Below are 57,048 nucleotides of genomic sequence, written 5' to 3'. Positions count from 1 at the left end.
CAGCCGCAGGTCGACGCGGCGGGCGACGTCCTCCTTGGTCGCGTTGGGGAAGCCGACGTGCATCAGCGCGGCCGCGTAGTCGTGCGTCTGCAACAGGCCCGGGACGTAGTGGGGTTCGTAGAGACGGATGACACTGGCTTCGCTCTCCAGGCTCACGTAGGCGCTGAACCAGTCCGGCAGCACGTCGCGGTAGGAGTACCACCAGCCGGGCCGGTTGGCCTCCCGGGCCATCGTGAGGAAGTCGTCCACCTCCGAGGAGGGAACTCCGTAGGTGCGCAGCAACTCCCTGACGTACGGGATGCGCAGGCCGACCTCGGCCTTCTCTATCCGACGGACCGTCAAAGGGGTGACCTCGATGGCCCGGGCGGCGTCCTCGAAGGAGATCCCCGCCTGTTCCCGCAGGTGCCGGAGCCGCTTCCCGAGGACCATCCGCAGGACGGTCGGCGCGCTGCCGCCGGAGCGGTTGTCGCTCACGTCCTACCTCCCGGTACGGCCGTCACAGCCAGCAGTGTGCCACGCAGTGACTGACACAGACAGGGCCGTGCGGAACGTTCTGAAATTATCAGAACGCTTGTTACGGGTTGAGTGTGTACGCAATCATAGGGACCGAGTGACGTGCCGCACAGTCCGGCGCCCACGGCGCACAACAGCGCGGGCGCGCAGCGCACTTGGCGCCCCGGTGGGTCGGGTGAGCCCGCAGCAGCATGACGCGAGACCTGGATGGCCACCGTGAGTGACGGACGACCGAGGAACCCGGGCGGAGTGTTCGCCGCGGCCTCGGCGCCCGCGGGCCACCCGCCTCGCGGTGAACGGGCGAACCGCGTGCCCTACGGGACGGAAGAGACCCACGACGGGGTGGGGAAGATGCGCAGGGGATACGCGACCGACACGACCGACGCGACCGATGAGGGCCGCACAGGGCTCGCCCACGACGAGGTACGGGACGGCCACCCGGTCGTTCTCCCGGCGCTTGCGACCGCCCTCGCCCGCGAACTCGTCCGCCGCGTGGACGAGGACCACCGGGTGACGGGAGCGGCGCAGCGCAGTCCGACTCCGGCGGCGTGGCAGCGTCTCGCGAAGTGCCGCAAGGGCAACGCCGAGGCCCTCAGGGCCATCGTCCGGCGCCACGCCTGGCCGACCGCGGACCTGGTCGGCGCACCCGCCTCGACCGCGGCCCTGATGATCCTGCTGCACGCCCCGGATCTCGCCTTCCAGGTCGTGTGCCGTGACCTGATCGCCCAGGCCGTGGCGGACGGCCGCTGCCCGGCGCCGCATCACGCGTACATCGCCGACCACTGCGCCGTGGAACTGGGCCAGCCGCAGTTCTACGGAACCCGGGTCGACCCCGTGACCTGCTGCCCGTATCCGGTCCGCAGGCCCGAGACGCTCGACGAGCGGCGCCGCGATGTCGGTCTCGCTCCCCTCGACGAACAGATGCGGACGCTACGGCTCAGCGGGTGAGGCCGTTGAGCCCGACGGGTGAGCGGGCGCCGGCGGCCTACGGTTCGAGGCGCAGTTCCCGCTCCTGCTCCTGGTCGCCCGAAGCCGCACCCTCCTCATGGACGGTGAAGGCCGCCGACAGGGCCTCGTCGGCCTGGCGCACCGCCTCCGGGCTGCCCTGCAGGGTGACGGTGACGGACGTGGAGAGCTTGGCCTCGCCGGACGGCTTCTCACCACCACCACCGCCACCGCCGTTGCCGAAGGTGGCCGTGTAGACCGTGGCGCCGTCGTCGCCGGGCAGGGTGTCCGGCGAGCCGAAGCCGGGTTCGAGCGTGTGGACGACAGCCCGCGCGTCGGCGGCCGAACCGCCGGTGAGAGTGAGCGTCAGAGCGAGATGCGTGCCGGACGTCATGAACAGCCACCTTTGCTTGTGCTTGTGCTGGTACGAATGCGGGCCATCCGCTCGTGTAACCGGTTGCCCTGGACACAAACGGCGGCTCGACCCCGCGTGAGCCTGTCTCCATGACACAGCCATCCGCCGGACCCCGCAGCCGCTGAGCCCCACCGGACCCGCACACCGACACACGGATCCGCCCGCCGGCCACCCGTCGATCCGCTCGTCGAGCCGCCCGCCAATCCGTCCGCCGATCGCCCGTGGGGCCGGCCGCGATCAGCTCGCCCACGGCCGGTCGAACCCGTCTGTCGATCCGCCCGCGATCCGCTGGCGCCGACCGCCCGTCGAGCCGTTCCCAGGTCCGTGAGGTGGTCAGCCCGAGGTGGTCAGCCCGAGGTGGTCGGTTCCGGCTGGACCAGTCCCTCGCGGTACGCGATCGCCACCGCCTCCGTGCGGCTCGCGGCGCCCAGCTTCGCGAGGATGTTGGAGACGTGCACGCTCGCCGTCTTGCCGCTGATGAACAGTTCCTCGCCTATCTGCCGGTTGGTGCGGCCACGCGCGAGCAGCAGCAGGACGTCGTTCTCCCGGGCGGTCAGCGCGGGGACGCCCGCCACCGAGGCGGTCTCCGCGAGGCGGGCCCGGCGGGTCAGCCGCTCCACGTCCTCACGCAACGGCACGGCGCCCAGCCGGACGGCCGTGTCCCGGGCCACCCGCGCCTGCCCGGTGGCCTCCTCGCGCCGGCCCGCCGCCACCAAAGCCTCCGCGAGCCGGACCCGGCAGCGGGCCTGCTCGTAGACGTCCCCGTAACCGAACGCCTCGACCGCCTTCTCCCAGGCTTCCGCCCTCTCCCCGGCGGCCCCGCTCTCCTCCAGGCCCCGCGCCCACTCGGCCTCCGCTCGCGCCAGCCACGCCCGGCCCTCGGGCCCCTGCGGCGAACCGTCCTCGCCCTCGGCCGCCGTGACCCGGGCCGTCCCCACCAGCTCGGCCCCGGTCGCCGACCAGCGCCGCACACCCTCCTCGTCGCCCGCCGCTCGGGCGGCCACGGTGGCGTCCGCCACCGTGGCCAGGGCGAGCGCCGCGAGCCGCACCACGACATCGGGCGTCGTGCCGGAGTCGTCGACCAGGGCCGCGACGCTCGTACGGACCTGTGCGACGGCCGCCTCGGGATCGTGGCGCAGGACCGCCGCGTCGGTCAGGAGGATGCCCGCGACCAGGGTGGCCATCCAGTCGAACGGTCCGTCGAGGAGCGCCCCGGCCCGCTCGGCCGCCCCCTGCTCACCGCGTGCCAGCGCCACCGACAGCGCCGGGCCGATCGCGTAGCCGCCCGCCGCGGGCAGCCGCTCGGCGTCGCTCTCCGCGGCGCGGACACATGCGTCCCACTGGCCCAGGGAGTAGAGCACCAGGGAACGCAGGTAGCGCATCTCCAGCGGATAGGGCGAGGCGAGCAGCCCCGCACGGCCCGCGCGCTCCAGCCCGTCGGAGAGCCAGGTCAGGCATTCGTCCAGGTCACCGGACTCGTACGAGCCGATGGAGAGGTTGAACAGCGCGCGCATCTCGATCGAGGTGTTCCCCGCGCGCCGGGCCAGCTCCCGTGCCTCCCGCAGCCGGGCCCGTCCCTCCGGGGTGGTCCGGCCCGCTCCCTCCAGTCCGACGAGGGAGATCATCAGGTCGGCCCGTGCGTCGGGTATGCCCAGCTCCTCCGCGATGCCCAGGGCCCGGCGGGCCACGCCGAGGGCGGTCGCGTCGTCGCCCACGTAGCGCGCCGCCATGACGTGGGTGGACGCGGCCCACACCCAGGTACGCGAGGGAGGGTCCGCGGGGATCATCGCGAGGGCCTCACTGCTGTACGTGAACGCGGCGGTCAGGCTGTCGATGCGCATGAGGTTGCCCGCGAGCGTGTAGCGGACCCTGGCGGCCAGTTCGGAGTCCTCGTCGGAGCCCATGCGCGCGAGCGCGGCCCGGGTGAGCGAGACGGCCCGGTGGGTCTCGCCCGCGTGGGCGGCGGCCGCCGAGGCGCGCAGGGTGAGGGTGACCGTGTCGAAGCCTTCGGGCCGGGCGTCGGCGGGGACCGCCGACCACAGGTCGAGGGCCGCCTCCAGGTGGCGCAGTTCCTCGGCGGGCGCGCGGACCCGCGCCGCGTGGTCGGCGGCCTCCAGCGAGGCCGCCAGCGCGTCGGGCAGGTCATGGCTCTCGCGTGAGTGGTGGGCGCGCTCGGCGGCGCACTCGGCCGGCAGGCCCCGCCCGGCCAGTACGTGGGCGAACGCCCGGTGCAGCCGCACCCGTTCACCCGGCAGCAGATCGGCGTAGACCGCCTCACGGATCAGGGCATGCCGGAAGGAGTAGGCGCTGTCCCCACCGGAGCTACCGCCCGACTCGGACCCCCCGCCGGCGACGAGAAGCTGCCGCCCGACGGCTTCGCGCAGCGCCGACTCCAGCTCCTCCTCCGGCAGTTGCACGGCGTCGCGCAGCAGATCGTGCTCGACGCGGCGCCCGGCGACCGCCGCCGTGCGCAGTACCTGCTGTGCCGTCGGGGACAGTTGCTCGAAGCGGCTGAGCAGCACGTCCGCCAGCCCGCTGGGCACGGCGGGCGCGGCTCCGGGCGCGGCCTCCGAGGTGGCGGCCAGCAACTCCTCGGCGTAGAAGGCGTTTCCCTCGGCGCGCTCGACGATGCGGCGGATCGTGGCATCGGGGACGGGCGCCGTCCGCTGCGAGCGGACGAGCCGGTCCACCTCCACGTCGGGCATCGGTCGCAGCTCCAGCCGCTCGACGGCGGGCAGCCGCACCAACTCGGCGAGCAGGGGACGCAAGGGATGTCTGCGGTGCAGATCGTCGGCGCGGTACGAGGCGAAGACGGCGAGCCGCTGACCGAGCGCGCCGCCCGCGCTTCCCGCCCCGCCCAGGACGCCCCGGCTGAGCAGGAAACGCAGCAGGTCGCGGGAGGACTGGTCCGCCCAGTGCAGGTCTTCCAGGACCAGCAGCAGCGGGGCGGTGCGGGTCAGTTCGGCCAGGAGCGCGGCCATGCCCTCGAACAGCTGCGGACGGCCGCCCGCGTCCCGCGCCCCGTCCCCGCCGTGCCCGATCAGCCGGTCGACCACGGGATGCGCGGCCAGCGTGCCGGAGAACCGCTCGTCCCCGGCGAGCACACCCAGGATCTCGGTGAACGGCAGATACGGCAGACCCACGTCACCGAGGTCCACGCAGTGCCCCGTGACCACCGTCGTGCCCGCCGCCGCGGCCTGCCCGGCGGCCTCGGCCAGCATCCGGGTCTTGCCGACCCCCGCGTCCCCGGCGACCAGCACGGCCCGTGCCTCACCCACCCGGGCCCGGTCCAGGACCTGGGTCAGCCGGGCGAGTTCGTCCGCGCGCCCGATGAAGGGCCCGATGAAGGGTCCGTTGAGCGGCGTGGTGAATGCGGTGGTCGACACGGATCCATCCTGGCACGCGCCACCGACAGTCCCCTGGTCCTGGGCTTCGCCGTTGCCCCGGCCCCGGCTCAGGTCAGCGGAGTGTCTGTGCCCAGTTGGCCGGCACGCGTCCCGCGGGACCGGGTGCGGGCTGGTCGGCGGGGTGGCTGAGCGGCGGGGCGAGGTCGGGCCCGGACTCGTACAGTTCGGACGTCTCGAAGTTCCAGAACCAGGCCTCGCCCGGCTCGAAGCTCCGGATGAAGGGGTGGCCCGTGCTCTGGTGGTGGGCCGTGGCGTGCTTCGAGGGCGAGTCGTCGCAACAGCCGACGTGACCGCACTGGGTGCAGCGCCGCAGATGGAACCACCAGCCCTGCGCTGCCTCGCACTCGACGCATCCCGTGCCGCTCGGCGGCACGCCCGGCTCGATTCCGGCGGTGTCCGAGGTGGTCATGACGTCTCCTGAGGTGTGTCGGATTCCTCCGCGGTGAGCGGCAGGAAGACCTGGAAGCGGGTGTCACCGGGCTCGGAGTGCACCTGCAGATGCCCGTGGTGTTTGTTCACGACGATGCGCCAGGAGATGTCGAGACCGAGCCCGGTGCCCTCGCCCACGGGCTTCGTGGTGAAGAACGGGTCGAAGATCCGGCCGCGGATCTCCTCAGGCACCCCGGGCCCCGTGTCACGGAACTCGACGAGCAGCTGCTCCCGTTCGAGCGCGGTGCGCACGGTGAGCGTGCCCTCGCCGCCCATCGCCGAGGCGGCGTTGTCGATGAGGTTCGTCCACACCTGGTTCAACTCGCCCGGGTAGGCGGGGATCCGGGGCAGCGACCGGTCGTAGTCCTTGACGATCCGGACGCCGGGGCCGGTCTTCCCGGCGAGCATCATCAGGGTGCTGTCGAGCAGTTCGTGCACATCGGCGACCTGGTAGGGAGCCCGGTCGAGCTGAGAGTACTGCTTGGCCGCGTTCACGAGGTTCGAGACGCGGGTCGTGGAGTCCTCGATCTCGTTCATCAGCAACTCGGTCTCGACCGTGTAGTTGAGCCACCGGACCGCGCCTTCGAGCGTCCCCTCGTCCACGGTCGCCGCCACCTGGTCCAGCCAGTCGATGTCCAGCCCGGCCTGTACGAACGTCGGCGCCAGCTCCCAGCCGCCCGCGATGCCGTGGTCGTCGAACCAGTCGCCCAGCGCGTCCTCCCGGTCGGAGGCCTCCATCGGGCTCAGGGGCGTGGCCTTGGCGACCTGCTCCGCCGTACGCTCCTGGATCTCGACCAGTGTCTCCAGGGCGTCGCGCGCGTAGGGGCCCGCCGCGATCATGCCGAGCTTGTGCCGCATCCCGGCCACCCGGCCCCGCAGCGCGGACGTGGCCCGGACCGCCGCCGCGGCCGGGTTGTTCAGCTCGTGCGTGAGCCCCGCGGACAGCGAGCCGAGCGCCAGCAGCCGCTCACGCTGCCCGATGGTCCGCTGGGTGTTCTGACTGCCGAAGAACAGCCCTTCCAGCAGATGCACGGCCATCGGGAACCACTCCCGCAGCACCGCGGAGAACGTCTCCGCGGGCAGGATGAAGAACCGCGAGGGCTCGGTGACCCGCAGCGAACCCTTGTAGCGGGCCTCCTCGGGGGCCGCGAGATAGGCCTGCATGGCGCCCGCGTACACCCCGCGCTGGGAAGTGCGGTTGATCTCCACGTCGTCGCCGCCGACCCGCCGCGACATGACGAGCGTGCCCTCCAGGAGGACGAAGAAGCAGGTGGCCGGCTCGCCCTCCTCGTAGACGTAACCGGGCTCGAACAGCTCCACCCGGCCCTCGGCGCACAGCCGCCCCAACTGCTCGGCGTCCAGCTTCTCGAACAGGAACAGTGTGCCGAGTTCCTTGATGTCGCACGGCATCGGCCGCCCGCTCATGACTGCTCCAGATACCGGTGGACGAGCATCACGGCCATGGCTCCCTCTCCTACGGCGGAGGCGACACGCTTGGCCGACTCGGCGCGCGCGTCACCCGCCACGAACACCCCGGGCACATTGGTCTCCAGGTGGTACGGCGCCCGGTCCAGCTCCCAGTCGGGCGGCGACTCCCCGCCGACCGCCAGGTCGGGCCCGGCGACGATGAACCCGCGCTCGTCCCGCAGGACCGTGCCGTCCAGCCAGTCGGTCAGCGGGGCGGCGCCGATGAACACGAACATCCACTGCGCGTCGACGAGTTCGGTGTGGCCGCTCGCCAGATCGCGCAGGGTGAGCTGTTCCAGATGGTCGGAACCGTGCACCGCGTCGACGACCGTCCCGGTGCGCACCGAGATGTTCGGCGCGTTGCTGATCTGCTCGATCAGGTAATGGGACATCGACGCCGCGAGGGACGGGCCGCGCACCAGCAGGGTGACCGACTTCGCGCCCCTGGCCAGGTACATCGCGGCCTGCCCGGCGGAGTTCGCCCCGCCGACGATGTACACGTCCTGCCCCTGGCACGCGGGGGCCTCGGTCAGCGCCGACCCGTAGAAGACCCCGCAGCCGGTCAGGTCCCCGGCGCCCGGCGACTCCAGCTGCCGGTACGAGACGCCCGTCGCCAGGATCACGCAGTGCGCGGAGATCGCCGAACCGTCCGAGAACCGCACGGTGCGGGAGGCCCCGGTGACCTCCAGAGCGGTCACCTCGCGTGCCGTCAGGATCTCGGCGCCGAACTTCGACGCCTGCCGCCGCGCCCGGTCGGTGAGCTGCGCCCCGGACACCCCGTCCGGGAAGCCCAGGTAGTTCTCGATGCGCGAGCTCTGCCCCGCCTGTCCGCCGGTCGCGGAGCGCTCGACGAGGACCGTCCGCAGCCCCTCCGAGGCGCCGTACACCGCCGCGCCGAGCCCGGCGGGACCGCCGCCGATGACGACCAGGTCGTAGAACTCGGCGGTCGGCGTCGTGGCGAGACCCACCTGGGCGGCCAGCTGCTGATCGTCGGGCTCCACCAGCACCGCCCCGTCCGCGGTGACCACGAGCGGCAGCCGCTCGCCGTCCTGCTCCGCGCAGGCCAGCAGCCGCTTGCCCTCCGGCTCGTCCGACGAGTACCAGCGGTACGGCACCTGGTTGCGGGCCAGGAACTCCCGCACGTCCGACGACCGCGCTGACCAGCGGTGGCCGACGACCTTGGTGATCGGCACGGCCCGGTGGTCGGAGGCCCGCCAGGCGGCCAGCAGGTCGTCCAGGACGGGGTAGAGCTTCTCCTCGGGCGGGTCCCAGGGCTTGAGGAGGTAGTGGTCCAGATCCACCACGTTGATCGCGTCGATCGCCGCGTTCGTGTCCGCGTACGCCGTCAGCAGCACCCGGCGCGCGCTCGGGTACACGTCCAGGGCCTGTTCCAGAAACTCGATCCCGTTCATCTGCGGCATGCGGTAGTCCGCCAGGATCACCGCGACGAGATCACCGCGCAGCTTCAGTTCGCGCAGCGCCTCAAGAGCGCTCTCCCCGGACTCCGCGCGCACGATACGGTACGTCTCGCCGTAACGACGCCGCAGGTCACGGGCCACGGCACGCGAAACTCCCGGGTCGTCGTCCACGGTCAGGATGACGGTCCGTGCTGCGTCTGTGCCCTGTGCCATTCGTCTCCCACCCCGAGAGGTCGGCGTCCTCGCGTGGATGCGCACGACGCCCTTCCAGTTGCACGCCCATCGTATGTTCGATCCCCCCGATCTGCTTCGGAAAAGGGACGTACCGCCCGGCCGGGCCCGCCGGGTGTCGTACGGCCGACCCGGGGCAACCGGAGACGGGAGGCAATGATGAACGCAAGCACGTTGACACGAGGCAGTCAGGCCGGGAAGCGCAAGGCGGCCCCGGCCATCGAGGGGGCGGCGCGGGCGGGTTTCACCGCGCGCGGTGTCATCTACTTGTTGGTGGGTCTGCTGGCACTGCAGATCGCCTTCGGCGGCAGCGGAAAGCAGGCGGACCAGGGTGGTGCGCTCCAGGAGGTCGCGAGCAAGCCCTTCGGAGAGGTCGTGCTCTGGGCGCTGGCCGTCGGACTGGTCGGCATGGCGCTGTGGCGGCTCTCCGAAGCGGTCTTCGGCGCCGCGGGCCCCGACGGCAACAAGGCGAAGAAGAGGGTCGCGTCGGGGGCACGAGCCGTGTTCTACGGCTTCGTCGCCTACTCCGTGATCTCCTTCGCCGCGGGCGCCGGCGGCAGCGGTTCCAGTGACGGCAAGTCCCGGGACGCCACGGCCAAGGCCATGGAGCTGCCCGCCGGGCAGTGGCTCGTGGGTGTGGCGGGCGTGGTGATCGGCTGCGCGGGCGTCTGGATGGCCGTGCAGGCCATCCGCCGCAAGTACCACAAGCACATGAGGCTCGGTGAGATGTCACGCAAGGTGCGCCAGGCGGTCGACGTGACCGGTGTCGGCGGCGGTGTGGCCCGCGGTCTGGTGTTCGCCGTGGCCGGAGGCTTCGCGGTCCGCGCGGCCTATGACTACGAGCCGGACAAGGCCAAGGGCATGGACGACACCCTGCGCTCGTTCACCGAGACCCCGGCCGGGCCGTGGCTGCTGGTGCTGATAGCCGTCGGCCTGATGCTCTTCGGCGTGTTCTCGTTCGCCATGGCCAGGTACCGCAAGGTCTGACCGACCACGGGAAACGACCACGGGAAGCGACCACGGGAAGCGAACACGGGTGTGGCCCCGAATCCGTCATCCGGATCCGGGGCCACACCCATGTTCAGCGGCTGATCAGCGGGGCAGTCCGGCGGGCGCGGTCGCCCACGTGGTGTTCGGCTCCGTGGCCAGAGTGACCTTGAGCGTGCCCCCCGTCCGCAACAGGCCGCCGTCGGTCCAGGACCGGTCGTGCGTACGGCCGTTGAGCCGCACGCCGCCCACATACGCGTGCGTGGCGTCGGCCGCGGGCGCGTCGATGACGATGTCGGTCCGCCCGGGCCGGTCGATCACGGCATGCGGGAACAGCGGCGCGCCGAGCAGCAGATCGGCGCTGCCGGGCGTCTGCGGGTAGATGCCGAGGACCGAGAAGACGTACCAGGCGGACATGGTGCCGAGGTCGTCGTTGCCGGGCAGTCCCGTGGGACCCGTGCCGTAGACGGTGTCGACGATCTGCCGGACGGTCGCCTGGGTCTTCCACGGCTGGCCGAGCGCGTTGTAGAGCCAGGGGGCGTGGATGCCGGGCTCGTTGGTCGGGTCGTAGCGCAGCGCGTCGCCGCCCTTCACCGACCAGGACCCGTCGGCCTTGTGGAAGAAACCGTCGAGCCGATGCGCCGCGACCTCACGCCCGCCCATGGCCTCGGCGAGCCCCTGCACGTCCTGCGGCACCATCCAGGTGTACGTGGCACTCGTGCCCTGGGCGAACCCGCGGTCGCTGCCGGGACTGAACGGCGTGACCCACGACCCGTCCAGGTTGCGCGCCTGGATGTAGCCGTCGGTGCCCGCCCCGTCCGTCGCGGCGGGGTTGTAGACGTTGCGCCACCAGCCGCCCCGGTCGGCGAAGTGGGCGGCCTGCTCGTCACGGCCCAGCAGCTTCGCCCAGCGGCCGAGCGCGTCGTCGGCGACCGAGTCCTCCAGCGTCTCGGCGGCACCGCCCCAGCAGTGGCAGACGTCCTGAGCGGCGTACCCGGAGGTCATGTACTGGGCCAGGTTGGGCCGTTGGCCGGTGCACTGACCGGGGCAGCCCGCGTCGGAGAGCCCGTCCGGGTGCGGCACGGTGGCCTGCTTCGCCAGCGAGTCGAAGGCGCCGCGGTAGTCGAAGTTGCGGACACCCATGGCGTAGAAGGTGGCGAGCGTGGCCGCCGTCGGGTCACCGGTCATGACATGGGTGGGGCCGTTGATGTGCACCCACCGGTCCCAGACCCCGCCGTTCTGCTCGGCGAAGTTGTAGAGCGACTGGGCGAAGTCCCCGGCGACACGCGGCTTGAGCAGCGCGAGCAGCTGGATCTGCGCCCGGTACTGGTCCCAGCCCGAGAAGTTGCTGTACTGAGCCCCCTGACCGCGCTCGATCCGATGAGCTTTCCCGTCCATGCCGGGATAGCGGCCGTCGCGGTCACTCACCAGATTGGGCTGCTGGAGGGAGTGGTAGAGCGCGGTGTAGAAGGCGGTCCGCTGGGCATCACTGCCTCCGCCGACCCGCACGGAACGCAGTTCACGGTCCCAGGCCCGGCTCCCGGCCTCCGCCACCTTCTCGACGCTCGCCCGCGGCGCTATCTCTTCACGCAGGTTCTCCTCGGCTCCCGCGAGACTCACGTACGAGATGCCGAGCCGCATGTGGACATCGTTGTCGGACCCGGTGTCGAAGCCGACGTAACCGCCCGAGCCGCGGCCCGCGCGGTCGGCGCCCGTGGCGTAGCCCTCGCCGCCACCGCCCGTGGTGGAACCGGGGGAGAGGGTGCCGTCCTTCCACGTACCCGTGGAGGAGAAAGCGCGGTCGAAGGAGGCGCTGAAGTAGAGCCGGTAGTAGCTCTTGCGGTTGTTGACACCGCCGTTGGCACGCCGTCCGCAGAACGCGCCCGTGAGCACCGACCCGGTCACCTTGCGACGGGCCTGGTCGATCCTCACCTCCGCGTCCTCGCTCCCGTTGAGCGAGTTGGAGACCCGGAAGAGCAGGTTGGCGGGCTTGTCGGCGGGGAACGTGAAGTCGGCGACACCGGCCCGCTGCGACACCGCGAGGTCGGCGCGGGCGCCGGAGTCGAGCCCGACGGAGTAACGGCCGGGCACGGCCCGCTCGTCGGCGTGCGAGAAGTTCGCCGCGTACACGGCGTCCGTGGTGTCCGCCGAGGGCGACGAGGTGACGTCTCCGACGAACGGCATGATCGGTACGTCGCCGGCGGCGCCCGGGTTGCAGCCCGCGCCGTTCACATGCGTGAGGCTCAGCCCGCGCAGCCGGGTCGCCCCGTACTCGTAGCCGTTGGCCGCGCCCGTACTGGTCTGGTCACCCCTGGTACTGGTGGGCGACCAACCGATCATGCCGTACGGGAGGTTGGCGCCCGGGTAGGTGTTGCCTCCGTTGGCCGTACCGATCAGCGGATCGACGTACGCGGTGGGACGCGCCGGTGCGGCGGCCGTGGCGGCGTCGGCCGCGGAGGAGACCGGACCCGGGAGTGCGGCGGCGAGCGCGGTGGTCAGCGCGAGAGCGGCGGCTCTCCTGCCGAACCTCCGCGACCCGGCGATGGATCTGAGGACCATGTGCGAGGAAACCTTCCGTGTGGACGGGCGGCGCGGCCGGCGGCCTGACAGCGAACCGACCCCGCGGAGTGCCGCCGACGAGCGTAGGCCCCCACCCCACGCACCGAACCGACGTGAGCGACAACCGCGATGAACACCCGATGAACCCACAACACCCACCCCCGCCCCCGCAAGGGGCGCGGGGAACGGCGCGAGCAACCCCCACAGACCGTCACCCGACGTCCGACGGCCACCCCTCTAGGGGCGCGGGGAACGGCGCGAGCAACCCCCACGGACCGTCACCCGACATCCGGCGGCCACCCCTCTAGGGGCGCGGGGAACGGCGCGAGCAACCCCCACGGACCGTCACCCGACGTGCAACGGCCACCCCTCTAGGGGCGCGGGGAACTGCGCAACCAGCCCCCACCGACCCGCACTCGCACACGGCACCCCCAAGCGGAGCGCAAACGCAAGGCCGGACCCCGCCACCTCCCGGCGACGGAGCCCGACCGACAAACCCGCGCAAACATCACGCCGTGTGCAACGTCAACCCATACCGATTCAGAATCTCGTTGATCGGCTGGTACCAGGTCTCACCACCGGTGGAGCAGTTCCCCCACCCACCAGAAGTGACCCCCTGCGCCTGGTCACCGCTGATGAACGACCCACCCGAGTCACCGGGCTCGGCGCAGACACTCGTCTTGGTCATCTGACGCACAGCACCCTGGCTGTAGTTGACCGTCTCGTTCTTCGCCAGCACATTCCCGCAGTGCCAGTGCGTGGTGGACCCCGACCGGCAGATGGACGCCCCGACCGGCGCTTCGTTGGACCCCCGCACGAGCTGGTCGGACACGGTGCCCCAGCCGAGTACGACGGGCACCGTCCACCACCCGCTGCCGACGTTCACCCACGCGTAGTCGTTCTCGGGGAACGACGACCCCTGGATGTTGCCTATGTAGGAGCGGTCCCAGCCACTGACACCCTGCCCGGCCCCACCGCAGTGCCCGGCGGTGACGAAACCGCCGTGCACCGAGAAGCCGATGGAGCAGCGGACGTTGCCGGTGTAGAAGGGGTCACCGCCGACGGTCCCGGCCGCGAACGTCTCGGGCGCCGCCGCGGTCTCCTCGACGGTGACGGCGACCGAACCGCCGGCCCGCGCCTTCGCGAGGAACGCCCGGACATCGTTGTCAGCTCGCTGCGCGCCGACCACGCCCACGACGACCGAGCTGGACTCCGCGTCGACGTACCAGTTGCTGACGCCGTCGGGTGCGGTCAGCTTGTCGATGCGCGCCTTGGCCGCGTCGAGCTGCCGCGCGCTGTACTTGACGGTGCGGACACTCGCCCCGGTCTCCCGCACGGCGGCGAGCGTGGCGGCGGACGCGCCGTCCTTGACGGCGACGGTCAACTTCCCGCTGTCGGCGTCGAACCAGGAGCCGCCGTACGCGGCACCGGCCGCGCGCTCGGCCTTCGGTTCGGTGGCGGTCGCCTTCTTCTCGGCGGCGAGACGAGCCTCCGCGCCGGCCTTCGTCAGTCCGAAGTCCCGGCGCATGGCGTCGATGAGGGCGTTGGAAGCGGGAGCTTTCGAAGCGGAGGTGGGGGCGGCTTCGGGGGCGGCGGCGGCCGAGGCGGAGCCGGTGCCGACGGCTGCCCAGGAGCCGATCAGGAGGAGGGAGGCCAGACAGGTGCTCAGGGTCGTGGTGCGTCTCAAGGCGATGGCCCTTCGTTGTTCCAGCAAGGTGGGGGCGGAACAGCTGAACTATGAGAGCGCTCTCATCTCCGTGCGAGGCAGAGCCTAGCGGCAGACCATCGTCAGGTACAGACCAAAAACAGGGGTTGTCGGCGGGCGGAGGAACCGGTCAGCGGGCGAGCGGAATGCCGTACGCGCGCTCCACGCGCAGCCGCAGGACGAGCCGGCCGTCGCGGACCATGGCGGCCCGGTAGTCGTCCCAGTCGGGATGTTCGCCCTGTACGTCCCGGTAGAGCCGGATCAGCTCCTCCACGGTCTCGTCGCCGGGCTCGCGGGCCACGGGCGAGAGGTCGGCGATGCCCTCGGCGACGGTGTAGGCCCAGCGGTCCGCGCTGGTCACGTGGTACGAGACCCGGGGATCGCGGCGCAGATTGCGCGTCTTGGCGCGGCCGTCGGTGAGCGAGACACGCACGATCCGCTCGGCGGGGTAGTACGCGTGGTTGACGTTGGACAGTTGCGGGCGTCCGTCGCGCTTGAGTGTCGTCAGCACCCCGCCGTCGTACTCGGAGAGGAGCCGAAGCAGTGCGTCCTGGCCGGAACCGGCGTCATCAGTCATGCGCTGAGCAACACTCGCGCCCCCGCCGAACATTCCGGCGACGGGCGACGGGCGACGGGCGACGGGCGACGGGCGACAGGCGGTCGGCGGTAGTCAGTGGTCAGTGGTCGATAGCCGGTACGGCGAGCGCGGCGCGGCGCCCAAAACCGCCGCGCCACACCCGCCGTACCGGCACCGCACGCATCAGGACGCGCTGCACGAACCGATCGCAGGCGCCGAGGAGTTGCCGTTCTTCATGACGGTGAACCCGAAGCTCGTCGACGCGCCCGCCGCGAGACTCCCGTTGCCGTTGGGCTTCATGGTCATGACGTTGCCGCTGGAGTCCCAGCTGGGCGTGCCGTTCCAGTTCGTGGAGATCTTCTGCGGAGAGGTCACCGTGACGGTCGTCGTCCAGCCGGTGATGGCCGCACTGCCCGCGGTCACCGTCACCTGTCCGTTGAAGCGGTCGCTCCAGTCGTTCGTCCTGCTGTACGTGACCGTGCAGGCGGCGTCGCCCCCTCCGCCCCCGCCCCCGCCGCTGCCGCCGAGCGCGGTGAGTACGGCGGTGTAGGCGGCCTTCTTGGCGTAGTTGCCGTCGAACAGCAGCGGTGTGCCGCTCGCGCGCCAGGAGTACTTGTCCGTGACACCCCAGACGGTGATTCCGGTGCAGCGGGAGACGCCGAGGCAGGCGTTCACCACGTTGGTGTAGCTGTTGGCCTGTGCCGTGCCCGAGCCCTCGATGTCCAGCTCGGTGATCTGCACGTCGACGCCCAGGTCGGCGAAGCGCTGCAGGTTCGCCCGGTAGTCGCCCGGCACGGGGGACGCGCTGTTGAAGTGGGACTGGAAGCCGACGCAGTCGATCGGCACACCGCGCGCCTTGAAGTCCTTCACCAGGTTGTAGACGGCATTGCTCTTCGCGTTGACCCCGTCGGTGTTGTAGTCGTTGTAACAGAGCTTGGCCGCCGGATCCGCCGTCCGTGCGGTGCGGAACGCCTCCTCGATGAAGCCGTTGCCGAGCTTGTCCTGGAAGGGCGAGCTGCGCCGGGCGCCGCTGCTGCCGTCCTGGAAGGCCTCGTTGACGACGTCCCAGGAGTGGATCTTGCCCTTGTAGTGGGTCATGACCTGGGTGATGTGGTTGTTCATCGCCGTCCTGAGGTCGGAGGCGCCGAGCCCGCCGACCCAGCCGGGCAGCTGGGAGTGCCACACGAGGGTGTGCCCGCGGACCTTCATACCCCGGCTCTGGGCGTGGCTGACGATCTGGTCGGCCGATCCGTACGAGAAGGAGTTGCGGCTGGGCTCGACGGCGTCCCACTTCATCTCGTTCTCGGGGGTCACGGAGTTGAACTCCGTGTTGAGCGTCGAGGCGTACGCCGCTTCTCCCAGGTGGTTCGCCGCGACCGCCGTACCGAAGTAGCGGCCCTTCTCGGCCGCCGCGGCACCGAGCGTGCTCGCCGCGGCGGCCGTTCCCGCGAGAGCCGTGACGCCGGCCGAGGCGAGCAGCCCGGCCGTGCCGAACACGAGGGCTCTTCGAGCCCGTGACCTGCGGGGCGGAGGCGTGATCGTGCGATCCGTGAACGTACGGGTGAGCATGTCGTCCCCTTCTGTGATGTCGAAAGTTTCGAGCATGTTTCCGAATGGCTGCGCAGACCTTACGGCCGGTCATACGGGCCGTCAACGGGCTGTGCCGCACGGTATTTCGGTTGACTCAAGTTGGCGGGATCGCCCCACGTGTCGTCCCGATCCTCTTGCTCAACCGGCATGCCCCGCCTATGTTCCCCTGAATAATCGTCAGACAGTCCGAATGTTTCGAAGGAGGGAAGGTGCGAGCGTGATGGGTGAGTGATCCCGCGCGCCTGACCAGTTCCGCGTACGTGTCGGCCAGGGTCGACCCATGATCACGAGCACACGCGGCGCCGGACGCCGTCCCGCCGCCGGCCTGGCGGTCGCCCTCCTCCCTGCCTTCCTTCTCGCCTTCCTTCTCGCTCTTCTCGCCGGTTGCGGCGCCGGAGAGGCGAGGACGACGGAGCGCGCACCGGGCGCGCACCCGACCAGGGCAGGCGGGGCCGAGCCCGCCCCCGCACCCCGCATCTTCCTGGACGTGGCACCGCGCCAACTGCCGGGCCTGGGCCCCAGGACCTCGGCCGAGATCCCGCCGAGGACGAGTCAGGTGCTCATGGTCACGGGCCGGGGGCGGAACTCCGCCGTGTCCACAGCGGTGCTGTACAGACGCACGGCGTCCGGCTGGCACGCCGGGACGGTCTGGCCCGCGCACAACGCCTTCAAGGGCTGGACCGACCATCATGTGGCCGGCGATCTCCGCTCACCCATCGGCGTGTACACGCTCACGGACGCGGGCGGCCTGCGCGGCAACCCCGGCACCCGTCTCCCCTACGACCACTCCGGCGGCTTCTCCGTGGACGGAACCGGCTTCGAGGGCGAGCCGCTGGCCGGCTCCTTCGACCATGTGATCGCCATCGACTACAACCGCGAGCCCGGCACCTCACCACTGGACTGGACGCGGCCCCTCGGCGCGGGCCGGGGCGGCGGCATCTGGGTGCATGTCGACCATGGCGGCCCCACCCAGGGCTGCGTCAGCCTGCGCGAGGACGACATGAAGGCCCTGCTGCGCGCCGTCGACCCCGCGCGCCGGCCGGCGATCGTCATGGGCGACGCGGACGCACTCAGACGATGAGCCCGCTGCTCCCGGACACGCGCCGACCGGACGCCCCCTGTCCGGAAGCCCGCTGACCGGCCGTCGGCAGGTCGTTGCCTGGTGGTCCGGGTACCAGGATCCGCGGTCCTGCCCACAGGAGAGACCTGGTTGCTCCGGCACCACCGGCGCACTGTGGACGCATGGACACCACCCAGCAGCCGGAGGTCAGGATCAGAGTGACGCCCCTGCGTCGCCTCAGCGGAGGCACCTACGTGTCGCGCGGCGGTCAGGAAGCGCCCGCGCGGGCGAACGACGGCCCCTGCGCGGGAAGTCGGGAGCGCCCCGCGCGAACGGGCGGCCGACGGACGGCATGACGGCCGACGCGGGGCATGACGGTCGACGCACGGCATGACGACGGACGCGCGATCGGGACGACGAACGGCGGCCGGCCGACACCCTCGGGTGTCGGCCGGCCGCCGTTCGTCGTCCCGCCGGGTCAGCCGGCCGCCGCCCGGTCCGGTTCGGCCGGCTGCCCGGCCAACTGCCTTACGTCCGGCCGCGGACGGGGCCTCGACGAGGCCAGCAGCGAGACCAGTGCCGTCAGGGCCGCCAGTGCGGCGAGCACGGCCGCGAGGCCGGCGAGCCACGGCGGCGCGAGCGTCAGATCAAGGGCCCGGGACAGGCCCTGCGACTGGATACGGCCTTCCAGGAGCTGGGCGACGGCGAGCGCCGCGGGAACGATGATTCCCAGGGCGAGCACGGGCACCACGCTGCGGCGCAGCAGTGCCAGGCCCAGCAGGACGCACAGACCGCAGCCGCCCATGACGAACCCGTAGGCGCTGAGGGAGGCGCCGTCGCGGTGCGGCGGGAAGTGGGCCAGCCCGCACACCACGAGCATCAGGGCCGCGGCCAGGCGCGGCCAGGCGGGGGAGTCGACGGACTTCGCGGGCCTGTTCCGGCGCGTCCGGGCCGTACGGCCGATGGCGACCGTGCCGCCCTCGGCGAGCAGCCGGTCCCCGGAGGGGGGCCCGTCCTTCGCGGCCGCGCGCGCCGCCTCGGCCGCCTTCTTCTCCTCGCGCGTCGGCGGCTTCGACTGCTGCCTGCCCTCGCGCACACCCTGCTCATGGGCCATGCGGCCGATCAGCTCCACCAGTTCGTCGACCGGCCGGCTGGTCGCGGCGGCCCGCACCGCGGCCTCGCCGCAGTGGGGTTCCAGCGGGGGCCGGTGCAGCAGCGCCATCAGCCTGGTGACGTCCTCCACGGGCCGGCCCTCGGCCGCCGCGCGGATCGCCTCGTCGGCGCTGTCGGCGTTCCTCGGCGGCCGGGTCAGCAGGGCCACCAGCCGGCTCACGTCCTCCACGGACCGGTCCGTGCCGACCGCCCGCAGCGCGTCGACCGTGGCCCTCGCGTACTCCGGTGACTGCTCCAGCAGCTCGATGAGCTCGATCACCTCTTCCAGCGGCCGGTCGGCCACCGCGGCGTGCACCAGTCCGTCGACCGGGTTGATGTACGCGGGGTCGGCCTCGATCTCGCCCTGGTCGGGGTACTTCCTGTCGAACTCGGCGGCCGAGTCGGCGGCCGAGTCGGCGGACCGCGGCTGGACCTGCGCCACCTGGGCGGGGTCGGCGGCCGGTCCGGAGGCGGCGGCGGGGGCGGAGGCGGGGTACGCGCGGCGGGCCTCGTCGGCCGGTTCCGCGTACGGGCGGTCGGCCTCGTCGGCGGGCCCCGAGTAGCGACGCTCGTCGCGCTCGTCCCGGTGGTCCCGACCTTCCCGTTGGTCTCGACCGTCCCGGTGGTCCCGACCGTCCCTGTCGTTCCCACCGTCCCTGTCGTCCCTGGCGTTACGGTCGACCGGAGCGACGGTGTAGCGGCGGGGCGCCCTGTCGGCCGTGTCGGGATACCGAGGGGCGACCTGGTCGACCGGCTCGGGGTACCGGCGGTCGCTCTCGTCGGCGGGGTCCGCGTACCGGTGCTCGACGGGTTCGGCCGGTCCGGCGTACCGGTGCTCGACGGCGTCGGCCGGGTCCGCGTACCGCTGCTCGACCTCGTCGAGCGGGTCGGGATAGCGGTGGTCGCTCTCGTCGGCGGGGTCGGCGTACCGGTGTTCGTCGGCGTCGGCCGGGTCGGCGTACCGCTGTCTGACGGCCTCGGCCGGTCCGGCGTACCGGGGGTCGGCCGCGTCGGTGTACCGGCGCTCGGCTCCGCGCGCCGGCCGGTCCGGCGCCTCGTCCGGCACGGCGTGCCAGGGGGCGGAGGCCGGTAGCGGCGGGATGGTGGTGGCGTCGACCACGCTCTCGGGAGATATGCCAGGTCGATCGGCGTCGAAAGGCGAACGTGTTGTCATACTCGGCTCCCTACGAAGGGTGCAGTCGCTGTCGTGGCCCGGACGCGCGGCCCGAGAGTTGCTGTGCGACCTTTCTAAGCGCCCCCGCCAAACGCCGCCAACGGGATGAGGCGTACGTGTGACGGGGGCCGGAACCGGACTGCTCACGGGGTCAGTCGTCGGGTGTGCCGTACAGCCACAACCGCAGCACTCGGCTGAGCCCCGGCATGATCAGGTAGGTGAGCACCGGCAGCAGCACGATGGGGAAGACGGCGGCGCGCAGCGGCAGGGGCCACGCGGCCGTACCGGGTGCCACCAGCCACTGGATGAGGAACGTCATCGGATAGGCGCCGAGGAACGTCGTCAGGACCATCTTCCAGCGCGGCGGGGCCTTCACGGTGGTGCCGGGGAGCCGGAACCAGCTCTCCATCCCGGTGGTCGACTGGCGCTCGTCGCGGACCTCGGTCGCGATGCCCTCGATGCGCGCGTGCCACTCCGCGCGCTCGGGCGAGGTCAGCCAGTCGGTGAGCCGCTGCGGATCGGCGAAGCGCAGCACGGCGTGGAACCGGTGCCCGGGTTCGGGCCGCAGCCAGGACACCCCCTGGCTGCCGGGGAACCGCGAGACGCAGTCGGCGACGCCCCGGGTCCACTCCTCGAATTCGGCTTCACGGCCGGGGCGTACCTGCCAGGTGAGGACCGTGGTGACGGGTTCGGCGCATGGGACCTGCGGGGTGCTCATGACCACATCGGGTTCCATGCGCCGGGCGGGTCATGCACGCGCCGGCGGAACGGACCGGCGAAGGCGAGGCGGACCGGCAAACGGACCGGTACCGGTGACGAGGGCCGCCGGGGTCAGCCGTCCGCGTCGTGCACACCCGGGGTGACTATCTCGTCCAGCGCCTTGCGTACGGCCTCGTAGGTGTGTCCGCGCAGCTCGGCGTCGCGTGAGCTGTCCGGATCGGCGGTCTTGAGCTCCTCGCTTCGCGCCTTCCACGTCTGCTCCTCACGGCCGGCCCAGGAGCGGGCCCGCTGGATACGGCGCAGGAGTTCGTCGGAGTCCACCACGTCAGTCATGAGATACGGGTACCCACGCGAGCCCTTTCGACCCAGGCGCCCGGGGACCGCCCGGGGACTTCGGACGGTCAGGCCTCCAGGAGGTCGAGCAGGTCCGCGAGCGGCAGGGGTTTCGCCAGGTGGGCGTCGAATCCGGCCTCGCGGGACAGCGTACGGTCGCTGCCGCGGCTGAAGCCGGAGACCGCGATGAGACGCAGTGCGGCACCCTGCGGTCGCGAGCGCACGGTACGGGCCACCTCGTAGCCGTCCATGTCGGGCAGCCCGAGATCGCACACGACGACGTCGAAGAGGTGACTCCCGGTCGCGGTGACGGCGTCCGCGCCCGTGTGGACGACCGTGACGTGATGACCCTGGCGGTCCAGCAGAGTGCGGTAGGTCGCGGCGAGATCCGTGTTGTCCTCGACGATCAGGACGGCCAGCTGCTTCCGCCCACGACGGGCCGTGACGGGCCGGGCCGGCGGCGGGTCGCCGTCGGACGCGGACAGCGGCAGCAGGACGGTGAACGAGGCTCCGGTGCCGGGGCCGTCACTGTGCGCGGAGATCCGGCCGCCGTGCAGATCGAGGATGGTGCGCACCACCGACAGGCCGAGGCCGAGCCCCTCGGGGGTCTGCGGACCGGCCGGCGCGGCCCGCATGAACACCCCGAACAGCTCCTCGGCCTGCCCGGGTTCGAAACCTATCCCGTCGTCCTGGACGGTGAGCCGGGCCCGCCCCTCCCCGGCCGACAGCTCCATGGCCGTACGGCCGCCCGGCAGTGTGTACTTGAGCGCGTTGGACAGCAGGTTGGTCAGCACCTGGGCCAGCCGCAGCCGGTCGCCGTCGACGAGCACCGGGTGGTCGGGCAGCCGGACGTCCAGCACGCGCCCCTCGTGTCCGAACAGGCCGCGGATGTCGGCGCAGGCGCTCTCGACGGCCGAGCGCAGGTCCATCCGCTCCGGCACCAGTTCCAGCCGTCCGGTCACCGCGCGGGTGCCGTCCAGCAGGTCGTTGCTCATCCGTGCCAGGATGCCGAGCTGCCGTTCCAGGACGGACAGCGCGGGATGGCCGCCGGGCATGTCGAGCCCCAGCAGCTCGGTCGCCGCGGTGGCGGCTGCCAGCGGGTTGCGCAGTTCGTGCGAGAGCGTCGCGATGAAGCGGTCCTTGGCCCGCTGCTCCTCCCGCAGCCGGCGTCCCGCCGCGTCGAGGTCGCCGTTGAGCCGCCGTAACTGCTCGTTGACCTCGCGGATCTCCCGTGCGCGGACGAACAGGTCGATCTCCATGCCCTCCGCGCGGGTCCGCGCCTCGGCGGCGGCCCGCTCCTTCTCGTGTCCGGCCTGTCGCACCAGCACGAACTCGGTGACGTCCTCCACCCGGTGGATGATGTGCGACACCCGGCCCTCGGCGTCCAGGACCGGAGTGTTGACCGGGCTCCACCAGCGCTCGACGAACCCGGCCCCGCCGTCGGTGTCCTCGCCCGCCGGGATGTCGTACCGCTGCAGCGCCATGGTGTCGGTACGTGCCGTGCCCACCACGGTCTCCAGCGACCGGCGCAGGTTGGCGACGCCGTCGGCCGAAGGGTCGGCCGGGTTGTCGGGGAACACGTCGAAGATGAGGCGGCCGACGATGTCCCGCCCTCTGCCGGTGGCCGCGAGGTAGGCGCGGTTGACCTCGACGATGACGAAGTCCGGCGCCAGGATGAGCAGCGGGGAGAGCGCGAACTCGAAGAGCTGCCGGAAGTCCGGCACGGAGTACGGGCCGCTCGGCGGACCCGGCGATGGACTGCCTGACGGGTTGCCTGACGGATCGCTCGACGGACTGGTCGTGGACACGGCGGCTCTCAGGGGTCGAGGCGGTACCCGTAGCCGCGCACCGTGGTGATCCTCGGGGCGGGCACGGGAAGTCGGGCGAGTTTTCCGCGCAGCCGGTACACGTGCTCGATCACGGTGGCGGACGGCTGCCAGGACGCGCCCCAGATCTGCTCCAGCAACTGCGCGGCGGAGAAGACGCGGCCGGGGGAGCGCGCGAGGAGTTCCAGGAGGGCGTACTCCTTGGGGCGCAGGGTCAGTGCGACGCCCGTACCGCTCGCCAGACACGCGGCGGTGTCGACGCGCAGCGAGCCCACGTCGAGGACGGCCGGCACCTCCGGCGGCCGGGACCTGCGCAGTACGGCGCCGATCCGCGCCACCAACTCCCGCTGCGAGAAAGGCTTGACGAGGTAGTCGTCCGCGCCGATCTCCAGCCCCGCCACCCGGTCCGTCTCGTGGCCGCGTCCGCTGACGACGATCACCGGCAGCCGGCTGGTGGCCCGCAGCGCCCGCAGCAGTTCGAGTCCGCTGCCGTCGGGAAGCCCCAGGTCGAGGACGACCAGATCCACACCGCCGTGGTACATGACGGCCTTGCCGGCCCGTGCGTCCATGGCCCAGGTGACCGTGAAGCCTTCACGCTCCAGATAGGAACGGCACATCAGTGCGAAGTCGGTGTCGTCGTCGATCAGCGCGAGATGTGGACGCAACTGTCACCACCCGGCCTCACTGCCGCCCGCTCGTTGTGTCGCCGGTGAGCGGGCGTTGATGCCCCGACCATGTGGCGAAGGTAGAACAGGAGGCACCCGCGGTTCAAGGGGGAGCCGACACGGGGGGAGTTCCGGCACGGGCTCGTGCGGCGCGGGGAGCGCGCACACCGCCGCACAAGTCCGGGCCAGGACAGGGCCGTCGAGGGGGACGCCGCGCGGCGCCGACATCGATGCGGCGGGGCGGTGACGCGGGCCACGGGAACATGCGTCGGGGAACGGTCGTGACGACCGTTCCCCGAACAGCGGCGCTACGGTCCGTCAGCGCCCGAAGTGGCGTCCGCCACCGTACTGGGAGCCGTGGTTCTCGCCCTCCCAGTGGGACTCGGCGCAGCCGTTGCCGTAGTAGGCGTGGCCGTCACCGGCGCCCGCGAACACGCCGCACGCGCGGAAGTCGCCCTCGTAGCGGCTGTCGTTGCGGCCATCGTTGTTGTGGCGCTCGTCGTGGTCGTCGGCGATCGCCGCACCGGCGCTGCCCAGGATCGCGGTGGCGGCGAAGACGCCGGCGGCAAGGATGGTACGCACACGCATGGTTGCTCCTTGAGGGAGAAGTGATGGACGGATGAGCGGGAGATCCGGCCACGCGATCGCGTACCCTCGCCGCTCTTAGGCCCATGCTCAGGGCCGCACGTGCCGTCCGCGAGTGTTCATCCACCAAACGTGGGCGCCCCACGGGAGCGGGGGCTCCCGGTCGGCCGCCCTGTTCACCCGCGTACGGGCAGGTCAGCGGGGGTGCACCGGACCATTTCGGTCACGTGTGGGTTAGGGTCGTGACCTTGATCGGCCGTACGCATGATCGACCGTACGCACACAAGGAGAAGAACATGGCGGTGGAGGTGATCGACGCCCCCGGGGCGCGGCGCTACGAGGCCCGGCTCGACGGAGCGCCCGAGGTCGTGGGATACGCGCAGTACATCCGCACGACGGAACTCATCGCGTTCGTGCACACCGAGGTGAGCCCGGAGTGCGAGGGCAAGGGCGTCGGCTCCGCGCTGGTCCGGGTCTCCCTGGACGAGGCCCGCGCCGCTGGTTTGCGGGTGCTGGCCACCTGCCCGTTCTACGCCGGCTGGATCGCCCGCCACCCCGAGTACGGCGACCTGCTGTACCAGGCGCGCAGCAAGGTCAGCGACTGAGGCACACCGGGGAGGGGCCGACTATCCCTGGGCGGACGGCCGCCAGCCCAGCGCCGGGCCGAGCCGGGTGGCGATGTCGGTGAGGATCTGCACGTAGTCCGCGTGCCCGAAGGTGAAGGGCAGCGCGAACGCGACCTCGTCGATCTCCCGGAACGCGGCCTGGGCGTACAGCCGTTCGGCGATCTCGGCGGAGGTCCCGACGAGGTCGGGCGCGAACATCATGCGCGCGGGACCGTGGGTCGTCGTCGTGCGCGGAGTGCGCTTCTCGACGTACGCCTCGTACTTCGCGCGCTGCTCGGGAGTGGCACTGTCGGTGGGGATGACGACGAGCCCCTGGGAGACGCGGGCGCGCTCGCCGTCGGGGTGATGGGCGCGGAAGGCCCGTACGTGGGACAGCTGGATCTCGGCGAAGTCCTCGGACTCCTCCGCCTTCACGACACTGCTGGTCAGGAAGTTCATCCCGTGCTCGCCCGCCCATCGGGCCGACCGCAGGCTGCCGCCGCCGTACCAGAGCCGGCCGCCCAGCCCCGCGGCGTGCGGCTGGACGCGGTCCGAGAACACCTCGAACCCCTCGACGCCGCTGAAGTCGGTGGCCGGTTTGCCCCGTACGAAGTCCAGCAGGCGGCTCACCCGGTCGTAGCCGAAGTCCTCGGTGTCGGCCGTGTCCGGATACAGCGCGTCCTTGACCTGGTCGAAGTGCATCGGCGGACCGACGCTGACGCCCGGATTGAGGCGTCCCCCGGACAGGAGGTCGACGGTGGCCAGGTCCTCGGCGAGGCGCAGCGGGTTCTCCCAGCCCAGCGGGATGACCGCGGTGCCCAGCTCGATCCGGCTGGTGCGCTGCGAGGCCGCGGCGAGGACGGCCACGGGGGAGGAGATCCCGTACTGGAGGTGCCGGTGGCGCAGCCACGCGCTGTCGAAGCCGAGCCGCTCACCGAGTTCGATGATCTCCAGCGTGGACTCGTGGCCCGCCCGGGGATCGGCGTCGTCGAACAGGCCGATGGTCAGGAAGCCCAGCTTCCGCAACGGTCGGGTGGGCAGCGGCACGGGGCTCCTCCAGCGTCCGGCACGAGTTCTACGGGTACTGCACTGCTACTGCCTCATGGGTACTGCACTGCTACGGCCCGGCTGCTACCGCTCGGCCTTCTTGTCCTTGAGGTCCTTGATACGTGCCGTCTCCTTGCGGACCTCGGCCTGCGTGGCGCGCTCCTTCTGGAGCCACTCCGGGGAGTCCGCCTTCAAGGCCTCGATCTCGTCCGTGGTGAGGGCGTCCGTCACGCCGCCGCGGGCGAGCCCCGAGATGGAGACGCCGAGCTTGGCGGCGACCACCGGCCGGGGGTGCGGCCCGGTGCGGCGCAGCTCCTGCAGCCACTCGGGCGGATCGGCCTGGAGCGCGGTGAGCTCGGAGCGCGAGACGACACCTTCCTGGAACTCGGCGGGTGTGGCCTCTAGGTACACACCCAGCTTCTTCGCCGCGGTCGCGGGCTTCATCGTCTGGGTGTTCTCGTGCGACGTCATAACCCCAAGGGTATCGAGCATGTGAACCAGCGCCGACCACGCCGGGTAACCTGGCCAGGTGACAGGCTCGGAAGATTCCCCTTCGTTCCGGCTCGCGTATGTCCCGGGAGTGACACCCAGCAAGTGGGTGCGGATCTGGAACGAGCGGCTGCCCGACGTCCCCCTGACCCTCCACGCGATGTCCGTCGGCGAGGCCTTCGACGCGCTGCGGGGCGGCGCCGCCGACGCGGGCCTGGTCCGGCTGCCGGTCGACGGTACGGACCTCAGCGCGATCCCCCTCTACGCCGAGACGACCGTGGTCGTCGTCCCCAAGGACCACGTCGTGGCCGCGGTGGACGAGGTGAGCGCCGAGGACCTGGCGGACGACATCGTGCTGCACCCCCTCGACGACCCCCTCGACTGGGAGCGCCTGCCGGGCCGCCCCGCGATCGAGCGCCCCGCCACGACGGCCGACGCGGTCGACCTGGTGGCGGCGGGAGTGGGGCTCCTCGTCGTGCCGCAGTCGATCGCCCGCCTCCACCACCGCAAGGACCTCACATACCGGCCGGTGACGGACGCCCCGGAGTCACGGGTGGCCCTGTCGTGGCCCGAGGACCGGACGACCGACCTGGTGGAGGACTTCATCGGCATCGTCCGCGGCCGCACGGTCAACAGCTCCCGAGGCCGCACACAGCCCGTAGCCGAGCCGAAGGCAGCTCGCCCCCCGGCCAAGGCCACCCCCCGACGCAAGCCGGCCACAGGCAAAACCAAGGGTGCCAAGACCACGAAGAACACGAAGAGCGCCAAGCGAGGCAAACCCCGGGGCCGCTGAGCCCCGTAAGGGGCGCGGGGCGGTGACACTTTGCGGCTCCGCCGCGGGGCGCGCCCAGCCCCCACCGGGCCCGCAGGCTCATCACCACCCGCTACGGACCGTCCGAGGTCCAGACCTCGTCCGTGTCGCGGACAAGCCCCGCCACGTGGTCCGTGATCGTGTCGAGGATGTCCGCCCACGCCGAATCGTCCCCGAGCACCAGGAAGTTGAGCGTCAACCCGTCCGTCATGGCCGCCAGATAGCGGGCCAGCACCGGCACGGGCACCCGCAGCACGAAGTCCATGTCACGGCTGAGCTGCTCGACCAGCTCCGCATAGGTGTCGGAGTACAGCTCGTACTGCCGCCGCGCCAGATGCTCGAACCCCGGCTGCCGCAGGGCGTACTGCGTCAGCTCGTACGTGAGCATGTGCTCGCCCGGATGCGCGGACACGTGATCCCAGTACGCCCGGAAGCCGGCCGCGACCGTCTCCCGCAGGGTCGCCCGCGGCCGGATCGCCTCGCGCACCACCGTGACCGAGTGACCGGTGATCGTCTCGATGACGGACTCGATCAGCGCCTGCTTGGAGTCGAAGCAGTAGTGGAAGACGCTCAGTGACACGCCCGCCTCGGCCGCGATGGACCGGGTCGTCGTCCTGGGGACGCCGTCCCGCGTCATCGCGCGGATGGCCGCCTCGGTGAGCTGCCGGCGCCGCTCGGCCGACGGCATCCGTGCCATGTGGTTCCTTCCACGCCTGCTCGTTCCAGGTGGGTCACCGGTGGGCGTCAGCTGCTGTGGACGCCCACCTCGTACAGGGAGTAACCCCAGTCCGTACCGCGGTCCAGCCCGTGGATCCGCACATACCGGGCGGGTACGCCGGCGAACCCGGCCGTGTCCAGGCCGCCGTCCCCGGCGGTGGTGGACCACACGGACTGCCAGTCCGTGCCGTTGGTGGAGACCTCCACGCGGTACGACTTCGCGTAGGCGCGCTCCCAGTCGAGGGTGACCCGCCTGACCGTGCTGGTGGAGCCGAGGTCGATCCGCAGCCACTGGTCGTCGCTCCAGTCGCTGGCCCAGCGGGTGCCCGTGTCACCGTCCACGGCCCGGCCGGGCCCGTAACTGGTGAAGATGCTCGACTCCGACGAACTGGCCGACGCGGGCGCGCCCTTGGCGAGGTTCACTCCCGCCTTGTGCTGCTCCGACGCGCCCCAGGTGTCGAGGTAGGACTCGGCGCCCCGGAACAGGTCGTCCACGACGCCCTGCCCCGCGACCAGCCTGATGTCCTCGATCCAGTCCGGGACGAGCCCGTAGTGGGCGGCGCCGTCGGTGTTGATGTCCCAGGTGCGCTGCCCGGTGGTCTGCCGGTCGAGCACGGCGGTGCCGTCGGTGCTGCGGAACGGGTACGTGACCGGGTTCGGGGCGTCCGCGCCGCGCGGGGCGGGCCAGCCGCCGACGCCGTTCATGTCGGTGCCGTAGCCGTAGCCCACGTCGTACTTGTCACGCAGGGCCTTCGTCCGCGCGGCCTCCGCGCCGAACTGCTCGGAGCCGTGCATGTACTGGGCGATGAACCCGCCGAGCCGGTAGACCCGCTCGGTCCAGTTCAGGTCCATCCAGCTGTGCGAGGAGATCACACCGGGGTAGGACTCGGCCTCGAAGATGTCGAGCGCCCGACCGGTGGCCTGCACGCCCATGTGGTCGATCTCCAGCATCATCTTGCGCTTCATCAGCCCGCGCACCGCGTACTCACCGAGATCGGTGAGCCCGCGCTTGTTGCACTGCGCGTCCTCGTCGTACGACGGTACGTCGACGCCCGCGGGCAGTTCCTTCTCGGCGCCCGGCGCCGCCGCGCCCCCGATGGGGTTGTCGTGCTGCGGGCCCGTGCACTTCTCCGTCTGCCAGAAGGTGCCAGTCGACAGGAACTGGCCGACGTTGATCGCCGTGCCGAGGCCGCCCTCGTCGAACCTGACTCCGCACAGGGCGTTGTCGAACTTGTGGCACAGGAACATGCTGCGCACACCGAGGTCGTACAGCTCGTCCAGGCCGGCGTCGATGTCGGCCCTGTCGCACTGCGCGATGTCCAGGATCTGCTTGCAGCCGAACGGCTCGGACGTCTCCACGCCCAGGACGACGGCGAGTTTGCCCTGCTGGGCGACCTCACGGGCCTGCGCGCTGTCGGTGACGATCCTGAACCAGCCCTTGCCCGGCCCGCCGTACATGGCGTCGATGTGGTCCTGCATGTCGTAGGTCAGCTTCGCCTGCAGCCGGATGGACGTCATCTCGTCGCAGCCGCGGTCCTTGAAGGGGTAGACCGAGCAGATCACGCCGTTGGTGACGAGGTCGTTGACGAGTACGCGCTGGCCGCCGCGCCAGGCCCGCTCGACCCAGGCGTAGTAGTTCTGCTGGTGGGTCAGCGAGTCATGGGCGGGCCAGTCCTTGAACGTGGGCCAGCCGTCCGGGTCGTGCTTGCCGTCACCGCCGTTGGTGATGAAGTCGAAGAGGGCCAGCGAGCCGTCGGGGTAGTGCTCGGGACAGTCCTTGAGGGCGTCGGCGACCCCCGCCTTCGAGAACGGTTTGCCGCAGATGAGCCGGCCGCCGAACGCCTCGTTGGCCATGATGTGGTTGTGCGCGTCGACGAATCCGCGTACCTCGCCCTGGGAGTCCGTGCCCTTGAAGGGTTCCCCGGTGACGTTGATCTGCGAGTCGGGCGCGGGCCGCGCGGTCGGGTCCCACCAGTCCGTCCCGGCGGCGGAACTCGGCGTGGGCCCGAGCGCCATGGCCATCACGACGAACAGCAGCGACAGGACCGTGAGCGGCCGGCGCCGGTGGAGAGGTTGTCGGGTCATGAACATCACCCACGTCTTCGGTCGACGGCACGCTGAATGTCTTGTGACGGCTTGTCATGGCTCCTGCAAACGCGTGGGGACGAGAATCCCGACTGCGGAGGGGAGAGTCAAGAGTCCGGGACGCTTGACCTGATGGGGCGTCGGGTCGGCGGGAGGTCGGTCCGGCTGCGGTCCGGTGGGGGTGGGCCGCGCACCGGAGGGGCGCGGGGAACTGCGCGAGCAACCCCCACCGGCCCGCACGTACAGACCTCTTGACGGCTCGTTGGTCCAGTCCTACCTTCCCAGTCAGCTGTTCAGTGACACGCCCATCGTTCATGTATGTGTATTTGAACGGCTGGCGAACCCCCACATCTGAGGAGTCGACATGCTCACGCGTTCCAGAGCGCTCACCGTCACAGGCGCGGTATGCGCTTCCCTCCTGGCCGCCGCCCCGAACGCCCTCGCCGAGGTGGAGCCAGGCGGCTGGACGTCGGTCTCACCCACCTACACCGTGCAGGAACGCGGCTGCGGACAGGTCGACGGCCTGACCTTCCAGCTCACCTGCTCCACGGCGAGCGGAGACCAGCGGGCCGAGCGGCGGTACGCCACCTACACCGGCGGCACCCGCCAGTTCGAGGGCTACTTCCGGATCAGCAGCCTCAGCGGCACCCGCATCAGCCTCAAACAGACCTTCAACGAGTCGGCGGCAGGCCCGTACTTCATGCTTGCCGCCGAACGCGGCGGACGCCTCTACGCGGTCCACGGCGGCGACACCCTCTCCGACGCCGGCACGGTCGGTGCCACCGTCCGGGTCAACACCGTCCACCAGGTGGGCACTTCGCACCGCACCTACATCAACGGCTCGCTCAAGCACACCTACGCGAGCCCCGGCGGCAGCTTCTACGACAAGTTCGGCGCCTACCGCACCAACAGCGGCAACGGCCCGGCCACCGTCGTGTGGAGCAACGTCAAGTTCTGGCGCAAGTAGCAGCGAGCACATGAGAGTTCCCGTACGCGGCGCGGCGCCGGCAGTCCTGGTCCTGGGCCTCGCCCTTGTCCTCGGCCCGGCGCTGTCGGCCTGCGACACGCCCCGCACACCCCGCACGGCGACCGCGGCCCCGGACGTCGTCCTCCGCGCCGAGCGCGTCTCGCCCACGGACATCGACCTGCACTGGCGGAGCGGCGCTCCGGGCACGTCGGGCCACATCCTCGAATTCGCGACGGACGCGGCAGGCCCGTACACCGTGCTGCAGTATCTGCCGCCCCGGGTGACGAGCTACCGGCACCCCGACCTGATGCCCCACACCACGTTCCACTACCGGCTGCGGGCCTTCGCCGGCCCCGCGTCGAAGCCGGTGGACGTCGTCCTGCCGCCGGGCGAGCTGACGGCGGCCGACGAGGACGCCGGCCATGACTGGCTGCCCGCCCGCACGGACCCGCAGCGCACTGCCCCGGGCCGGCCACTACGGTCCACGGGCGCCGGGGCACCCACCGGGTTCAAGGCGGTGGTCAAGCATGCGAACGGCATTCTGTTCACATGGACGGACCACGCGTCGGACGAGGATGGGTTTCTGCTGGAGTCCCGTATCTCCGGGGAACCAGGGAGGGGCTCCGGAGAGGACTCCGGTGGCGACTCCGGCTACGCGCCCCTCGCCGTCTTCGAACCAGACATCAATTCCGCGGGGCTGATCACCCTGCCCACCGAGAAACGGGGGTCCTACCGGGTCAGGGCGTTCACACGCGGCGCGCTGTCGAACGTCGTCCGGCTGACCACCGGCGCCTCCGCTGATCAATGACACGCCTGACAGGGGCGGGACCGGGATGGTAGAAGCAGGACATGACCACTTGTTCCACCCGAACTTCTTCCACCCGTACTGCTCCCACCCGCGCAACCTCCCCGGTCGGCGCACGATGACCGCGGGCATCGACACCCCGGACCGCAGGGGCCGTACCGGACTCGACCGGGTCGGCCTCGACCTGACGGGGAACCCCCGGGTCAAGGTGCGGGACGTGACCCTGCTGTCCTGCCACTGGTACGTGGAGCGCACTACGACGTTCGACCTCCAGCTCGCCGACGGCACCTGGTCCACCCAGGAACGCGAGACGCACGACCGCGGCAACGGCGCCACGATCCTGCTGTACGACACGGAACGCGAGACCGTGCTGCTGACCCGGCAGTTCCGCTATCCCGTGTACGTCAACGGACACCCCGACGGCATGCTCGTCGAGACACCGGGCGGTCTGCTCGACGATGACGACGAGCACCCCGAGGTCGCCGTACGGCGCGAGGTCATCGAGGAGACCGGGCACACGGTCGGCGAGGTCGAGCGGGTCTTCGACGTCTACATGAGCCCCGGCTCGGTCACCGAGCGCGTCACCTTCTACGCCGCCTCCTACGGACCGTCCACCCGTACCCACGAGGGCGGCGGACTGGACGAGGAGGGCGAGGACATCGAAACCGTCGAACTGCCCTTCAGGCAGGCCCTGGGCATGATCCGTACGGGGGAGATCGCCGACGCCAAGACCATCATGCTGTTGCAGTGGGCGGCGCTGGAGGGACCGTTCAGCAAGTGAGTCCCGCCGCCCCGTGGGCGCACGCGGCGGTCAGCGCAGCAGCAGTTGGACGAGGGCGACCGTGCCGATCGTCACGATGAGGACGCGCAGGACCACCGGGCTGAAACGGCGGCCGACCGCGGCGCCCAGCTGGCCGCCGATCGCGGAGCCGACGGCGATCAGCGCGACGGCCGTCCAGTCGAAGTCCGCAACGAAGAGGAAGAAGGTCGCGGCGACGGTGTTGACGACGGCGACGAGGACGTTCTTGACGGCGGTCAGGCGTTGCATCGTCTCGTCCAGGAGCACTCCCATCAGGGACATGTAGATGATCCCCTGAGCCGCCGCGAAGTAGCCGCCGTAGACGCTCGCGAGGGCCAGCCCGACGAACAGCAGCGGACCGCCGTCCCGGTCGCGCGGCCCGTCCTTGAGAGGCGCGGGGGACTGCGCGACCGGCCCCCGCGGACCCGCGGCCGACGAACGATCCCCCGCGCGGCGGCGCAAACGCTTCGTGATCAGCGGCTGGAACGCGACCAGGACGAGCGCCAGCCCCACCACGACCGGCACGATCCTCTCGAACGCCGTCGCGGGCAGCGCCAGCAGCAGCACGGCCCCCGTGAAGCCGCCCAGCAGCGCACCGACGCTCAGCCGCAGGATGCGCCGCCGCTGACCGCGCAGCTCCTTGCGGTAGCCGAACGCTCCGCTGATCGCGCCGGGGACCAGACCGAGCGCGTTCGAGACGGTCGCGGTGACAGGCGGCAGACCGGTGGCGAGCAGCACGGGAAAGGTGATCAGGGTCCCGGAACCGACCACGGTGTTGACCCCGCCCGCGCCCACGCCCGCCGCGAACACCGCGACGGCCTCCCACGGCGTCACGCGAGGCCCCGCCGTACCACCGCCGGGTCGCGGGTCACTCGAACCGTGAGATGTCGCCGGCTCCCTTGCGGACGATCTCGGCCTCGCCGCTGGAGAAGTCGATGACCGTGGTCGGCTCGGTGCCGCAGTCGCCGGAGTCGATCACCGCGTCGACGGAGTGGTCGAGGCGCTCCTTGATCTCCCAGCCCTGGGTCATCGGCTCCTCCTCGTCGGGCAGGAGGAGGGTGCTGGACAGCAGCGGCTCACCGAGTTCGGCGAGCAGCGCCTGGGCGACCACGTGGTCGGGGATGCGGACCCCGACGGTCTTCTTCTTCGGGTGGAGCAGCTTGCGCGGAACCTCCCTGGTCGCGGGGAGGATGAAGGTGTAACTGCCGGGCGTCGAGGCCTTGATGGCACGGAACACGTCGTTGTCGACCTGCACGAACTGGCCGAGCTGCGCGAAGTTCTGGCACACCAGCGTGAAGTGGTGACGGTCGTCGAGCCGGCGGATGGAGCGGATCCGGTCGATACCGTCACGACTGCCCAGCTGGCACCCCAGCGCGAAGCAGGAGTCCGTGGGATAGACGACGAGCGCGCCCGCGCGAATGGAGTCGGCGACCTGGGTGATGGTGCGCGCCTGAGGATTCTCGGGATGAACATCGAAGTACTTTGCCACGCGGTGAGCTTATGCCCCTCGGGCCTCCGGCCCGTCAGGGGCGCGGGGCTGTGACACTTGCGGCTGCGCCGCGGGGCGCGGGTGACCCCCACCGGCCGGCACCGGACATCGAACCGCACCCGGCGCCGGCGAGGGGCGCCCGATCAGTCCCGAAGCCGGTCGATCTGCCGGATCTTGTTCGTCGCGTCGAGCGCGGCGACCTTGTAGGACTCCGCGAGCGTCGGATAGTTGAAGACCGCGTCGACCAGATAGTCGACCGTCCCGCCGCACCCCATCACCGACTGCCCGATGTGAATCAGCTCCGTCGCACCCGTACCGAAGCAGTGCACGCCGAGCAGTTTCCGGTCGTCGGGGGAGACGAGCAGCTTGAGCATGCCGTGCGAGTCGCCGATGATCTGGCCCCGGGCCAGTTCGCGGTAGCGGGAGACACCGACCTCGAACGGCACGCGTTCCTCGGTGAGCTGGTCCTCGGTTTTCCCGATGAAGCTGATCTCGGGAATCGTGTAGATGCCGATCGGCTGGAGGTCGTGCATCCGGGCCACCGGCTCGCCGCACGCGTGGTACGCCGCCGTACGCCCCTGTTCCATCGAGGTCGCCGCCAGCGCCGGGAAGCCGATGACGTCACCGACCGCGTAGATGTGCGGCACCTCGGTGCGGTAGTGCTCGTCCACCTTGATCCGGCCGCGCCTGTCGGCGGACAGGCCGGCCCTGTCGAGGTCCAGGTCGTCGGTGAGGCCCTGCCGGCCCGCGGAGTACATCACGGCGTCCGCGGGGATCTTCTTGCCGCTCTCCAGGACGGTGAGCGTGCCCCGCGCGTGACGCTCGACCGCGGCGACCGTCTCGCCGAAACGGAAGGTGACGGCCAGGTCCCTGAGGTGGTACTTCAGCGACTCGATCACCTCGACGTCGCAGAAGTCGAGCATCCCGGGGCGCTGTTCGACCACGGTGATCTTGCTGCCGAGGGCGGCGAACATGGAGGCGTACTCCATGCCGATCACGCCGGCCCCGACGATGACCATGGAACGGGGTACCCGCTCCAGGTTGAGAACGTTGTCGGAGTCCAGGACCGTCAGCTCGTCGAACTCGACGGTCGCGGGCCTGGCCGGCCTGGTGCCGGTCGCGATGACGATGTTGTCCGCGGTCAGCAGCTTCTCGTTGCCGGTCACCTCGCGCAGGGCGACCGTGTGGTCGTCCACGAAGCGGCCGGTGCCGGCGAACAGGGAGACGTGGTTGCGGGACAGCTGACTGCGGATGACGTCCACCTCGCGGCCGACCACGTGCTGGGTGCGCGCGGTCAGGTCGGCGACGGTGATGTCCTCCTTGAGCCGGTAGCTCTGGCCGTACAGGTCCCGTTGGGTGAGACCGGTGAGATAGAGGACCGCCTCGCGCAGGGTCTTCGAGGGGATGGTTCCGGTGTGGATGGAGACCCCTCCGACCATGTCGGGGCGGTCTACGACGGCGACCCGGCGGCCGAGCTTTGCCGCGGCGATGGCGGCCTTCTGGCCGCCCGGGCCGGATCCGATGACGAGGAAGTCGAAGTCGCGCACCACCAGAGTCTGTCAGCCGAGCCTTTCCCCCGAAAGGGTGAGTTGCCCTCCGGGCGGGGTGAGGGGGGTGTGCGGTTGTGTCTGTACCGCGGCCCGGTGGGGGCGGGCGGCGCAGTTCCCCGCGCCCCTCAGGAGCGGGGCTCCGCCCCTGCCCCTTCAGGGGCGCGGGGAACGGCGCGGGCAACCCCCACCGGGGCCGCAGCTCGCACGCTGCCGCGTCACCCCGCCCCCTCAGGGGCGCGGGGAACTGCGCGAACCGCCCCCCGCCGGCCGGCGCGCGGCTCAGTTCGGGACGGATCGGGCGACCCGGAAGCCCACGTCGTCGACCTGGTAGCCAGGATGGCTGCGCCGCCGCGCGCCGGCGCGGACACTCCAGTGCTCGTCGAACCACCCGCCCCCGCGCAACACCCGGTACCCCCCGTACACCTCCGCGTCGTAGACGTCCCAGCACCAGTCCCACACGTTGCCCAGCATGTCGTGCAGGCCCCACTGGTTGGGCCGCTTGCCGCCCACGTCGTGGACGCGTTCCTGGGAGTTGTCGCGGTACCAGGCGATCTCGTCGAGCGGCCCGTACCGCGGCCCCGGCGTACCCGCACGGCAACCGTGCTCCCACTCGGCCTCCGTGGGCAGCCGGTAGCCGTCGGCGCCCCGGTCCCAGTCGACGTCCAAGCCGACGCCCCCGCCGTCCGCACGGATGGCGTAGGCCGGCGTCAGCCCCTCCCGCAGCGACAGGGCGTTGCAGAACCGGACCGCGTCCCACCACGAGACCCCCTCGACGGGCAGTTGGTCCCCGTCCGCGCTGCTCGGCCGCATGCCCGAGACCCGCGCGTACAGCGCCTGCGTGACAGGGAAGGCCCCGAGCCGGTAGGGCGCGAGCTCGACCGACCAACTGCGCCGTGTCCGCCGGTCCGACAGCGTGACCTGCCCCGGCGGGACAGCGATCATCTCGTTCACCTGGCGTGTGTCCATGAGCAGGCAATCCTACTGATGATCCGATGGGCCCACGGCGCGTGTCGGCACGTACCCCGGGCTTATGCCAGACTCAGTTCCCCGGACTCACCCAGGTGCCGTGCTCGGCGGAACGGGCCATGGCGTCCAGGGCAGTTGCGCTGTGGACGGCGTCCTCCAGCGTGGCCCCGTACGGCGTGCCCTCGGCGATGGAGCGCAGGAAGTTGTGCGCCTCGATGACCTTCAGATCGTCGTATCCCATGCTGTTGGCCGAGCCCGGCTGGAAAGCGGCGTACTCACCGTGCCCGGGGCCCACGTACAGCGTGCTCACCGGCTGGTCCTGGAACGACGTGCCGCGGCTGACTCCCAGTTCACCCATTCGACGGAAGTCCCATGAGACCGCGCCCTTGGTGCCGTGGATCTCGAAGCCGTAGTTGTTCTGCTCGCCGACCGACACCCGGCAGGCCTCCAGGACACCGCGGGCGCCGGAGGCGAAGCGCAGCAGGCAGGACACGTAGTCCTCGTTCTCGACGGGCCCCAACTCGCCGCCGGTGGACCGGGTGTGGCCGGCGGTGGCCCCGGTGGGCCGGGCCCGCTCGGGGAGGAAGACGGCCGTGTCGGCGGTCAGCGACGCGATCTCGCCGAGCAGGAAGCGGGCCAGGTCCACACCGTGCGAAGCGAGGTCGCCGAGCACTCCGCTGCCGCCGCGCTCACGCTCGTAACGCCAGGTCAGGGCGCCCTCGGGATGCGCGGCATAGTCGCTGAAGAGGCGGATACGGACGTGCGTGACGGTGCCGATCTCGCCGGCGGCGATCAGTTCGCGGGCGGCGGCGACGGCGGGCGCGTTGCGGTAGTTGAAGCCGACCGTGCCCTGGACGCCCGTCTTGGCTACGGCGCCCGCGACGGCCCGCGCGTCGTCGGCGGTGAGGCCGACCGGCTTCTCGATCCAGAGGTGCTTGCCCGCCTCGGCCATGGCGACACCGATCTCGCGGTGCAGGAAGTTCGGAGCGGCGACGCTGACCGCCTGGACCCGGGGATCGGCGGCGATCTCGCGCCAGTCCCGGGCCGCCGTCGCGAAGCCGTACTGCGCGGCGGCCTCCTCGGCCCGGCCGGGCACCTCGTCGGCGACCGCGATCAGTTCGGGCCGTACGGACAGGTCCGGGAAGTGGTGCGGCACGCGCGCGTACGCCTGGGTGTGCACCCGCCCCATCCAGCCGAACCCCACGACGGCGACGCCGAGCGTACTCCCCATGACTGTCCCTCTTCGGATCGGTGGTGCGTTGCTTTGCGGTGGTGCACTGGTCTTGGATCCGTCCCTGCTCCTGGATCCGTCCCTGGGATCCGTCCGTGCTCTTGGATCGGTCCAGGATCGTTCCGGATCACACTGGAGTTCGTCACAGCAGGTGTCAACCCCTTTGACTTTCTGTCGATTGCTGTGGAACGGTCCAATTCATGAGGCCACCGACGATCCGCGATGTCGCCGAACGGGCCGGAGTGTCGAAGTCCCTGGTCTCGCTCGTGCTGCGCGGCTCCGACCAGGTGCGCCCCGAGAAGCGGGCGGCCGTCCTGGCCGCCGTCGAGGAGCTCGGCTACCGGCCCAACGCCGCCGCGCGCAGCCTCAGCGAGCGGCGCGCCCACCCGCAGGCCCTCGACCACGCCCGGTCAGGGGGCACCCCCATGGTGGGCGTGCTCCTGAACGACATGCGCAACCCCTGGTTCGTGGAACTCCTGGACGGCCTCAACTCCCTGCTGGACGCCCACGGCCTGCACATGCTGCTGGCCGACGGCCATCTGAACCGGCGGCTCGGCGAGGACCTCACCCGGATGTTCACGGACCTGCGCGTCGACGGACTCATCGCCGTCGGCACCCTGCCCGGCCCGGAGATGCTGCGTACGGCCGCCGGGCGGCTGCCGACCGTGATCGCGGGGGCCCGCGAGCCGGTGCTGCCCCGCGCGGACATCGTCGCCAATGACGACGAGTACGGCGCCCGCCTCGCCACCGAGCACCTCATCGGGCTCGGCCACCGGCACATCGCCCACATCGCCGGGCAGGGAATGGTCGGCGCACTGCGGCGCCGCAGTTTCGAAGCCGTCATGCGTGAGCACGGGCTGGGCGACACGGCCGTCGTGGCACAGGGCGACCTCACCGAGGAGGGCGGCTACCGGGCCACGGTCCGGCTGCTCAGCGTGGAACGGCGGCCGACCGCCGTGTTCGCCTTCAACGACATAGCCTGCGTCGGCGCGCTGTCGGCCGCCGAGGAACTGGGCCTCCAGGTGCCCCGCGACCTCTCACTCGTGGGCTACGACAACACCTACCTCGCCCGGCTGCGCCACCTCTGGCTCACCACCGTGGACAGCGCGGGCCACGACGTCGGCCGCCGCGCCGCGCAGTGCCTGCTCGACCGGATCGCCGACCCCGCCCGCCCCGGCCAGGTCGTCCTCAGCCCGCCCGTCCTCGAAGTGCGGGGCACGACCGCTGCGCCCTCCTGAGGCCCGCGCCGCGCCGACCCGCCGAGGCAGGCCTCGGCGGGCCGTCAGCCGGCAGGTGTGTCGCACTCCGTGCCCGGCGGGCAGAACCAGCGCAGCGCCGTGTCCACGAGTTCCCGCTCGTCGTCCGGCCCGTCGGTGTCCGAGCCGTACGCGACCAACGCGTACCGTTCCCCGTCGGCGCCCTCGAAACGGTGATCGATCACGTGCCGGGCGCCGCCGCCCTGCTCGCCCGCGATCTCGTCGGCCCGGTACTCGTGTTCGGCGGCGGCCTGTGCCTCGCCGCCGGGGACCTCCGCGAGGGAGACCGCCTCGTACCCGTCGAGCTTCTCCGCCTCCACCTGCGCGACCTGCAAGGACTCGTACGGGGAGGTCTCCATCACCTGGAACACCTGGAGCCTTCGGGTGCCGTCCGGGCTGCGGTAGTCGACCACGTCGATGCCGAACTGCGAGGACCGGCTGTCGCGCTCCCAGCCCGCCGGAAGCGCCACCCGGAACCCCGCGTCGTCCTGCCAGGGTTCGTAGCCCGCGGGCAGGGCGGCGGAAGGCCCTGCCGACGGCGAACCACCCCCTGACCCGTCCCCGGACCCGCTGCCCGATCCATCGCCCGATCCGTCGCCGGACCCGTCCGAGGACTCCTTCTTGGTGTCCGACGGGGCGGCGGTGAAGTTCCGGTAGGGCTCCGGCTCGTCCTTCCAGGCCAGGGCCCAGACACCGAAGGTGAGGCCGGCCACCGCGAGGACGATCGCCGTCTTGTGCCGGACGGCCTTCTGCCGTCGTACGTCGAGGTACTGGTCGGGGTGGAAGAGGCGCTCGCGCCGGGACCCGGCCCATTCCTGCCGCTCGGTGTCGAACACCCTCATACCGCGAGTGCTGCCTGTCACCGTCCGGCCCGTCATCCGAGGAGCTGGGCGATGCCCTGGACGACGGCGGTGGCCGAAGCGACCGCCCCCACGGCCGCGCCCTGCGATCCGAGCCAGCCCCGTACGCTCACCAGCAGCCGGGTGAGGCGTTCCGGCGGAGCCGCTCCGGTGCGGACGATCTCGCTCTCCGCGTCCGCCAGTTCGCCGTCGAGGGACATGTCCTCGGCGCTGCGCTCCCGGACGGGCAGGGCCTCGCGGAGGGCGCGGACGGCCCGCAGCAGTTCCTCGTGCGGCAGGGCGGTCCCGGCCGCGGTGTGGTTGACGGACGTCGCCTGTCCGTGGCTGCCGGTGGCGATCGAACCGCCGCTCATGGAGCCGATGTTCACACTGCCGGATCCGCCGTCCTGCGCGGGCCGGCCGCCGGTGGGGTGTCCTGTGTCGTTCATGTGCTGATGTCCTCGGGGCCGGATTCGGGTGTTCGGGCGTCGGGCTTCGACTGCGGCTTCGGCTGCGGCGTCTAGGCGCCGGTGCGCGGCGGCGTGCCGTTCGCCGCCGCGGGGGCGTTGGTGTGCGCGGTCGCGCTGCCGTGGCTGCCCGTGGCGACGGCGCCGCCGGACATGTCCTGGACGAAGACGCTTCCGCCGCTGACCTGGTAGATGTGCTGTTCGAACTGGTCGGTCCGGTAGCCGTGGGACTGCAGCGCCTCACGCATACCGTTCACGATGCGTTCCTGGACCGTCTTGATGTACCGGGTGACGTCCATCTCCTGATACGGCGAAAGACCGCCGGCGCTGGCCAGTTGGCGCAGTGAGACACGCGGCACGTCGGGGTCCGTCTCCCGGTCGGACCAGCCGGTGCCGATCTCCCGGGTGAGGGTCCTCAGCGCGCCGAGGGCGGTGCTCACACCGGTCGCGGGCCCGTGTCCGAGGGCGCGTACGGCACCGCCCGCCCAGGTCTCGGGCAGCCGGTCCACGAGGGTGTCCACACTCCTGAAGTCCTTGCGGACGGGGCCGAGTACGTGGGGGACGACCTCCATCACGAGCATGCCGCCCTGGGTGTGCACGCGGACCAGGACGGTCACCACGACCTGCTCGTGCCAGGCGCCGATGCGGACGCGGAGGAAGACGCGCCGACCCTCGCCGCCCTCGTCCACGGCCTCCCGCAGATGTGCGGCGACCTGGGCGGGGTCGTAGACGGTCCGGCCGTCACCGCCGCGCGGGCCGTCCGGCTGTACGGCGTGCACGTCGTCGCTGCCGCCGAGGCGCAGCAGTTCGTCGCGGCCGACACCGCCCGGCAGACAGACGAAGCGGTCGACCTCCAGCTCGCGCAGCCGGTCCTTCCCGGTGAGCGCGGCGGACTCGCGCAGCCGCACCAACTGCGGCTCGATCATGGCGAGCGCCCTGTCCGCGGTGAGCGGGCCGTGGTTCTGGTGCGGAATCAGCGAACCGTCGGGGGAGGGGGAGCCGGTGTCCTCCGGGGTGTCGGACCCGTTCGGGGGAGCGGGGCGCTTGCGCAGTTCCATCGCGAAGGACCAGTCCTGGCGGCGCGTGCCCATCCCGACGAAAGGACTGTCCGGCTCGTACAGGGTCAGCGCGGCTGTCTGCTCGCGGGAGATGTTCGCGACCAGGTCCTCGTACAACGGGCCCGCGGGCAGGTCCGGTTGGGTCGTCGTCCGGAACGTCCAGCGGGACAGCCAGCGGCACAGCGCCCTGCGCTGGGTGGTCTCGTGCCACCAGGCGATCAGGGCGATGAGCAGCGGAAAGAGCAGCGGGTAGGGCGTTTGTACGTCACCGCCCAGCACCCCGGCCACGAACCAGCACCAGTAGAAGACGGCGAACAGCGCGGCGCACACGGTCACCCCGCGGCCGAGACCGGCGGCGGCCTTCGCCACCGGAGCGGGGAGGCCCGCCTGGCGGCCGTCGGCTCCCTGCGCGCGTACGGACCGGGCGAACCAGAGGCCGATGGCGACGAAGGCGTAGAACTGCGACCACGGCAGGGGCATGCCCGCGGTCAGCCTCTCGTCGCCAGCGTAGAACGCGGTGAACACGTCACCGAAGCCGACCTCGGCCCCGATGCCCCAGCGGTCGCCGACGCTGTCCCAGAACATCACCACGTCGGACAGCAGGAACCCCAGCCAGGCGGCCAGCATCAGGCCCGCGGTACGGGATTCCTGGCGCGTGATCCGTACGGCGTGCGCCAGCACGGGAAGCACGTCGACCCCCAGCGGCGGGGCCACGGGACGCTCCTGGTGGACCACCAGTTCGTCGATGACCCGCCGGCGGAAGGCGGCGTCCTGATACGTGCCGGCGCACAGCAGCCGGGTCGCCTCCGTGCGGTTGTACGGATGTTCCGGGAGGCTCACTCCGGCCACGTCGCTCCTCTGTCCCTGATGTGCCCTGACGCGCCCCGATGTGTGGGCGCATGCGCAGGGAAGGGAAGCTAGTGGACGCGGAGCCCGGCTCGGGCGGTCCGTCCGTATGTGCCCTTCGTTAGGATGAAAGGCATCTTTTCGGCTGGACAGGGCGCACCGTGCGTGCGGCAGGCAGGGTCAGAGCACTGCGGCGACCTCGAAGCCGGCTCCGGCGATGGCCGCGCAGACCTTCGCGCCGTCGAACGCCTCACCCGTCACGGTCACCGACCCGGTGCCGAGGTCGACGTGCACGCCGTTCACCCCGAGGACCCCGCCGACCTCGGACCCGAGCCTGTCGGCGCAGCGGCCGCAGGTCATCCCCATGACGTGGTAACGCTGTTCGGTCATCGATCCCTCGTCTCTTCCCGGCGTGCACGCCCCGCCACTCCCGTTGCGGGAGCGGTTCCGGGAAGTCATACGCGCCCGCCGACAGGGGCGTTCAGCATGATCCCCGCCCGGCGTGGGCGCGTGTCCCTAACCCCGTGCGGCCGTGTCGGGCAGGGCGCGGTCCAGGATCGCGGTCAGGTCCACGGCGGCGGGCAGGGTGCCGAAGGAGTGTCCCCAGTCGCCGCCGAGCCGGGTCGCGCAGAAGGCGTCGGCGACCGCCGCGGGTGCGTGCCGGACCAGGAGGGAGCCCTGCAGTGCCAGCGCCATCAGCTCCACCAGCCGACGGGCGCCCGCCTCGATGCCCTGCTGGTCGCGCAGGCCGCGCAGCTGGTCCTTGAGCCGGACGACGGCCGCGTCCAGTCGGGCGTCGGCCCCGTGCGCCAGGGCGAGTTCCGCGAACAGCGCTTCGCCGGTCTCGGGCGCCCGGCCGAGGGCCCGCAGCACATCGAGGGCGTTGACGTTCCCCGAGCCCTCCCAGATGGAGAGCAGCGGGGCCTCGCGGTAGTGGCGGGGCATGCCCGACTCCTCCACATAGCCGTTGCCGCCCAGGCACTCCAGCGCCTCGGCGGTGAACGCCGGGCCGCGCTTGGTCACCCAGTACTTGCCGACGGCGGTGGCGATCCGGCGGAAGGCCGCCTCCTGGGCGTCGCCACGGATCGCGCGGTCGGCCGCGCCGGCGAGCCGCAGCGTGAGGGTCGTGGCGGCCTCCGACTCCAGCGCCAGGTCGGCCAGTACGTTGCGCATGAGCGGCTGGTCGATCAGCAGCGCACCGAACGCGCCCCGGTGCTTCGTGTGGTGGCCGGCCTCCACGAGGGTCTTACGCATCAGCGTCGCGCTCATCATCACGCAGTCGAGCCGGGTGCAGTTGACCATCTCGATGATCGTTTTGACGCCCTGTCCCTCGGGGCCGACCAGCCAGGCGACGGTGCGGTCGAACTCCGGTTCCGAGGACGCGTTCGAGCGGTTGCCCAGCTTGTCCTTGAGCCGCTGGATGCGGAAGGTGTTGCGGCTGCCGTCGGGCAGGATCCGCGGTACGAGGAAGCAGGACAGACCGCCCGGCGCCTGGGCGAGGACCAGGAACACGTCGCACATCGGGGCGGACGTGAACCACTTGTGGCCGCGCAGGGTGTACACACCCGGCTCCGCGGTCGGCGTGGCGGCCGTCGTGTTGGTCCGGACGTCCGAGCCGCCCTGCTTCTCGGTCATGCCCATGCCCGCCAGCAGTCCGCGTTTGCCGCTCGGGACGCGCAGCCCCGGCTCATAGACGCGGCTGACCAGCAAGGGTTCGTACACCGCGGCCAGTTCGGGCTGCTTGCGCAGGGCGGGTACGGCCGCGTAGGTCATCGAGGTGGGGCAGCCGTGCCCGGCGTCGGTGTGCCCCCACACCAGTCCGCCGGCCGTGCGGACCACATGGGCGCCGGGCCGGTCGTCGGCCCAGGGCGCGGCGGCCAGGCCCTCGGCCACCGCGGTGCCCAGCAGCCGGTGCCAGGCGGGGTGGAACTCGACCTCGTCGACCCGGTTGCCGAAACGGTCGTGCGTACGCAGCTCCGGCTCATGGCGGTCGGCCTGCCCGGCCCACTCCTGGGCCTCCTCGCCACCTGCCAGGCGGCCCAGCCTGCGGATGTCCTCCTCGGCCCGGCCCGCACCCTCGCGGCGCAGCCCCTCCAGCAGCGCCGCGTCATCGGCCGCGTCGTACGGAGCCAGGACGGGGGCCTGGTTGGTGACGTCGTGCGTGGCGGACTGTTCCGGCGCGAGTATCGGGACCATGTCCGCAGTGTTGCACTATCTCTGCGGTCGCAGCAATGACGTAACACCTTCGCTTCCGGGCCGCCGCCGCGACCCGGTTTCGCCCGACCGGGCACAATGCCGTCCATGCGGATGAACGAGCCCCGGTCGGCGGCCGACCCCGGACTGCGCCCGCTGTCCGCGCGATCGGTCGTCCTCAGCCTCCTGCTGGGCGTCGACCCTCCCGGACTTCCGGTGCGGGATCTGATCCGCGGTGTGGAGCCCTTCGATATCGCGGACTCCACGCTGCGGGCCGCCCTCAGTCGCATGGTGTCGGCGGGCGACCTGCGGCGGGCGGACGGGGTCTACCGGCTCAGTGAACGGCTGCTGGAACGGCAGCGCCGCCAGGACGAGGCCGTACACCCTAGGACCCTGGACTGGGACGGTATGTGGGAGACGGTCGTCGTCACCGCCACCGGCCGCGGTCCGGCCGAACGAGCGGAACTGCGCGCCGAGTTGACCGGCCTGCGCCTGGCGGAACTGCGGGAGGGGGTGTGGCTGCGGCCGGCCAACCTGCGGCGCCCGTGGCCCGAAAGCCTGACGGGCCTCACCGAGCGGTTCACCGCCCGGCCGGAGCGGCCTTCGCGCGCTCTGGCGGAAAACCTCTGGCCGCTCCGAGGCTGGGCCGACACCGCCGACTTGCTGCTGGCGCACGCGGCCCGCACGGCACGGCCGGCCGACCGCTTCGCCGCGTTCGCCGCCGTCGTACGGCATCTGGTCACCGACCCGGTGCTGCCCGGCGAACTCCTGCCGGCGCGCTGGCCGGCCCCCGCCCTGCGGGCCGTCTACACCGACTACCGCGCGGAGATGCTGGCGGCGCTGTGAGACGCCGAGGCATATGGCGTTCCAGCCGCCGAAGCGCCTGCCTCGGCGTCCGCGGGGACGTCTCCCGAGTTCACGGCTCCGTCTCCTGGGCCGCCGAGCGGCGTGCGGCGAGTTCGGCGACCGCCGCGGACAGCTGCTGGCGCAGGGCCTCGGGCAGTGGCTCGCCCGTGACGGCGGCCACCGTGCCCTCGGCCAGGTGGAACAGCTTGATGTTGGCGTTCTGGGAGACCGTGACGAGTACGCTCCACGCTTCCTCGGGATCCAGCCCGAAGGACGCCATGAGGACTCCGCGGGCCAGGTCGATGACCGGCCGCGTCTGCATGGCGCGCCTGAGCTGGAGGACTTCGACGCGCAGACTCTGCTCGGTGTCGGCGTCATCGACGATGTCGACGACCTCCGTGGCGTCACCGGACAACGATCTCTCCTCCGTGGTGCTGTGCTTCGTGCCGTGGTGCGGATTCCGATGGTCGCGACCGCCCTGCCCTCCGTCGGCGCGAGCCGGCGGAGGGGCGGTGATCCGCCCACCGGCGCGATACGCCTCGAACGTCGGGGCTGCCGGGGCGTGCTCGCGCGCGGAGGCGGGTGGCCCTCCGTGGGAGGTTGTGGACGAACCGCCGACCTGCGAGGAAAGCGTTGGATCCGACATGGCAGCCACTCCCGGGGGGCATCCATCGTCACTGTCTCCTCCAGATTCCGCTCCAAACCTTCACACGTCAAGAGATACATGAAAATTCTTTCACCCTTTGGTTTGCGTGAATGGTAGGTCGTATGCTCAGGCCATGGGTGAAGTACCTGAGACACACACCGGCTGGACGTTCCTCACCAATCACGCACGGGTGCTGGCCGCGATCGCCGAGAACCAGAACACCCGCATCCGGGACATCGCGGCGCGCTGCCGGCTGACGGAGCGTGCCGTACAGAAGATCATTTCTGATCTGGAGCAGGATGGCTATCTCACGCACACCCGGCAGGGCCGCAGCAACGAATACCGCATCGAGCCGGGGACGATCCTGCGGCACCCGGCCGACGCGGGCCTGTCGGTCGCGGGTCTGCTGTCGCTGCTTGAGCAGCACGACGCCGAGCGCGACGCGAGGCCCCCGTCGTCGCGGCCGGCCCCGGCCGGTGAGCAGGACTCCCGAGCCGATCACTGACGCGGGTTCCACCCGTACGGGTGACCGGCGGGCGCGGCGCGGACGCGACCCGGATGCGACCGGATGCCCGGGTTTCCGGGCACCGCTGCGGGGGACCCGGCACCGGTGGACGACCAACGGCAGCGACATGACGCAGACCCGGCCCCCAGGGGGACAGCGGGTGCGGAAGGAATGTGAGGAGTCGTGACCGCATACGGCAGCACGCAGGACACCGTCCGTCGCCCCGAGACCGGGTGGGCGCAGGCCCGGCGCCGCCGGGTGGGAGGCGTGCGCTTCTGCCTTCCGGCGACAGCCGACCGGGACACCCGCCGCACCTCCGCGGAGCCGGAGGGGAACATCGTCAGGGGCGAGGACTGAGCCGAGAACCGGGCGGGGCGGAACCGAGCGGGGCGGGGCACCACGCATGCCCGTGAGAGCCCGCATCGGCAGGGCCGTCCCGGGTACTGCACGCGGTCCCGGTGATCGACTGGTGGGGACGGGAGCCCAGGGCTAACGTCGGTGTGGCGGACGTCCGGAACCGGACGACCGCCAGGACACAGGCCGATCCCATGACGGACTCTCACGCGACACCTTCCGGCACTGCCAAGACCCCGGAGCGGGGCCACGGCAGCGGAATCGCGCTTCTCGTGATCGCCTCGTGCCAGCTGATGGTGGTCCTCGACATCACCATCGTGAACATCGCCCTCCCGCACATCCAGAGTTCGCTCGGCTTCTCGACCGAGAACCTGTCGTGGGTGGTGAACGCCTACACGCTGACCTTCGGCGGTCTGCTCCTGCTCGGCGGCCGGCTCGGCGACATCCTCGGCCGCCGCAGGGTCTTCGTCTTCGGCGTGCTGCTCTTCGTGCTGGCCTCGCTGCTCGGCGGACTGTCCCAGGAGTCCTGGCAGTTGCTCGCGGCGCGCTCCCTGCAAGGGGTCGGCGGCGCCATCGCCTCCCCGACGGCCCTCTCGCTGATCACCACCACGTTCCGCGAAGGACCCGAGCGCAACAGGGCGTTCGGCGTGTTCGCCGCGGTCTCGGCCGGCGGCAGCGCGATCGGCCTGCTCGCGGGCGGCCTGCTCGTGGAGTGGCTGGACTGGCGCTGGGTCCTGTACGTCAACATCCCCATCGGCCTGCTCATCGCCCTCGCGACGCCCCGCTACATCCGGGAGTCCGACCGGATGCCGGGCCACTTCGACGTCCTCGGCGCGCTCACCTCCACCGTGGGCATGGTCCTGCTCGTCTACGGCTTCATCCGCGCCTCGGAGGAGGGCTGGAGCGACGGCCTGACCGTGGGGGCGTTCGTGGCGGCCGTGGTGTTCCTCGCCGCGTTCATCTTCGTCGAGAGCCGGTCCAAGCAGCCCATCACGCCGCTGTGGATGTTCCGCGACCGCAACCGCGCCGGTGTCTACGCGATCATGCTGAGCCTGGCCGCGGCGATGTTCGGCATGTTCTTCTTCCTGACGCTCTTCGTGCAGAACGTCCTCGGCTTCAGCCCGCTGCGGGCCGGGCTCGCCTTCCTGCCGGTCAGTGCCGTCATCGCGGTCGGCGCCGCGATCGCCTCGCAACTGCTGCCCCGATGGGGTCCCAAGCCGTTCATGACGGTGGGCGCGATTTTGTCGGCCGTCGGGCTCGCCTGGCTGACCCTGACCGAGGTCGACAGCACCTACGCGGGCAGCATCCTCGGGCCCATGCTGGTCTTCGGCTTCGGTATGGGACTGAACTTCGTGTCGCTGACCCTGATGGCGGTGTCGGGCGTGGCGCCCCAGGAGGCGGGAGCGGCCTCCGGGATCCTCAACGCCACCCAGCAGGTGGGCGGTTCGCTCGGCCTGTCCGTCCTGGTCACCGTCTTCGGCACGGCCAGCCGCAACGAGGCCGCCGACCAGGTCCGCGCCTTCATGGCGGAGGCGACCCCCGCCCAGCGCCTGCGGTTCCGCAGGACCGGCGAACTCCCTTCGCCGTGGGGCGACCAGGTGCTGACGTCGGGCATCTCGCACGCCTTCGTCATCGCCGCGATCTTCGCCCTCGTCGCGGCCCTGGTCGCGCTGTTCGTCATCCAGGTACGCCCTGGCGACCTGGAGCGCCTCCAGGGGAACGGCAAGCTGTAGCGGCCGTCCGGCGGACCGTCCGGCGGACCGCTCGCCGAACCGTCCCGCACGGGAGGGGGATCGGCTCAGGGGAGCGGTTGTTCCGTCCAGATGACTTTGCCCGCGGGGGTGTAGCGGGTGCCCCAGCGCTCGGTGAGCTGAGCCACGAGGAACAGACCGCGTCCGCCCTCGTCCGTCGAGGCCGCGTACCGCAGATGCGGTGAGGTGTTGCTGCCGTCGAAGACCTCGCAGATCAGGCTGCGGTCGCGGATCATACGGACCTCGATGGGACCGTTGCCGTACCGGATCGCGTTGGTGACCAGCTCGCTGAGGATCAGCTCCGTCGTGAACGCCAGCTCGTCCAGGTCCCACTCCGTCAGCTGCCGGGTGACCGAGGCGCGTACCTCACCGACGGCCGCCGGGTCGGAGGGGACCCGCCATTCGGCGATGCGGTCGGCGCCGAGCGCTCGCGTGCCCGCGACGATCAGCGCGATGTCGTCGCTCGGGCGGGGCGGCAGCAGGGCGTTCAGCACGGCCTGGCAGGTGTCCTCCGGGGAGCGGTCGGCCCCGGTCAGGGCGGTCCGCAGGAGTTCGAGGCCGACGTCGATGTCCCGTTCCCGGTCCTCGACGAGCCCGTCCGTGTAGAGGACGAGCCTGCTGCCCTCCTCCAGCTTCAGCTCGGCCGTCTCGAAGGGGAGACCGCCGAGACCGAGCGGCGGCCCGGCGGGCACCTCGGGGAAGTCCACACTGCCGTCCGGGCGGATCACCGCGGGCGGCGGGTGGCCGGCCCGGGCCACGACGCACTGCCGGGTGGTCGGGTCGTAGACGGCGTACAGGCAGGTGGCACCGGTGATCGCGGCGCTGCCGTCCTCCGTCGCCTCGTCCTGGTCGATCCGGGCGACCAGTTCATCGAGGAGACCCAGCAGCTCGTCGGGCGGCAGGTCCAGCGCGGAGAAGTTGTGGACCGCCGTGCGCAGCCGCCCCATGGTGGCCGCCGCGTGCAGGCCGTGGCCCACGACGTCGCCGACGACCAGCGCGACCCGCGCGCCGGACAGCGGCAGCACGTCGAACCAGTCGCCGCCCACCCCGGCCTGGGCGGGGAGGTAGCGGTAGGAGATGTCCAGCGCGCTCTGCTCGGGCAGATTGCGCGGCAGCAGACTGCGCTGCAGGGTCTCGGCCATGGTGTGCTCGCGGGTGTAGCGGCGCGCGTTGTCGATGGAGACCGCGGCCCGCGCGACCAGTTCCTCGGCGAGGGCCAGCTCCTCCTCGTCGAACGGCTCGGGCTTCTCGGAGCGCCAGAAGTTCGCCACGCCCATCACCAGGTTCCCCGCCCGCAGGGGGACCGTGATCAGCGAGTGGATCCCGTACTCCACGACCTGCGCGGTGCGCTCCGAATCCTGGGCGAGCCAGCCGTGCGCCTCCTTGAGCGCGGGCGCGACCACGGCCTCGCCGGTGCCGAGGCTCTGCGCCTGCGGGGTGGAGGAGATGAACCCGATCCGCTCGCCCACCGCGTACAGGGGAGCGTCCTTGCGGATCCCGCTCAGCGCCGTACGGCGCAGCGAGGTGCCCGCGTCAGGCTCCTCGCCGCTCAGCACCGCCGCGGCCAGATCCACCGTGACGAAGTCCGCGAACCGCGGGACGGCGACCTCGGCCAGTTCCTCGGCGGTACGGGTCACGTCCAGGGTCGTACCGATGCCCACCCCGGCGTCGTACAGGAGCTTGAGGTGCTCCCGGGCCAGCTCGGCCCGCCCGGACAGCGCGCGCAGCTCGGTCGAGTCGCGGAGCGTGGCGACACTGCCCGCCGGGCCGCCCTTGAGGTCCGTGGGCCGCTGGTTGATGGCCAGCAGCCGGTCGCCGACCAGGCGTACCTCGTCGGTGACGACGTGTCCCGAGGCCAGCAGGGCGCCGGTGCCCGCGTCCAGGCCGAGTTCGAGGACATGGCGTCCCTCGGCGTCCTCCGGGAGGTCCAGCAGGCGGTGTGCCTCGTCGTTGGCGAGCAGCAGTGTGCCCTCGCCGCCGACGATGAGCACTCCCTCCCGGACGGCGTGCAGCACCGCGTCGTGGTGCTCGTACATCCGGGTCATCTCGAACGGGCCCAGGCCGTGTGTCTGGCGCAGGAGCCGTCTGCTCACCAGGGCCGTGCCGCCGAGCGCCAGCGCGAGGGCCGCCGCCGCGGCGGTCAGCAGGAGGGGCATCTGGCGGTCCCCGACCCCTCCCACGTTCTCGGTCGTGATGCCCGCCGAGACCAGGCCCACGACCGTGCCGTCGTCGGCCTTGATCGGCACCACGGCCTGCACCAGTGGCCCCAGGGTGCCGGTGATCTCCTCCGTGAAGGACTTGCCCGCCAGCGCGGGAGCGAGGGTCCCGACGAACTTCTTGCCGATACGGTCCGGCTTGGGGTGGGTGTAGCGGATGCCGTCGGTGTTCATCACGACGACGAAGTCGACCTCGGAGCCCGCACGGGCCGCCTCGGCGCGCGGCTGGAGCACGGCCGTGGGATCGGGGGCGCTCAGCGCCGCGCGGGTGCCCGGAGCGTTGGCGAACGTCTCCGCGACGGCCAGCGAACGGTTCCGCGCCTCCGTCGTGCTGTCGTGGCGCACCTGCAGGACCAGGGCGCCGGCCGCGGCCACGACCAGCAGCAGCACGATCGCGACCTGGAGCAGAAAGACCTGGCCGGCGACGCTGCGTCCGCCCAGCCCCGACCGCGCCCCGGCGGACCCCGGCGGATGCCCGCCGTCCCGCGCTCCCTGCGGACCTGCCGGCGGGTGGGGCGCCTGTCGTGTCCGCCGCCCGTGTACGTGGCCGGGGCGGTCACGCCTGCGTCGCGCGCGCAGGCCACTGAGGCGGGAGGTCGACCGGGCCCAGGATCGACCCAAGAATCGGACCATATGCTCATGTCTACACTGCCGGGGGCCAGGAGGCGAGGGGCACCCTTGGTGTGACGGGTGAAGGTCTGACCCGGGTGGCCCAGACCTCTGGCGGAAACGGGGCGTTCAGGACAGCGGCTCGGCGGACGGCGCGGTCGGTGACTGATGGCCGCCGCTGGCGAGCATCCGCACTTCTCCCGCCCGGCTGATCTCCGCGCGCAGGATGCCGGTGGGGTCGCAGTAGACGGGGTTGCCGCCCGGCCCGAGGGAGGTGGTCCGTTCCACGACCACCTCGTCCGTGACGGGCTCACCGCCCGACCGCCCGTGGGTGAAGGTCAGCCGGTAGCGGTCCGGGGTGTGCATGACGGCCTCCGTACGCGTTCCAGCCGCGGACCAGGGCAAATGCGTCCACTTCCATGATGCGCCTGGATGCCGCACCCGGCAGAGCGACCACGCCTCCGGCCACAGGCCCCGGACCGGGCGGCGGGGCCACGCCCTCACCGCCTTGGCCCGCCCGCACCTGCGCGGCGGCCCTTGCGGGGGCATGCCTGCGGGGCGGCACCCAGCCCGCCCGCACCCGCTTGGCGGCGCCCGCCGGAACCGCGCCTGCTCGGTGGCGCTCGTGCGAGTTGCGCCTGTGGGGCGGCGTTCGTGCGAGGCGCGTTTGTGGGGCGGTGTTCGCGTGGGCATGCTCGCTGGGCGGCATGCAACGTGCCTGCGTCTGTTTGGCGGCGGCCGCCGGAAGCGGGCCTGCTCGGTGGCGTTCGCCCGAGGCGCGTTTGTGGGGCGGTGTTCGCGTGGGCATGCTCGCTGGGCGGCACGCAGCGTGCCCGCACCCGCTTGGCGGCGCCCGCCGGAACCGCGCCTGCTCGGTGGCGCTCGTGCGAGTTGCGTCTGATGGGCGGGCGCCCAACCCGCCCGCGCCTGCTCGCCGGCGTTCGCCGGAAGCGCGTCTGCGGGGCGGCGCTCGCGTGGGCAAGCCCGCTTGGCGGCGCGCAACCTGCCCGCACTGCTCGACGATGCCCGAGGCGCGCCTGCTGGGCGCTGGTGCGCGGGCGTGCCTGCTCGGCGGCGTCTGCCCGAGCACGCCTGCCTTGCCCGACCGGGCAGGGCAGGGCTGCCGCGTGCCCGTGCGGGATGCCGTGGGTCCAGCGTCCGGCGCCCGCGTGCCGCCTCGGGTGCCGTGCCTGTGCGTGGCGTCGTGAACGCGGGCGACCGCGCGGTCGGTGCCGTGGAGATGGGCCCGCGCGCCCCCGTGCGAGGCACCCGTCTCACGAGAGAGGCGCCCGGTTCGGGTGCAGAGGCGGCTCGTGCCGACAGCAGCGTAAGTCGCGCACGGTGATGGCGTATCTTCTTCGTGGCCGCGGGAAGGACCCGCCACCCGTGGCGACTTGACCCGCGCAAACCGGCGGAAACGCCCACAGCCGCGCCCTCACGGAGCGCATCAGAATGCCCTTCCCCAACCAGACCGCAGGAAAACGTGATTGCCCGGACACGGGTCTCGCAAACGTCTGGTTCATGAGAGGTTTCTATGAATCCGAGATGTGTCTGAACACTCGGAGCTTCATCTCCGTATGAAGCGGGGGATTGCCATGCCCGTCGGCAACGAAGCGTAGGAGTAGATCCTTGGGACGCAACACGCGCAGACGCCCAACAGGCGCACGACGCGCGACCATCGGGGCGGTCGCGCTGATGCTGGGAGGAGGCGGACTGGTAGCGGCGAACGTTTACGCCACTGCCTCCGAGAGCACCTCGGGCCAGACCGACCAGGTCCTTGCCTCGGGTGCCGCCACGATCGACTGCCCGGATGTGGGCAGTGAGCTGGCCGCGGTGCCGGACGGGTCGAAGACGGAGGTCGACAAGCAACTCGCCCTCCTGGACAAGCAGATCGCCGAGGCCTATCAGCGGCTGCAGAGCTCCGCTGACGCGATCAAGCAGGACGCCGCCTTCGCGCAGAACTCGATCATGAACCCGCTCAAGGACAAGCGAGCGGCGACCATCGAGCGCATCGTGGCGGCCATCGACGCCGTGGGTGACCGCCCCGAGGGGCTGGACGCCTTCGCGCCCTGCATACTCCGCGCCTCCGGCAACCAGGACGAGCCGGAGAACGGGCAGGACGGCCAGGACGGCCAGGAGAACGGCGACGCCCCGGGCGACAATGCCGAGGACGGCGCCGGCCAGGACGGCCAGGACCAGAACCAGGGCGACGGTCAGGACCAGGGCGGCGAGCAGGGGCAGGGTGAGCAGCCTCCCGGCAACGGCGGCCAGGCCGGAAACGGCCCCGTGGCGGCCGACTTCGTGGACATCTCCACCGTCGAGCCGAACGTGTCGAAGCCGGCAGCCCAGGGCAACGCCTCGAAGGGCTCCTTCGTCACCAGGTGCGGTGTCAACGAGAACGGGCTGTTCAACTCCGACAACGTGATCGTGGCTCCCGGCGTCAGCAACGGCGCCCACCACTTCCACGACTACGTCGGCAACCAGTCCAACGACGCCTTCGCGAGCGACGAGGACCTGGCGAACGCCGAGACCTCCTGCGAGGACCAGGGCGACAAGTCCTCGTACTTCTGGCCCGTGCTGCGTCTGCAGAACGGCGCCGAGGAGAAGGACGCCGCCTCTCCGGGCGGTGGCATCGAGGGCAACGCCGGCGAGATCATCAGGCCCAAGGCGGCCACGATGTCGTTCGAGGGCAGCCCGCGCGGCGAGGTCACGGCCATGCCGAAGCTGCTGCGCATCATCACCGGCGACGCCAAGGCGTTCGTCAACGGCCCCACCAACGCCAACGCGTCGTGGAGCTGCACCGGTTTCGAGGACCGGCAGCTGAAGGACAAGTACCCCCTCTGCCCCCAGGGCAGTGACGTGGTCCGCACCTTCAGGTTCCAGAGCTGCTGGGACGGCCGGAACATCGACAGCGCCAACCACCGCACGCACGTGGCGTTCGCGACCGCCGACGGCAGCTGCGCGAACGACTTCAAGGCCATCCCGCAGCTGGTGCAGCGCATTGTCTACGACGTCGACGCGCCCAGTGTGGCCGACGGCGGAAAGGCGAAGCCGTTCTTCGCGGTCGACTCCTTCCCCGAGCAGCTCCACAAGCCGGTCACCGACCACGGCGACTTCATCAACGTCTTCGACGAGGCGCTGATGAAGGACATGGTGGACTGCATCAACGAGGGCCGTAAGTGCGACGGTGCCGACGACGGCGGTAACGGCGGCGGTAACGGTGGTGGCAACGGCGGTGGCGGTAACGGCGGCGGTGGCGGCGAGGAGCCGACCGACCCGCCGGCGACCACCCCGGCCCCGGACCCGGACCCGACCGAGGGCAACGAGCAGCCGGGCGACGACGAGCCCGGCAACGAGCAGCCCGGCGACGACGAGCCCGCGGACAACGGCCAGAGCGAGACCCCCGCGGACAACGGCGGCAAGAACACCGCGAAGCCCTCGGCCGGCAACACCGAGGCCGCGGGTGGCGCCGACAAGGGCGAGGACGAGCAGGTCAAGGGCGACCAGGGCAAGGGGAACGCCGAGCCCAAGGCGGACACGTCACCGTCGGCGACCCGGAGCGATGCCGCCTCCACGGGCGGCGCGGACGCCGGCAGTGCCGTACCCGGCCCCGAACCCGAGGACGCGGGCGGCGTGGCCGCCCCGCAGACGGTGACGGGCGGACTCGCGGAAACCGGTACGAGCCTGTGGCCGGCGGCGGCCGGAGGACTGCTGGTGATCGCCGGCTTCGTGCTCCTGCGCCGCATCAGCAGCAGGTCGAGGTAGCGGCACCGCCGCACACACCTCACGGGGGGCGGTCGGAGCTGCGCAGGCAGCTCCGACCGCCCTTCCTGCGTGCGTCGTGGGCAGCAGGAGGCCCCGGCTGGACGGGGGAGACCAACCGGGGCCGTGTGCGGTGTCCGCGGAGGGCGGTCGCCTCTCGGCGAGTGGCTCCATGGGGCTTCAGCCGAACGATCTTCCCCATGGGCTCTGGGTGAGGCCCGGGGACACTGTCCCCTCCGCGGCCACGTAGAGAAGAACGGCGGACCGCTGCCGCTTGTTCCGTGTTCAGGGCGGTGCGCTCCGTGAGCTGTGGCACACGCGGCGACGAGTGACTGGATCAAGACCTTCCCGGAGGGCGCAGAAGGGCGGACGTCACCGGCTCGGGGAACGGACAGCGCTCGCCACGTATCGCGTCCGGCCGCGGAACACCCCCTGCACGCAGGGACGATGCCGGCTGAGCAGGGTGACCGCGCCGGGCGGCCCGGCGGGCGCGGCAGTCGGCCGATGCCCCGTCGCCGCACCGGAGGGCGCTGTGAGCGCAACGGATGCGCCAGGACCAGACCAGTGCATGTCGGGTTTGTTCGGTATTTCAGATCGCTGCCTTCCGCGTACTTCTTCCGGCTCGGTGTGGCCGACTCGGCTCTGGTTTGACATATTTGCCTACCTAGCTGGGCGCGCTGGAGCCCGTGCTGAGGTTCGCGGGGAGAGCAGTGCGCACAGGCAAAGCCAGAGAGATGCGGAATCTGATCGGTCAGCTGGTCGACGGGCTGGCACTGCCCGTGCCCACGGATCCCGACGCCCTGTTCGCCGCGCTGGTCACGGCCGTGAGCGGGCTGAGAGGCCGTGAGGTCCGGCTCGTGAAGGAGGAGTTCCCGCACCAGACCGCCAGCGGACTGTGGCTCGACCTCCCCGCCTACGACCTCATCGTGGTGGACAAGCGGGCGACGCCGCTGCACCAGCTGGCGATCTTCTTCCACGAGGTGTGGCACATGCTCAAGGGGGACTGCGGCAACCACGTCGTGGGCAAGGCGGTGGCGGCCCACATGGTCTCGACCGGCGCGGAACTTCCCGAACTGCAGGAGCCGGTACGCAAGGTGGCCGCCCGCACGGAGTTCGACCGGCGCGAGGAGGCGGACGCCGAGCGGTTCGGACTGCTGGCGGTCACCCGCTTCCGCGTCTGGCTGGAGGGCGAGGCCGACAGCGCGGCCATGGACCGGGGCAGGATCGCCGGCCGGATCGGTGCGTCGCTGGGACAGCGCAGGCCCAAGGCCTGACCGGTGGACTCCTCGGACTACTACATACCGGCCGTCGCCACGCTGATCGGCCTCGCCGTCAAACTGCCGGGCCTCGTCAGGGACTGGCGCGACCCGCTCGTACGGTCCGTCTGCCTCGTGATCGCTCTCGGCGGCGCGGGCTTCTTCTTCGCCGCCCCGCCCACCATCGCCGCCGTCAACGAGGCCACCGGCACGGCCAACTTCTCCAGCCCGCTGGTGTACGGCATCATCAGCGCCTTCAGTGCCGCCTGTCTGCTGCTGATCGTCCACTGGCGCGGGGGCCCGCCCGAGCACGTACGCAGTGTCTCCCGGCGCTGGCAGGCCGGATACGCCCTGGTCGTCGTCATGCTGGTCGTCCTCTTCGCCCTCGGCGACGCCCCGGTCGACCGGCACACGGACTTCGACACCTACTACGCGACGACCCCGTTCATCCGCGAGATGATCGTGCTCTACCTGGTCGCCCACATGACCGCGGCGCTCGTCACGACGGTGCTGTGCTGGCGCTGGGCGCTCCAGGTGAGCGGATGGCTGCGGGCCGGTCTGTGGATCCTCGTCCTCGGCTGGCTGCTGAACCTGGCCTTCAGCGGCCTCAAACTGGCCGCGGTGGCGGCGCGCTGGGCCGGTCAGGACTGGGGAGCCCTCAGTACGACGCTGGCGCCGCTCCTCTCCGCCCTGTCCGCGCCCTGCGCCACCGTCGGCTTCCTGATGCCCCTCGTGGGCCCCTGGGCGGTCTCCAACTGGCGGGCGGCGGAGACCCATTGCAAGCTCCGCTCCCTGTGGCGCGAACTGGGACGCGTCTCGCCCCGTACACCGCTCGCCGGCCCCATCCCGTGGTACTCCTCGCCCCAGGTCCGCCTCACCCAGCGCGAGGCGGGCATCCAGGACGGACTGAGCCTCGTGGCGCCGTGGTTCGACACCGGGGTCCGTACACGCGCGCGGGCCGCGGCGGTCGCCGCGGGACACACAGACGAGGAGGCCGCCCGGATCGGCCGTGCGGCGATGGTCGCCGCCGCGGTCCGCGCGGCCGGCCGGGGCCTGCCCGCCGCCTCCCGTGTGCTTCCCGACCACGCCGAGATCAGCGCGGTGCGTACCGAACCCGTGGGTGTG

Annotated in this window: 49 protein-coding genes (2 of these 49 cut by a window edge); 16 read left to right on the top strand and 33 right to left on the bottom strand. The window is 71.5% G+C overall.

Features of this window, described 5'->3' with window-relative positions; all coding sequences use genetic code 11:
* Positions 1 to 429, bottom strand: the 5' portion of a protein-coding gene (locus C6Y14_RS04290) for a helix-turn-helix domain-containing protein (RefSeq protein ID WP_107015199.1). Its footprint begins 393 nt before the window's first position; only the first 429 of its 822 coding nucleotides appear in the window; its start codon is at positions 427 to 429; its stop codon lies off the left edge, out of view.
* A 300-nt stretch (positions 430 to 729) separates the two neighbouring features.
* On the opposite strand from C6Y14_RS04290, the gene C6Y14_RS45670 reads away from it, so the two are divergent.
* A complete protein-coding gene (locus tag C6Y14_RS45670; RefSeq protein ID WP_318658047.1) occupies positions 730 to 1,461 on the top strand; it encodes a DUF6624 domain-containing protein in 732 nt (243 codons plus the stop codon).
* 37 nt (positions 1,462 to 1,498) lie between these two features.
* On the opposite strand, the gene C6Y14_RS43915 is transcribed toward C6Y14_RS45670, so the two are convergent.
* The 5 genes from C6Y14_RS43915 to C6Y14_RS04260 form a co-directional block, all read right to left on the bottom strand.
* Positions 1,499 to 1,852 carry a hypothetical protein gene (locus tag C6Y14_RS43915; RefSeq protein WP_159074161.1) on the bottom strand — a complete coding sequence of 118 codons (354 nt, stop codon included), beginning with the start codon at positions 1,850 to 1,852 and terminating at the stop codon, positions 1,499 to 1,501.
* 368 nt (positions 1,853 to 2,220) lie between these two features.
* Complete coding sequence (locus C6Y14_RS04275) at positions 2,221 to 5,259, bottom strand: helix-turn-helix transcriptional regulator (RefSeq protein WP_225890880.1); 3,039 nt, start codon at positions 5,257 to 5,259, stop codon at positions 2,221 to 2,223.
* Positions 5,260 to 5,332: 73 nt separating this feature from the next.
* A complete protein-coding gene (locus C6Y14_RS04270; RefSeq protein WP_107015037.1) occupies positions 5,333 to 5,689 on the bottom strand; it encodes a UBP-type zinc finger domain-containing protein in 357 nt (118 codons plus the stop codon).
* Positions 5,686 to 7,134 carry an ATP-binding protein gene (locus tag C6Y14_RS04265; RefSeq protein WP_107015036.1) on the bottom strand — a complete coding sequence of 483 codons (1,449 nt, stop codon included), beginning with the start codon at positions 7,132 to 7,134 and terminating at the stop codon, positions 5,686 to 5,688. Before C6Y14_RS04265 ends, C6Y14_RS04270 begins: the two co-directional genes overlap by 4 nt.
* Positions 7,131 to 8,807, bottom strand: a complete 1,677-nt coding sequence (locus C6Y14_RS04260; protein ID WP_107015035.1) for an FAD-dependent oxidoreductase — start codon at positions 8,805 to 8,807, stop codon at positions 7,131 to 7,133. The genes C6Y14_RS04265 and C6Y14_RS04260 overlap by 4 nt, the downstream gene beginning before the upstream one ends.
* Positions 8,808 to 8,984: 177 nt before the next feature.
* Between C6Y14_RS04260 and C6Y14_RS04255 the strand changes: the two genes are divergently transcribed.
* On the top strand, positions 8,985 to 9,812 hold the full coding sequence (locus C6Y14_RS04255) for a DUF1206 domain-containing protein (RefSeq protein WP_107015196.1): 828 nt from the start codon (positions 8,985 to 8,987) through the stop codon (positions 9,810 to 9,812).
* A gap of 105 nt (positions 9,813 to 9,917) precedes the next feature.
* Here the strand turns inward: C6Y14_RS04255 and C6Y14_RS04250 are convergent, their stop codons facing one another.
* The 4 genes from C6Y14_RS04250 to C6Y14_RS04235 form a co-directional block, all read right to left on the bottom strand.
* A complete protein-coding gene (locus C6Y14_RS04250; protein WP_107015034.1) occupies positions 9,918 to 12,371 on the bottom strand; it encodes a GH92 family glycosyl hydrolase in 2,454 nt (817 codons plus the stop codon).
* Between the two features lie 508 nt (positions 12,372 to 12,879).
* A complete protein-coding gene (locus C6Y14_RS04245) occupies positions 12,880 to 14,058 on the bottom strand; it encodes a S1 family peptidase (protein ID WP_107015033.1) in 1,179 nt (392 codons plus the stop codon).
* A gap of 148 nt (positions 14,059 to 14,206) precedes the next feature.
* Positions 14,207 to 14,653 (bottom strand): PPOX class F420-dependent oxidoreductase, encoded by a 447-nt coding sequence (locus C6Y14_RS04240; protein WP_107015032.1) that lies wholly within the window; start codon positions 14,651 to 14,653, stop codon positions 14,207 to 14,209.
* 183 nt (positions 14,654 to 14,836) lie between these two features.
* Positions 14,837 to 16,222 carry an endo-1,4-beta-xylanase gene (locus tag C6Y14_RS04235; RefSeq protein WP_107015195.1) on the bottom strand — a complete coding sequence of 462 codons (1,386 nt, stop codon included), beginning with the start codon at positions 16,220 to 16,222 and terminating at the stop codon, positions 14,837 to 14,839.
* 301 nt (positions 16,223 to 16,523) lie between these two features.
* Between C6Y14_RS04235 and C6Y14_RS04230 the strand changes: the two genes are divergently transcribed.
* Positions 16,524 to 17,324, top strand: coding sequence for a L,D-transpeptidase family protein (locus tag C6Y14_RS04230; protein WP_225890879.1), 801 nt, complete (start codon positions 16,524 to 16,526; stop codon positions 17,322 to 17,324).
* A 457-nt stretch (positions 17,325 to 17,781) separates the two neighbouring features.
* On the opposite strand, the gene C6Y14_RS44450 is transcribed toward C6Y14_RS04230, so the two are convergent.
* From C6Y14_RS44450 to C6Y14_RS04200, 6 genes are all read right to left on the bottom strand, one after another.
* Positions 17,782 to 19,629 carry a hypothetical protein gene (locus tag C6Y14_RS44450; RefSeq protein ID WP_199854610.1) on the bottom strand — a complete coding sequence of 616 codons (1,848 nt, stop codon included), beginning with the start codon at positions 19,627 to 19,629 and terminating at the stop codon, positions 17,782 to 17,784.
* Positions 19,630 to 19,780: 151 nt separating this feature from the next.
* Entirely contained in the window at positions 19,781 to 20,347 is a 567-nt protein-coding gene (locus C6Y14_RS04220) for an antibiotic biosynthesis monooxygenase (protein ID WP_225890878.1), read from the bottom strand.
* A 113-nt stretch (positions 20,348 to 20,460) separates the two neighbouring features.
* On the bottom strand, positions 20,461 to 20,682 hold the full coding sequence (locus C6Y14_RS04215; RefSeq protein ID WP_107015030.1) for a hypothetical protein: 222 nt from the start codon (positions 20,680 to 20,682) through the stop codon (positions 20,461 to 20,463).
* Positions 20,683 to 20,750: 68 nt separating this feature from the next.
* Positions 20,751 to 22,490 carry a hybrid sensor histidine kinase/response regulator gene (locus C6Y14_RS04210; protein ID WP_225890877.1) on the bottom strand — a complete coding sequence of 580 codons (1,740 nt, stop codon included), beginning with the start codon at positions 22,488 to 22,490 and terminating at the stop codon, positions 20,751 to 20,753.
* Positions 22,491 to 22,498: 8 nt separating this feature from the next.
* Positions 22,499 to 23,173, bottom strand: a complete 675-nt coding sequence (locus tag C6Y14_RS04205) for a response regulator transcription factor (RefSeq protein WP_107015028.1) — start codon at positions 23,171 to 23,173, stop codon at positions 22,499 to 22,501.
* A 318-nt stretch (positions 23,174 to 23,491) separates the two neighbouring features.
* Entirely contained in the window at positions 23,492 to 23,761 is a 270-nt protein-coding gene (locus tag C6Y14_RS04200; protein ID WP_107015027.1) for a hypothetical protein, read from the bottom strand.
* Positions 23,762 to 23,844: 83 nt separating this feature from the next.
* Here C6Y14_RS04200 and C6Y14_RS45805 point away from each other — a divergent pair, with 83 nt between their 5' ends.
* A complete protein-coding gene (locus tag C6Y14_RS45805) occupies positions 23,845 to 24,363 on the top strand; it encodes a GNAT family N-acetyltransferase (RefSeq protein ID WP_404828709.1) in 519 nt (172 codons plus the stop codon).
* Positions 24,364 to 24,384: 21 nt separating this feature from the next.
* Here C6Y14_RS45805 and C6Y14_RS04190 read toward each other — a convergent pair whose 3' ends face one another.
* Both C6Y14_RS04190 and C6Y14_RS04185 read right to left on the bottom strand, forming a co-directional pair.
* Positions 24,385 to 25,410: an LLM class flavin-dependent oxidoreductase gene (locus C6Y14_RS04190; RefSeq protein ID WP_107015025.1), complete on the bottom strand. Its 1,026-nt coding sequence runs from the start codon at positions 25,408 to 25,410 to the stop codon at positions 24,385 to 24,387.
* Between the two features lie 84 nt (positions 25,411 to 25,494).
* Complete coding sequence (locus C6Y14_RS04185) at positions 25,495 to 25,902, bottom strand: DUF5997 family protein (protein ID WP_107015024.1); 408 nt, start codon at positions 25,900 to 25,902, stop codon at positions 25,495 to 25,497.
* A 37-nt stretch (positions 25,903 to 25,939) separates the two neighbouring features.
* Between C6Y14_RS04185 and C6Y14_RS04180 the strand changes: the two genes are divergently transcribed.
* Complete coding sequence (locus C6Y14_RS04180) at positions 25,940 to 26,692, top strand: LysR family substrate-binding domain-containing protein (RefSeq protein ID WP_107015023.1); 753 nt, start codon at positions 25,940 to 25,942, stop codon at positions 26,690 to 26,692.
* Positions 26,693 to 26,783: 91 nt separating this feature from the next.
* Here C6Y14_RS04180 and C6Y14_RS04175 read toward each other — a convergent pair whose 3' ends face one another.
* Positions 26,784 to 27,407 carry a TetR/AcrR family transcriptional regulator gene (locus C6Y14_RS04175; protein ID WP_107015022.1) on the bottom strand — a complete coding sequence of 208 codons (624 nt, stop codon included), beginning with the start codon at positions 27,405 to 27,407 and terminating at the stop codon, positions 26,784 to 26,786.
* A 47-nt stretch (positions 27,408 to 27,454) separates the two neighbouring features.
* Entirely contained in the window at positions 27,455 to 29,512 is a 2,058-nt protein-coding gene (locus C6Y14_RS04170; RefSeq protein ID WP_225890876.1) for a galactose-binding domain-containing protein, read from the bottom strand.
* A gap of 364 nt (positions 29,513 to 29,876) precedes the next feature.
* On the opposite strand from C6Y14_RS04170, the gene C6Y14_RS04165 reads away from it, so the two are divergent.
* The 3 genes from C6Y14_RS04165 to C6Y14_RS04155 all read left to right on the top strand — a co-directional run bounded on the left by C6Y14_RS04165 (position 29,877) and on the right by C6Y14_RS04155 (position 32,065).
* On the top strand, positions 29,877 to 30,479 hold the full coding sequence (locus tag C6Y14_RS04165) for a hypothetical protein (protein ID WP_107015020.1): 603 nt from the start codon (positions 29,877 to 29,879) through the stop codon (positions 30,477 to 30,479).
* Between the two features lie 10 nt (positions 30,480 to 30,489).
* A complete protein-coding gene (locus C6Y14_RS04160; RefSeq protein ID WP_225890875.1) occupies positions 30,490 to 31,287 on the top strand; it encodes a fibronectin type III domain-containing protein in 798 nt (265 codons plus the stop codon).
* Positions 31,288 to 31,402: 115 nt separating this feature from the next.
* On the top strand, positions 31,403 to 32,065 hold the full coding sequence (locus C6Y14_RS04155; RefSeq protein WP_107015192.1) for an NUDIX domain-containing protein: 663 nt from the start codon (positions 31,403 to 31,405) through the stop codon (positions 32,063 to 32,065).
* A 30-nt stretch (positions 32,066 to 32,095) separates the two neighbouring features.
* Here C6Y14_RS04155 and C6Y14_RS04150 read toward each other — a convergent pair whose 3' ends face one another.
* The 5 genes from C6Y14_RS04150 to C6Y14_RS04130 all read right to left on the bottom strand — a co-directional run bounded on the left by C6Y14_RS04150 (position 32,096) and on the right by C6Y14_RS04130 (position 37,319).
* On the bottom strand, positions 32,096 to 32,917 hold the full coding sequence (locus tag C6Y14_RS04150; RefSeq protein WP_107015019.1) for a sulfite exporter TauE/SafE family protein: 822 nt from the start codon (positions 32,915 to 32,917) through the stop codon (positions 32,096 to 32,098).
* Positions 32,918 to 32,951: 34 nt separating this feature from the next.
* Positions 32,952 to 33,572, bottom strand: coding sequence for an L-threonylcarbamoyladenylate synthase (locus tag C6Y14_RS04145; RefSeq protein WP_107015018.1), 621 nt, complete (start codon positions 33,570 to 33,572; stop codon positions 32,952 to 32,954).
* Positions 33,573 to 33,715: 143 nt separating this feature from the next.
* Positions 33,716 to 35,119: a Si-specific NAD(P)(+) transhydrogenase gene (gene sthA / locus C6Y14_RS04140; protein WP_107015191.1), complete on the bottom strand. Its 1,404-nt coding sequence runs from the start codon at positions 35,117 to 35,119 to the stop codon at positions 33,716 to 33,718.
* A gap of 282 nt (positions 35,120 to 35,401) precedes the next feature.
* Positions 35,402 to 36,088 (bottom strand): formylglycine-generating enzyme family protein, encoded by a 687-nt coding sequence (locus C6Y14_RS04135; RefSeq protein WP_225890874.1) that lies wholly within the window; start codon positions 36,086 to 36,088, stop codon positions 35,402 to 35,404.
* A gap of 73 nt (positions 36,089 to 36,161) precedes the next feature.
* Positions 36,162 to 37,319: a Gfo/Idh/MocA family protein gene (locus C6Y14_RS04130; protein WP_107015017.1), complete on the bottom strand. Its 1,158-nt coding sequence runs from the start codon at positions 37,317 to 37,319 to the stop codon at positions 36,162 to 36,164.
* A 200-nt stretch (positions 37,320 to 37,519) separates the two neighbouring features.
* Between C6Y14_RS04130 and C6Y14_RS04125 the strand changes: the two genes are divergently transcribed.
* Positions 37,520 to 38,557 carry a LacI family DNA-binding transcriptional regulator gene (locus tag C6Y14_RS04125; RefSeq protein ID WP_107015016.1) on the top strand — a complete coding sequence of 346 codons (1,038 nt, stop codon included), beginning with the start codon at positions 37,520 to 37,522 and terminating at the stop codon, positions 38,555 to 38,557.
* Between the two features lie 44 nt (positions 38,558 to 38,601).
* On the opposite strand, the gene C6Y14_RS04120 is transcribed toward C6Y14_RS04125, so the two are convergent.
* From C6Y14_RS04120 to C6Y14_RS04100, 5 genes are all read right to left on the bottom strand, one after another.
* Positions 38,602 to 39,417: a hypothetical protein gene (locus C6Y14_RS04120; RefSeq protein WP_107015015.1), complete on the bottom strand. Its 816-nt coding sequence runs from the start codon at positions 39,415 to 39,417 to the stop codon at positions 38,602 to 38,604.
* A gap of 32 nt (positions 39,418 to 39,449) precedes the next feature.
* On the bottom strand, positions 39,450 to 39,863 hold the full coding sequence (locus tag C6Y14_RS04115; protein WP_107015014.1) for a hypothetical protein: 414 nt from the start codon (positions 39,861 to 39,863) through the stop codon (positions 39,450 to 39,452).
* Between the two features lie 71 nt (positions 39,864 to 39,934).
* Positions 39,935 to 41,788 carry a hypothetical protein gene (locus C6Y14_RS04110; protein ID WP_107015013.1) on the bottom strand — a complete coding sequence of 618 codons (1,854 nt, stop codon included), beginning with the start codon at positions 41,786 to 41,788 and terminating at the stop codon, positions 39,935 to 39,937.
* A gap of 177 nt (positions 41,789 to 41,965) precedes the next feature.
* Positions 41,966 to 42,175, bottom strand: a complete 210-nt coding sequence (locus C6Y14_RS04105) for a heavy-metal-associated domain-containing protein (RefSeq protein WP_107015012.1) — start codon at positions 42,173 to 42,175, stop codon at positions 41,966 to 41,968.
* 126 nt (positions 42,176 to 42,301) lie between these two features.
* A complete protein-coding gene (locus tag C6Y14_RS04100) occupies positions 42,302 to 43,981 on the bottom strand; it encodes an acyl-CoA dehydrogenase family protein (RefSeq protein ID WP_107015011.1) in 1,680 nt (559 codons plus the stop codon).
* A gap of 105 nt (positions 43,982 to 44,086) precedes the next feature.
* Here C6Y14_RS04100 and C6Y14_RS04095 point away from each other — a divergent pair, with 105 nt between their 5' ends.
* Positions 44,087 to 44,824, top strand: coding sequence for a PaaX family transcriptional regulator C-terminal domain-containing protein (locus C6Y14_RS04095; protein ID WP_225890873.1), 738 nt, complete (start codon positions 44,087 to 44,089; stop codon positions 44,822 to 44,824).
* Between the two features lie 70 nt (positions 44,825 to 44,894).
* Here C6Y14_RS04095 and C6Y14_RS44815 read toward each other — a convergent pair whose 3' ends face one another.
* A complete protein-coding gene (locus C6Y14_RS44815) occupies positions 44,895 to 45,239 on the bottom strand; it encodes an ANTAR domain-containing protein (RefSeq protein ID WP_318658046.1) in 345 nt (114 codons plus the stop codon).
* Between the two features lie 364 nt (positions 45,240 to 45,603).
* On the opposite strand from C6Y14_RS44815, the gene C6Y14_RS04085 reads away from it, so the two are divergent.
* The 3 genes from C6Y14_RS04085 to C6Y14_RS04080 all read left to right on the top strand — a co-directional run bounded on the left by C6Y14_RS04085 (position 45,604) and on the right by C6Y14_RS04080 (position 48,062).
* Positions 45,604 to 45,975, top strand: coding sequence for a helix-turn-helix transcriptional regulator (locus C6Y14_RS04085; RefSeq protein ID WP_107015009.1), 372 nt, complete (start codon positions 45,604 to 45,606; stop codon positions 45,973 to 45,975).
* A gap of 183 nt (positions 45,976 to 46,158) precedes the next feature.
* On the top strand, positions 46,159 to 46,332 hold the full coding sequence (locus C6Y14_RS44445; protein WP_199854609.1) for a hypothetical protein: 174 nt from the start codon (positions 46,159 to 46,161) through the stop codon (positions 46,330 to 46,332).
* Positions 46,333 to 46,523: 191 nt separating this feature from the next.
* Positions 46,524 to 48,062 carry an MFS transporter gene (locus C6Y14_RS04080; RefSeq protein ID WP_107015188.1) on the top strand — a complete coding sequence of 513 codons (1,539 nt, stop codon included), beginning with the start codon at positions 46,524 to 46,526 and terminating at the stop codon, positions 48,060 to 48,062.
* Between the two features lie 65 nt (positions 48,063 to 48,127).
* Here C6Y14_RS04080 and C6Y14_RS04075 read toward each other — a convergent pair whose 3' ends face one another.
* A complete protein-coding gene (locus C6Y14_RS04075; RefSeq protein ID WP_199854608.1) occupies positions 48,128 to 50,929 on the bottom strand; it encodes a SpoIIE family protein phosphatase in 2,802 nt (933 codons plus the stop codon).
* A 105-nt stretch (positions 50,930 to 51,034) separates the two neighbouring features.
* Positions 51,035 to 51,271, bottom strand: coding sequence for a DUF6296 family protein (locus C6Y14_RS04070; RefSeq protein ID WP_199854607.1), 237 nt, complete (start codon positions 51,269 to 51,271; stop codon positions 51,035 to 51,037).
* A gap of 1,329 nt (positions 51,272 to 52,600) precedes the next feature.
* Between C6Y14_RS04070 and C6Y14_RS04065 the strand changes: the two genes are divergently transcribed.
* The 3 genes from C6Y14_RS04065 to C6Y14_RS04055 form a co-directional block, all read left to right on the top strand.
* Positions 52,601 to 54,670 carry a DUF1996 domain-containing protein gene (locus C6Y14_RS04065; protein WP_107015008.1) on the top strand — a complete coding sequence of 690 codons (2,070 nt, stop codon included), beginning with the start codon at positions 52,601 to 52,603 and terminating at the stop codon, positions 54,668 to 54,670.
* Between the two features lie 731 nt (positions 54,671 to 55,401).
* A complete protein-coding gene (locus C6Y14_RS04060) occupies positions 55,402 to 55,941 on the top strand; it encodes a toxin-antitoxin system, toxin component (RefSeq protein ID WP_107015007.1) in 540 nt (179 codons plus the stop codon).
* 3 nt (positions 55,942 to 55,944) lie between these two features.
* Positions 55,945 to 57,048 carry the 5' portion of an MAB_1171c family putative transporter gene (locus tag C6Y14_RS04055; RefSeq protein WP_107015006.1) on the top strand. The gene runs 93 nt beyond the window's last position, so only the first 1,104 of its 1,197 coding nucleotides appear in the window; the start codon lies at positions 55,945 to 55,947; the stop codon falls past the right edge of the window.

Origin of the sequence: Streptomyces dioscori, assembly GCF_003024195.1 — a bacterium.
Taxonomy (GTDB): Bacteria; Actinomycetota; Actinomycetes; order Streptomycetales; family Streptomycetaceae; genus Streptomyces; species Streptomyces dioscori.
Note: the sequence above shows the minus strand (reverse complement) of the source record. Positions and strands in the feature narration are given on the sequence as shown.

Coding starts and splice junctions, on each gene's coding strand:
- C6Y14_RS04075 (WP_199854608.1), bottom strand. CDS start 50,929: ATGGTCCGATTCTTGGGTCGATCCTGGGCCCGGTCGACCTCCCGCCTC.
- C6Y14_RS04080 (WP_107015188.1), top strand. CDS start 46,524: ATGACGGACTCTCACGCGACACCTTCCGGCACTGCCAAGACCCCGGAG.
- C6Y14_RS04105 (WP_107015012.1), bottom strand. CDS start 42,175: ATGACCGAACAGCGTTACCACGTCATGGGGATGACCTGCGGCCGCTGC.
- C6Y14_RS04175 (WP_107015022.1), bottom strand. CDS start 27,407: ATGGCACGGATGCCGTCGGCCGAGCGGCGCCGGCAGCTCACCGAGGCG.
- C6Y14_RS04085 (WP_107015009.1), top strand. CDS start 45,604: ATGGGTGAAGTACCTGAGACACACACCGGCTGGACGTTCCTCACCAAT.
- C6Y14_RS04065 (WP_107015008.1), top strand. CDS start 52,601: ATGCTGGGAGGAGGCGGACTGGTAGCGGCGAACGTTTACGCCACTGCC.
- C6Y14_RS04220 (WP_225890878.1), bottom strand. CDS start 20,347: ATGAGCACCCCGCAGGTCCCATGCGCCGAACCCGTCACCACGGTCCTC.
- C6Y14_RS04185 (WP_107015024.1), bottom strand. CDS start 25,902: ATGCTCGATACCCTTGGGGTTATGACGTCGCACGAGAACACCCAGACG.
- C6Y14_RS04230 (WP_225890879.1), top strand. CDS start 16,524: ATGATCACGAGCACACGCGGCGCCGGACGCCGTCCCGCCGCCGGCCTG.
- C6Y14_RS04155 (WP_107015192.1), top strand. CDS start 31,403: ATGACCGCGGGCATCGACACCCCGGACCGCAGGGGCCGTACCGGACTC.
- C6Y14_RS04130 (WP_107015017.1), bottom strand. CDS start 37,319: ATGGGGAGTACGCTCGGCGTCGCCGTCGTGGGGTTCGGCTGGATGGGG.
- C6Y14_RS04200 (WP_107015027.1), bottom strand. CDS start 23,761: ATGCGTGTGCGTACCATCCTTGCCGCCGGCGTCTTCGCCGCCACCGCG.
- C6Y14_RS04095 (WP_225890873.1), top strand. CDS start 44,087: ATGCGGATGAACGAGCCCCGGTCGGCGGCCGACCCCGGACTGCGCCCG.
- C6Y14_RS04235 (WP_107015195.1), bottom strand. CDS start 16,222: ATGCTCACCCGTACGTTCACGGATCGCACGATCACGCCTCCGCCCCGC.
- C6Y14_RS43915 (WP_159074161.1), bottom strand. CDS start 1,852: ATGACGTCCGGCACGCATCTCGCTCTGACGCTCACTCTCACCGGCGGT.
- C6Y14_RS04260 (WP_107015035.1), bottom strand. CDS start 8,807: ATGGCACAGGGCACAGACGCAGCACGGACCGTCATCCTGACCGTGGAC.
- C6Y14_RS04270 (WP_107015037.1), bottom strand. CDS start 5,689: ATGACCACCTCGGACACCGCCGGAATCGAGCCGGGCGTGCCGCCGAGC.
- C6Y14_RS04255 (WP_107015196.1), top strand. CDS start 8,985: ATGAACGCAAGCACGTTGACACGAGGCAGTCAGGCCGGGAAGCGCAAG.
- C6Y14_RS04125 (WP_107015016.1), top strand. CDS start 37,520: ATGAGGCCACCGACGATCCGCGATGTCGCCGAACGGGCCGGAGTGTCG.
- C6Y14_RS04135 (WP_225890874.1), bottom strand. CDS start 36,088: ATGGACACACGCCAGGTGAACGAGATGATCGCTGTCCCGCCGGGGCAG.
- C6Y14_RS04100 (WP_107015011.1), bottom strand. CDS start 43,981: ATGGTCCCGATACTCGCGCCGGAACAGTCCGCCACGCACGACGTCACC.
- C6Y14_RS04165 (WP_107015020.1), top strand. CDS start 29,877: ATGCTCACGCGTTCCAGAGCGCTCACCGTCACAGGCGCGGTATGCGCT.
- C6Y14_RS04120 (WP_107015015.1), bottom strand. CDS start 39,417: ATGAGGGTGTTCGACACCGAGCGGCAGGAATGGGCCGGGTCCCGGCGC.
- C6Y14_RS44450 (WP_199854610.1), bottom strand. CDS start 19,629: ATGACAACACGTTCGCCTTTCGACGCCGATCGACCTGGCATATCTCCC.
- C6Y14_RS04240 (WP_107015032.1), bottom strand. CDS start 14,653: ATGACTGATGACGCCGGTTCCGGCCAGGACGCACTGCTTCGGCTCCTC.
- C6Y14_RS04115 (WP_107015014.1), bottom strand. CDS start 39,863: ATGAACGACACAGGACACCCCACCGGCGGCCGGCCCGCGCAGGACGGC.
- C6Y14_RS04060 (WP_107015007.1), top strand. CDS start 55,402: ATGCGGAATCTGATCGGTCAGCTGGTCGACGGGCTGGCACTGCCCGTG.
- C6Y14_RS04215 (WP_107015030.1), bottom strand. CDS start 20,682: ATGACTGACGTGGTGGACTCCGACGAACTCCTGCGCCGTATCCAGCGG.
- C6Y14_RS04160 (WP_225890875.1), top strand. CDS start 30,490: ATGAGAGTTCCCGTACGCGGCGCGGCGCCGGCAGTCCTGGTCCTGGGC.
- C6Y14_RS04170 (WP_225890876.1), bottom strand. CDS start 29,512: ATGACCCGACAACCTCTCCACCGGCGCCGGCCGCTCACGGTCCTGTCG.
- C6Y14_RS45805 (WP_404828709.1), top strand. CDS start 23,845: ATGCTCAGGGCCGCACGTGCCGTCCGCGAGTGTTCATCCACCAAACGT.
- C6Y14_RS04265 (WP_107015036.1), bottom strand. CDS start 7,134: ATGAGCGGGCGGCCGATGCCGTGCGACATCAAGGAACTCGGCACACTG.
- C6Y14_RS04250 (WP_107015034.1), bottom strand. CDS start 12,371: ATGGTCCTCAGATCCATCGCCGGGTCGCGGAGGTTCGGCAGGAGAGCC.
- C6Y14_RS04070 (WP_199854607.1), bottom strand. CDS start 51,271: ATGCACACCCCGGACCGCTACCGGCTGACCTTCACCCACGGGCGGTCG.